General features: G+C 39.5%; 52 protein-coding genes, 2 tRNA genes and 3 rRNA genes (2 of these 57 only partly in view). 24 read left to right on the top strand and 33 right to left on the bottom strand.

Translation table 11 applies throughout. From position 1 onward, the window contains the following. The 3 genes from HWV00_RS03510 to trpR form a co-directional block, all read right to left on the bottom strand. On the bottom strand, positions 1-98 hold the 5' end (the start) of the coding sequence (locus tag HWV00_RS03510; protein ID WP_211684728.1) for an endonuclease/exonuclease/phosphatase family protein. The gene continues 796 nt to the left of window position 1, outside the view; only the first 98 of its 894 coding nucleotides appear in the window; its start codon is at positions 96-98; the stop codon falls past the left edge of the window. Between the two features lie 247 nt (positions 99-345). Further along, entirely contained in the window at positions 346-1,587 is a 1,242-nt protein-coding gene (locus tag HWV00_RS03505; protein WP_211684727.1) for an aromatic amino acid transport family protein, read from the bottom strand. 4 nt (positions 1,588-1,591) lie between these two features. Further along, positions 1,592-1,855, bottom strand: a complete 264-nt coding sequence (gene trpR, locus HWV00_RS03500) for a trp operon repressor (RefSeq protein ID WP_211684726.1) — start codon at positions 1,853-1,855, stop codon at positions 1,592-1,594. A gap of 341 nt (positions 1,856-2,196) precedes the next feature. Here trpR and HWV00_RS03495 point away from each other — a divergent pair, with 341 nt between their 5' ends. Next, the gene (locus HWV00_RS03495; protein ID WP_211684725.1) at positions 2,197-2,955 is read left to right on the top strand and encodes a helix-turn-helix transcriptional regulator; all 759 of its coding nucleotides are present in this window, start codon (positions 2,197-2,199) and stop codon (positions 2,953-2,955) included. A gap of 84 nt (positions 2,956-3,039) precedes the next feature. Here the strand turns inward: HWV00_RS03495 and HWV00_RS03490 are convergent, their stop codons facing one another. Further along, complete coding sequence (locus tag HWV00_RS03490) at positions 3,040-4,338, bottom strand: outer membrane protein transport protein (protein WP_211684724.1); 1,299 nt, start codon at positions 4,336-4,338, stop codon at positions 3,040-3,042. A gap of 384 nt (positions 4,339-4,722) precedes the next feature. Between HWV00_RS03490 and HWV00_RS03485 the strand changes: the two genes are divergently transcribed. From HWV00_RS03485 to HWV00_RS03460, 6 genes are all read left to right on the top strand, one after another. Continuing rightward, positions 4,723-5,253 carry an NUDIX hydrolase gene (locus HWV00_RS03485; protein ID WP_211684723.1) on the top strand — a complete coding sequence of 177 codons (531 nt, stop codon included), beginning with the start codon at positions 4,723-4,725 and terminating at the stop codon, positions 5,251-5,253. A gap of 119 nt (positions 5,254-5,372) precedes the next feature. Then, positions 5,373-6,872 carry an FMN-binding glutamate synthase family protein gene (locus HWV00_RS03480; RefSeq protein ID WP_211684722.1) on the top strand — a complete coding sequence of 500 codons (1,500 nt, stop codon included), beginning with the start codon at positions 5,373-5,375 and terminating at the stop codon, positions 6,870-6,872. Between the two features lie 163 nt (positions 6,873-7,035). Beyond that, complete coding sequence (locus HWV00_RS03475) at positions 7,036-7,536, top strand: hypothetical protein (RefSeq protein WP_211684721.1); 501 nt, start codon at positions 7,036-7,038, stop codon at positions 7,534-7,536. A gap of 58 nt (positions 7,537-7,594) precedes the next feature. Further along, the gene (locus HWV00_RS03470; RefSeq protein WP_255554895.1) at positions 7,595-8,029 is read left to right on the top strand and encodes an Rrf2 family transcriptional regulator; all 435 of its coding nucleotides are present in this window, start codon (positions 7,595-7,597) and stop codon (positions 8,027-8,029) included. Between the two features lie 221 nt (positions 8,030-8,250). Next, positions 8,251-8,733 carry an SRPBCC family protein gene (locus HWV00_RS03465; RefSeq protein ID WP_211684719.1) on the top strand — a complete coding sequence of 161 codons (483 nt, stop codon included), beginning with the start codon at positions 8,251-8,253 and terminating at the stop codon, positions 8,731-8,733. Between the two features lie 368 nt (positions 8,734-9,101). Further along, positions 9,102-10,487: a sodium-dependent transporter gene (locus HWV00_RS03460; RefSeq protein ID WP_211684718.1), complete on the top strand. Its 1,386-nt coding sequence runs from the start codon at positions 9,102-9,104 to the stop codon at positions 10,485-10,487. A gap of 82 nt (positions 10,488-10,569) precedes the next feature. Here HWV00_RS03460 and HWV00_RS03455 read toward each other — a convergent pair whose 3' ends face one another. Then, the gene (locus tag HWV00_RS03455) at positions 10,570-11,760 is read right to left on the bottom strand and encodes a hypothetical protein (RefSeq protein ID WP_211684717.1); all 1,191 of its coding nucleotides are present in this window, start codon (positions 11,758-11,760) and stop codon (positions 10,570-10,572) included. A gap of 302 nt (positions 11,761-12,062) precedes the next feature. On the opposite strand from HWV00_RS03455, the gene HWV00_RS03450 reads away from it, so the two are divergent. Then, positions 12,063-12,614: a LysE family translocator gene (locus HWV00_RS03450; RefSeq protein ID WP_255554894.1), complete on the top strand. Its 552-nt coding sequence runs from the start codon at positions 12,063-12,065 to the stop codon at positions 12,612-12,614. Between the two features lie 131 nt (positions 12,615-12,745). Beyond that, the gene (locus HWV00_RS03445) at positions 12,746-14,179 is read left to right on the top strand and encodes an FAD-dependent oxidoreductase (RefSeq protein ID WP_211684715.1); all 1,434 of its coding nucleotides are present in this window, start codon (positions 12,746-12,748) and stop codon (positions 14,177-14,179) included. Positions 14,180-14,354: 175 nt separating this feature from the next. Here the strand turns inward: HWV00_RS03445 and HWV00_RS03440 are convergent. The 6 genes from HWV00_RS03440 to gmhB all read right to left on the bottom strand — a co-directional run bounded on the left by HWV00_RS03440 (position 14,355) and on the right by gmhB (position 20,501). Further along, positions 14,355-14,431 (bottom strand) — tRNA-Asp (locus HWV00_RS03440). An 86-nt stretch (positions 14,432-14,517) separates the two neighbouring features. Continuing rightward, a 5S ribosomal RNA gene (gene rrf / locus HWV00_RS03435) occupies positions 14,518-14,633 on the bottom strand. A 140-nt stretch (positions 14,634-14,773) separates the two neighbouring features. Then, positions 14,774-17,665, bottom strand: a 23S ribosomal RNA gene (locus HWV00_RS03430). Positions 17,666-17,884: 219 nt separating this feature from the next. Beyond that, a tRNA-Glu gene (locus tag HWV00_RS03425) sits at positions 17,885-17,960 on the bottom strand. A gap of 119 nt (positions 17,961-18,079) precedes the next feature. Then, positions 18,080-19,624: ribosomal RNA gene (locus HWV00_RS03420) — 16S ribosomal RNA — on the bottom strand. The 16S, 23S and 5S rRNA genes sit together here with 2 tRNA genes alongside, the layout of an rRNA operon. 319 nt (positions 19,625-19,943) lie before the next feature. Then, positions 19,944-20,501, bottom strand: a complete 558-nt coding sequence (gene gmhB / locus HWV00_RS03415; RefSeq protein WP_211684714.1) for a D-glycero-beta-D-manno-heptose 1,7-bisphosphate 7-phosphatase — start codon at positions 20,499-20,501, stop codon at positions 19,944-19,946. Between the two features lie 264 nt (positions 20,502-20,765). Here gmhB and metN point away from each other — a divergent pair, with 264 nt between their 5' ends. The 6 genes from metN to HWV00_RS03385 all read left to right on the top strand — a co-directional run bounded on the left by metN (position 20,766) and on the right by HWV00_RS03385 (position 26,131). Next, complete coding sequence (metN, locus tag HWV00_RS03410) at positions 20,766-21,800, top strand: methionine ABC transporter ATP-binding protein MetN (RefSeq protein WP_211684713.1); 1,035 nt, start codon at positions 20,766-20,768, stop codon at positions 21,798-21,800. Continuing rightward, positions 21,790-22,446, top strand: a complete 657-nt coding sequence (locus tag HWV00_RS03405) for a methionine ABC transporter permease (RefSeq protein WP_211684712.1) — start codon at positions 21,790-21,792, stop codon at positions 22,444-22,446. The genes metN and HWV00_RS03405 overlap by 11 nt, the downstream gene beginning before the upstream one ends. A gap of 31 nt (positions 22,447-22,477) precedes the next feature. Then, positions 22,478-23,284, top strand: coding sequence for a methionine ABC transporter substrate-binding lipoprotein MetQ (gene metQ, locus HWV00_RS03400; RefSeq protein WP_211684711.1), 807 nt, complete (start codon positions 22,478-22,480; stop codon positions 23,282-23,284). Positions 23,285-23,435: 151 nt separating this feature from the next. Further along, positions 23,436-24,422 carry a hypothetical protein gene (locus tag HWV00_RS03395; protein ID WP_211684710.1) on the top strand — a complete coding sequence of 329 codons (987 nt, stop codon included), beginning with the start codon at positions 23,436-23,438 and terminating at the stop codon, positions 24,420-24,422. Between the two features lie 140 nt (positions 24,423-24,562). Then, positions 24,563-25,111, top strand: coding sequence for a YtfJ family protein (locus HWV00_RS03390; RefSeq protein ID WP_211684709.1), 549 nt, complete (start codon positions 24,563-24,565; stop codon positions 25,109-25,111). 198 nt (positions 25,112-25,309) lie between these two features. Beyond that, on the top strand, positions 25,310-26,131 hold the full coding sequence (locus HWV00_RS03385) for a TIGR03899 family protein (RefSeq protein ID WP_211684708.1): 822 nt from the start codon (positions 25,310-25,312) through the stop codon (positions 26,129-26,131). A 27-nt stretch (positions 26,132-26,158) separates the two neighbouring features. On the opposite strand, the gene cysQ is transcribed toward HWV00_RS03385, so the two are convergent. From cysQ to ompW, 8 genes are all read right to left on the bottom strand, one after another. Next, positions 26,159-26,926, bottom strand: coding sequence for a 3'(2'),5'-bisphosphate nucleotidase CysQ (gene cysQ, locus HWV00_RS03380; protein WP_211684707.1), 768 nt, complete (start codon positions 26,924-26,926; stop codon positions 26,159-26,161). 76 nt (positions 26,927-27,002) lie between these two features. Further along, positions 27,003-27,638 carry an adenylyl-sulfate kinase gene (gene cysC / locus HWV00_RS03375; protein ID WP_211684706.1) on the bottom strand — a complete coding sequence of 212 codons (636 nt, stop codon included), beginning with the start codon at positions 27,636-27,638 and terminating at the stop codon, positions 27,003-27,005. Positions 27,639-27,645: 7 nt separating this feature from the next. Then, positions 27,646-29,376, bottom strand: coding sequence for an SLC13 family permease (locus tag HWV00_RS03370; RefSeq protein WP_211684705.1), 1,731 nt, complete (start codon positions 29,374-29,376; stop codon positions 27,646-27,648). Between the two features lie 9 nt (positions 29,377-29,385). After that, positions 29,386-30,807, bottom strand: a complete 1,422-nt coding sequence (gene cysN / locus HWV00_RS03365) for a sulfate adenylyltransferase subunit CysN (protein ID WP_211684704.1) — start codon at positions 30,805-30,807, stop codon at positions 29,386-29,388. A 15-nt stretch (positions 30,808-30,822) separates the two neighbouring features. Beyond that, the gene (gene cysD, locus HWV00_RS03360; protein WP_211684703.1) at positions 30,823-31,731 is read right to left on the bottom strand and encodes a sulfate adenylyltransferase subunit CysD; all 909 of its coding nucleotides are present in this window, start codon (positions 31,729-31,731) and stop codon (positions 30,823-30,825) included. Positions 31,732-31,906: 175 nt separating this feature from the next. Next, complete coding sequence (gene dinB / locus HWV00_RS03355; protein ID WP_211684702.1) at positions 31,907-32,959, bottom strand: DNA polymerase IV; 1,053 nt, start codon at positions 32,957-32,959, stop codon at positions 31,907-31,909. A gap of 160 nt (positions 32,960-33,119) precedes the next feature. Then, complete coding sequence (locus HWV00_RS03350; RefSeq protein WP_211684701.1) at positions 33,120-34,313, bottom strand: hypothetical protein; 1,194 nt, start codon at positions 34,311-34,313, stop codon at positions 33,120-33,122. A 284-nt stretch (positions 34,314-34,597) separates the two neighbouring features. Then, a complete protein-coding gene (gene ompW, locus HWV00_RS03345) occupies positions 34,598-35,260 on the bottom strand; it encodes an outer membrane protein OmpW (RefSeq protein ID WP_211684700.1) in 663 nt (220 codons plus the stop codon). 367 nt (positions 35,261-35,627) lie between these two features. On the opposite strand from ompW, the gene HWV00_RS03340 reads away from it, so the two are divergent. Next, positions 35,628-37,493 (top strand): bifunctional diguanylate cyclase/phosphodiesterase, encoded by a 1,866-nt coding sequence (locus HWV00_RS03340; RefSeq protein WP_211684699.1) that lies wholly within the window; start codon positions 35,628-35,630, stop codon positions 37,491-37,493. Positions 37,494-37,569: 76 nt separating this feature from the next. Here the strand turns inward: HWV00_RS03340 and nqrM are convergent, their stop codons facing one another. From nqrM to HWV00_RS03295, 9 genes are all read right to left on the bottom strand, one after another. Next, complete coding sequence (gene nqrM, locus HWV00_RS03335; protein ID WP_211684698.1) at positions 37,570-37,794, bottom strand: (Na+)-NQR maturation NqrM; 225 nt, start codon at positions 37,792-37,794, stop codon at positions 37,570-37,572. Positions 37,795-37,802: 8 nt separating this feature from the next. After that, positions 37,803-38,792, bottom strand: coding sequence for an FAD:protein FMN transferase (locus HWV00_RS03330; RefSeq protein WP_255554893.1), 990 nt, complete (start codon positions 38,790-38,792; stop codon positions 37,803-37,805). Positions 38,793-38,837: 45 nt separating this feature from the next. Further along, entirely contained in the window at positions 38,838-40,058 is a 1,221-nt protein-coding gene (nqrF, locus tag HWV00_RS03325) for an NADH:ubiquinone reductase (Na(+)-transporting) subunit F (protein ID WP_211684697.1), read from the bottom strand. A 48-nt stretch (positions 40,059-40,106) separates the two neighbouring features. After that, entirely contained in the window at positions 40,107-40,715 is a 609-nt protein-coding gene (gene nqrE, locus HWV00_RS03320; protein WP_211684696.1) for an NADH:ubiquinone reductase (Na(+)-transporting) subunit E, read from the bottom strand. Positions 40,716-40,718: 3 nt separating this feature from the next. After that, on the bottom strand, positions 40,719-41,348 hold the full coding sequence (locus HWV00_RS03315; protein ID WP_211684695.1) for an NADH:ubiquinone reductase (Na(+)-transporting) subunit D: 630 nt from the start codon (positions 41,346-41,348) through the stop codon (positions 40,719-40,721). Then, on the bottom strand, positions 41,341-42,114 hold the full coding sequence (locus HWV00_RS03310; RefSeq protein ID WP_211684694.1) for a Na(+)-translocating NADH-quinone reductase subunit C: 774 nt from the start codon (positions 42,112-42,114) through the stop codon (positions 41,341-41,343). Before HWV00_RS03310 ends, HWV00_RS03315 begins: the two co-directional genes overlap by 8 nt. After that, the gene (locus HWV00_RS03305; RefSeq protein ID WP_211684693.1) at positions 42,107-43,315 is read right to left on the bottom strand and encodes an NADH:ubiquinone reductase (Na(+)-transporting) subunit B; all 1,209 of its coding nucleotides are present in this window, start codon (positions 43,313-43,315) and stop codon (positions 42,107-42,109) included. Before HWV00_RS03305 ends, HWV00_RS03310 begins: the two co-directional genes overlap by 8 nt. A gap of 2 nt (positions 43,316-43,317) precedes the next feature. Beyond that, a complete protein-coding gene (locus HWV00_RS03300; protein ID WP_211684692.1) occupies positions 43,318-44,658 on the bottom strand; it encodes a Na(+)-translocating NADH-quinone reductase subunit A in 1,341 nt (446 codons plus the stop codon). Between the two features lie 414 nt (positions 44,659-45,072). Continuing rightward, positions 45,073-45,384 carry a BolA family transcriptional regulator gene (locus HWV00_RS03295; RefSeq protein WP_211684691.1) on the bottom strand — a complete coding sequence of 104 codons (312 nt, stop codon included), beginning with the start codon at positions 45,382-45,384 and terminating at the stop codon, positions 45,073-45,075. 74 nt (positions 45,385-45,458) lie between these two features. Here HWV00_RS03295 and HWV00_RS03290 point away from each other — a divergent pair, with 74 nt between their 5' ends. Next, on the top strand, positions 45,459-46,586 hold the full coding sequence (locus HWV00_RS03290) for a methyltransferase (protein ID WP_211684690.1): 1,128 nt from the start codon (positions 45,459-45,461) through the stop codon (positions 46,584-46,586). A 1-nt stretch (position 46,587) separates the two neighbouring features. Next, positions 46,588-47,151 (top strand): YajG family lipoprotein, encoded by a 564-nt coding sequence (locus HWV00_RS03285; protein ID WP_211684689.1) that lies wholly within the window; start codon positions 46,588-46,590, stop codon positions 47,149-47,151. Positions 47,152-47,266: 115 nt separating this feature from the next. On the opposite strand, the gene HWV00_RS03280 is transcribed toward HWV00_RS03285, so the two are convergent. Continuing rightward, positions 47,267-47,845, bottom strand: coding sequence for a peptidylprolyl isomerase (locus tag HWV00_RS03280; RefSeq protein WP_370630480.1), 579 nt, complete (start codon positions 47,843-47,845; stop codon positions 47,267-47,269). A 281-nt stretch (positions 47,846-48,126) separates the two neighbouring features. Between HWV00_RS03280 and HWV00_RS03275 the strand changes: the two genes are divergently transcribed. Then, the gene (locus tag HWV00_RS03275) at positions 48,127-48,468 is read left to right on the top strand and encodes a hypothetical protein (protein ID WP_211684688.1); all 342 of its coding nucleotides are present in this window, start codon (positions 48,127-48,129) and stop codon (positions 48,466-48,468) included. 127 nt (positions 48,469-48,595) lie between these two features. Next, the gene (locus tag HWV00_RS03270) at positions 48,596-49,975 is read left to right on the top strand and encodes an MFS transporter (RefSeq protein WP_255554892.1); all 1,380 of its coding nucleotides are present in this window, start codon (positions 48,596-48,598) and stop codon (positions 49,973-49,975) included. Positions 49,976-50,061: 86 nt separating this feature from the next. Here the strand turns inward: HWV00_RS03270 and HWV00_RS03265 are convergent, their stop codons facing one another. After that, the gene (locus tag HWV00_RS03265; protein WP_211684687.1) at positions 50,062-50,544 is read right to left on the bottom strand and encodes a YajQ family cyclic di-GMP-binding protein; all 483 of its coding nucleotides are present in this window, start codon (positions 50,542-50,544) and stop codon (positions 50,062-50,064) included. A gap of 247 nt (positions 50,545-50,791) precedes the next feature. On the opposite strand from HWV00_RS03265, the gene HWV00_RS03260 reads away from it, so the two are divergent. Then, on the top strand, positions 50,792-51,139 hold the full coding sequence (locus HWV00_RS03260) for a VanZ family protein (RefSeq protein WP_211684686.1): 348 nt from the start codon (positions 50,792-50,794) through the stop codon (positions 51,137-51,139). Next, entirely contained in the window at positions 51,132-52,031 is a 900-nt protein-coding gene (locus tag HWV00_RS03255) for a ketopantoate reductase family protein (protein WP_211684685.1), read from the top strand. Before HWV00_RS03260 ends, HWV00_RS03255 begins: the two co-directional genes overlap by 8 nt. Before the next feature lie 120 nt (positions 52,032-52,151). Here the strand turns inward: HWV00_RS03255 and thiI are convergent, their stop codons facing one another. Continuing rightward, positions 52,152-53,606: a tRNA uracil 4-sulfurtransferase ThiI gene (gene thiI, locus HWV00_RS03250; protein ID WP_211684684.1), complete on the bottom strand. Its 1,455-nt coding sequence runs from the start codon at positions 53,604-53,606 to the stop codon at positions 52,152-52,154. Positions 53,607-53,780: 174 nt separating this feature from the next. Continuing rightward, positions 53,781-55,010, bottom strand: a complete 1,230-nt coding sequence (locus HWV00_RS03245) for a DNA ligase (RefSeq protein WP_211684683.1) — start codon at positions 55,008-55,010, stop codon at positions 53,781-53,783. 275 nt (positions 55,011-55,285) lie between these two features. Here HWV00_RS03245 and HWV00_RS03240 point away from each other — a divergent pair, with 275 nt between their 5' ends. Further along, the gene (locus HWV00_RS03240) at positions 55,286-55,519 is read left to right on the top strand and encodes a thymidylate kinase (RefSeq protein ID WP_211684682.1); all 234 of its coding nucleotides are present in this window, start codon (positions 55,286-55,288) and stop codon (positions 55,517-55,519) included. A 112-nt stretch (positions 55,520-55,631) separates the two neighbouring features. Here the strand turns inward: HWV00_RS03240 and HWV00_RS03235 are convergent, their stop codons facing one another. Then, positions 55,632-56,138 (bottom strand): hypothetical protein, encoded by a 507-nt coding sequence (locus HWV00_RS03235; protein ID WP_211684681.1) that lies wholly within the window; start codon positions 56,136-56,138, stop codon positions 55,632-55,634. A 330-nt stretch (positions 56,139-56,468) separates the two neighbouring features. Between HWV00_RS03235 and leuS the strand changes: the two genes are divergently transcribed. Continuing rightward, positions 56,469-57,671, top strand: partial view of a leucine--tRNA ligase gene (leuS, locus tag HWV00_RS03230; RefSeq protein WP_211684680.1) — the 5' portion only. It continues 1,389 nt past the right edge of the window; only the first 1,203 of its 2,592 coding nucleotides appear in the window; the start codon lies at positions 56,469-56,471; its stop codon lies off the right edge, out of view.

Below are 57,671 nucleotides of genomic sequence, written 5' to 3'. Positions count from 1 at the left end.
GATGAGTTTAATTTTGGAATATCCGCAATATCAAAACACCCCGATAAGGAGAAGACAAGGGTAAAAATAATAGCTGAGCGAGAAAAAGTATAATTCATATTCATATCACATAATCAAAATATATCTTATTATACTTAATAAAATAGAATTAATTCAAAACTAATATCATTATTGTTTCAAAATAGTGTCATATCGCAGATAACAGCCAAAACCAAGCACTAAACAACACAAATAGATATTAATTTCAAATAGTTAAACTTAATCACATTTATCATCAATCATAAAAAACTAAACAGCCGTTAATCACATCATCATTAACGGCTGTCATACTATCAATAAGTGCGATTAAGCGAGCAAACCTAACATCGACAATACTTGAAAAGTCACTACAGACAATGCAAAAATCATCACGATAATCATGCGAGCATAACCACCTGAAACAGAGAAATCAGTCGACGGTAAATGCTTGCGAGCTTGAAAAGCTAAGGCTACGGGTGTGAACAATGCAAACACTGCAGCCGCAAATCCAGCATAACCAATTGCATAGATAAAACCGTTAGGAAATAACACACCGCCAATCATTGGTGGTACAAAAGTAACAAGTGCCGTTTTACTACGACCAGATAAACTATCATCAAGTTTTAATAAATCGGTTAGAAAATCGAATAAACCCAATGCTACGCCAAGAAATGATGTCGCTACAGCAAAATTAGCAAATAACTGTAGTGTTACAGCTAACGTCGGGCCAGAGCCACTCGACTCTAATGCAGACACTAGTGCGCCCATATTACCGCCCTGCGCAATAACACTCGCAAAACCGTCACGACCAATCACAGTAAAGCTTGCTAGTAACCAAACAAGATAAATAGCCAGCGCCAACAAGCTACCGTAACGAATTGAATTAACTACTTTCGAGCTATCTTTTTTATAGTATTTAACTAGGCTTGGGATATTAGAATGAAAACCAAAGCAAACCATTAATGAAGGAATTGCCGCCCAGCTATAAGGTAAACGCTCAGTCATCTCAGCAAAAGGTTGTAATAATGAAAAGTTAGCACCACTTAGCAGGCTAAAAATAGCAATACTAAACGTGATCACCATTCCACCTAACATCGCAGATGTAAAACGATCAACCGCTTTAGTACTAAAGCTCACAATTAATCCAAGTAGCACAGCAAAAACAAAACTCGCTACAGACTGATCAAGTTCAATGCCAAGACCAGATTGTAAGCTATGACCCAGCATTGAGCCGCCACCAGAAATATAGGCATAAACTAAGATATAACTTACAAACAGAACTGATAAGCCATTAAGTACGCGCAATGACGTAGGTAATAACGCTTTAGTCATGGAATCAAAATTAACACCATGCTTAAACTTCTGATTCGCTTCAAGTAAGTAAAGAGCAGAGCTATACATGCAATACCAAGAAACACACAAAAATAGTACTGCCCAACCAAACCACATGCTTGATGTTAATACAGGTAAAGAAAACATACCGGCACCAATACTCGTCCCTGTAATAATAAATACGCCACCCAACGAGGACGGTTGTGCTTCTTGCTTAGCTGCCATAACTTCAGACATAAACCTACTTCCTAATTAATAATGTTTGTAATAATTCTTTTTCAGTACTACTCATTGATTTCAAATTATTTGAACCTCGAGTAATTGTCGCAATACTTATATTGTGTATTTTTGCGATTTCACGCTGAGACTTATCTCCAAGCAACAGTTCTTTATAAACCAAAGCTCGTGAGCGAATAGCGTTTAATTCTTCAGCGGAAAGCAGTAAAGGCAAAATAAGTGAAACATCTTCCTTATTCGATATATCGCAAAACAATTCATTGATCATAAAGGTAATACCTAGTAGATTATCTGTAATGACGTAACAGTACAGCATTACACTCTTTTATATCAAGAGTTTTTTTATTTTTGTATCATTTTTTATGATTACAACTACTTACATAACATTATATAATCGACAATATGTGAAATGAATTGCACAACTTTCCACCTAAGGATATAATATTTGATAATATTTTATTCTTCTATAAATAGATTAATTACTCTAGGTGCATAAATGATTTGGTTATCAATACAAGCAATTAAACTTCTAATTGTTTTAACTCTTTTAGCTAAACATAAACTTGAGCAACAACATAACAGCTAATGCTTTAGTACCAAGGACAATAAATGTTTAAAAAAGAAGGTTTTGGCACTCAATTACGCCTGACACGTAAAAATCATAAGTTGTCTCAGTTTGACTTCGTGTCGCAGTTAGCTAATTCACATAAAGAATTTACCGGTCTCTCACAGACAACATTATCCCTTTGGGAAAATGGCAAACGAGAACCCTCTTTTTTACGTCGTATCGCTATCGCTCGCTTTTTTGCAGAAGGCTATGAGATGAGTGAGCAAGAAAAGAAATTTGTTAGCAAAACAAAGGCGACAGAAATTGGTGGCAGACCTGCATTTTATCCCGTAAATATCACTGATATTGCGGCTGTAGATTTTTCTAACTTAACAGAAAAGCAGGCTGAAGTAGTAAATAAAGGGCACGAACATTTTTATACTGAAGCACTCACCGAGACAATGGCTGCATTTCCGCCAGCGCACTACACGGTTAGCTTGCTCATGAATGAAAATGCGATTGTTGGCCATTATATTGCTAGTAATACGGGGATGATTGTATCGTTCTGTTTTATTGATAACAGTGTAGCAATTAAGATGGTGTTAGATTTGGATGGTAAATTTACGTCTGTTGTACTACCAACACGTACACCAGCAATTGCCTCATTTTTTCAAGATCTACATTTTGAACCTTACCCTACAGCATCGCGTGTTAAGTTCTATAAAGGCAGTTTAAAAGACTTATATCAAAATCCATTTTTTAAAGATTTGTTGAATAACAACGCGGATTTAGTACGCTTTAGTAAAGCGCAGAAAGGTTAATATTAAAAATACCTTTTAACGAAAAAAACCAGCTAATTACTTAGCTGGTTTTTTTGTATCTGAGTATTAATTTAATAGCTCAAATTAGAATGCCATATTCATTTGTGCTGATACTAACCAAGCAGAACCATTTGAAGTGAACTCTTGATCTCCGCCCAACTCACTGTGCTCTGTAAATGTAACTTCATCACCGAATATATAAGCACTACCAAGATCAAAACTAACGGTTTCACTAGCTGCATAGCTCACGCCAGCTGAAATTTGATGACGACTTGTATCAGGCATTACAACAATAGCTTCACCAGCTTGCTCATCATAAGCATAACCCATACGCAATGTTACAGACTCTGATACATAAGCAGTTGTACCAACAGCATAACGTATACTATCGTTATACTCTAAGTCTTTTTGGAAACAAACACCATTTTCGAATGGATCAAGTAGATCATTTGTTCCACTTTTACAACCTTCGCTAGTTGCTTTCAACTCATCTAGTGAGCTCCATTGTGTCCACATCGCACTATAATGTACAGCAAGAACATCACTTACTTTATGATAACCAGATAACTCAGCAATAGCTGGTAAAGTAACATCTACATTACCAGTAACAGTGCTAGGATCTGCTGGAAGTAATCTACCAGCTTCCCCAGGAGCAAAGGCACCACTACCAGTAAAGTCACCTTCAAAACTCATGTCAACTGCAGAACGATAAGTTAAAGCTAAGCGATTATTCTCATTAATTGTAAATAATGTACCCACATTCCAACCATGACCAATCGCATTACCACTCATATCAAATGTATTAGCTACAGGTCCAACATCAAAGCCTTTTTCCATTTCAGCTTGACCAACAACAAGGTCATAACCCGCACCTATACTCAATAAATCATTTATTTTATACGCAATATTAAAGCTACTATCAACAGTGATAATACTTGTTGTACCACCAATATCACCGTAGGCAAATTCATCACTTACTTCAGTACCTGTACCGTAATTAGAGAACATAGCAAAGCCAATAGACACTTTGTCATTCAAAGGCATAATTGCCGCAAAACTTGGTACGAATTGATTCGGCGCATAATCTTCTTCAGTTTGAGCTACACCATTTGAATCTTCATATTCAGTATTAACATCAGGTGCAATGAAAGCAAGTTGGCTTGAAACAGTTGTTTTATCAAACATCGTCATTGCAGCTGGGTTTTTAGTTAACACTAATGCTGTATCAGCGATGGCACCTTCACCCGCATTTGCACGGCCTAAACCTGTAGCTGAATGTTCACCTACTTGGAAACCAGCTGCAAGTACAGATGTAGATGCAGTTGCCAATGCCAGCGCGATAGCTGAGCCAAGGGCCGAAGTCACTTTCAAATTGCCTTTCATTACATTAATCCCTGTAGTTATTATTTAATATGCCGAGGATGTTAATCTATTGTGACAGGTTGTAATATGTCATTTAGAATTAAATAATCCCAAACGAAATAAATACCCCAAAAGAGGTGAAAATAATTAAAAATAACGTATTTACGTTAAATTATTGTTAGTTAAAATGTAGAGCTGTTACTCTACGGTTGAAATTAAACTTATTATGATTCAATACCCTAAAACAACTCAAAATACCATTACAGCCTCTCCTTAGCAGATATGCTAATATAATGCCTTAATTAATCGTTCCAATTGCGATACAGCAATATCAAAAACGATCGCAATATACCGAATTAATACACCAACAAAATATTAGTTAAACAATCACAAGAGCTATTTATAATGATCAACCAAATGCCAGTCCTCCGTTCTACTATTCACCCAGATGTTACTGCACCTAAAAATACGGGTCAGCGGATCGCAACACGCGGCATTATTACCCATGATGAAGAGATCTTACTTATTTTCACCGCTCGCTATCATGACTACAGTTTACCCGGTGGTGGCTTACATGATGACGAAGACATCATTACAGGACTAATCCGCGAAGTCGAAGAAGAAACCGGTGCCGAAAATATTCACAACGTAGTGCCTTACGGGAGCTATGAAGAAATCAGACCTTGGTATAAAGATGGCTTCGATAGTATTCAAATGCTGTCTTACTGCTTTACCTGTGATGCAAACAAACAATTAGGCACGCCAAGACTAGAAGAAAATGAAATTAAAAATGGCGTGAGTGCGTTATGGATTAATATTCATGACGCTATTGCACATAACCTTGAAGTGATGGCTGGTCACCCTAATGCAGGTTTATCAATTGAACGAGAAACTTACCTGCTACAACAAATAGCAAAAGACATGATCAACAAATAAGCTTATCTAAAAGTATTAGCGTAAATAATGATGGAATAGTGATAATATTGTGATGAGTCATGCAATTACTTTGGTTATATTCTTAACTAGTACATAAGAATTAATTAAAGGTGTGACTTATGCAATCAGAATTCAAATCTCAAATTGATCTACTATTGTTTGGCTTAGATATTATCACTAGCTTATTTATCCTTGCACTAATTGTCGGTATCATCAGTGTTATTTATATGTATATAGCTGATAAAAGACAAACTAAACAAGCAATTCGTCATAACTACCCTGTCATTGGACGATTTAGATATCTATTTGAAAAACAAGGTGAATTCTTCCGGCAATATTTTTTTGCACAAGATCGTGAAGAGATGCCTTTCAATCGAGCGGAAAGATCTTGGGTTTATCGTGCAGCAAAAAACGTGGATAGAACGGTTGCATTTGGATCGACCCGTAATCTAGACCAAGTCGGTACAATCATGTTCATGAACTGTGCTTTTCCCACCTTAACCGAAGACGCTATCCCACCCCAAATGATCACCCTTGGTACTAACTGCCCACACCCCTACACAACCAATTCGATATTTAATATCTCAGGAATGAGCTACGGTGCTATTTCTAAACCGGCGGTATTGGCACTTTCTCGTGGTGCAAAAGAAGCTGGTTGTTGGCTAAATACCGGTGAAGGAGGGTTATCCCTACACCATCTTGCTGGCGGTGCAGATATTGTTTATCAAATTGGTACAGCAAAATACGGCGTTCGTGATGAAAATGGCCATTTAAGTGATGAAAAACTGAAAGCGATTGCCGAGATTGAACAAGTTAAAATGTTCGAAATCAAGCTAAGCCAAGGTGCAAAACCAGGTAAAGGAGGGATCTTACCAGGTAAAAAAGTCACACCTGAAATAGCTGAAATTAGAGGTATTCCGGTAGGCGAAGATTCAATTAGTCCAAATGCCCACCCTGAAATAAAAAGTATCGATGATATTCTTAATATGGTCGCTCGAATACGAGAAGTAACAGGCAAACCTGTCGGCTTTAAATTTGTGTTAGGTCATACTCAATGGCTAGATGATCTATTCGTAGAGATATTACAACGAGGAGCTGAATCAGCCCCCGACTTTATGACACTCGATAGTGCCGACGGTGGTACCGGCGCTGCACCGCAACCACTCATCGACTACGTTGGGCTCCCCCTAAAAGAGAGCTTACCTTTACTGATTAATATGTTGGAAAAATATAACTTACGCGATCAAGTCAAAGTAATTGCATCAGGAAAACTCATTACACCATCGAAAGTAGCTTGGGGTTTAGCAATCGGAGCTGATTTTATCGTCTCAGCACGTGGCAACATGTTCGCATTAGGTTGCATCCAAGCATTGCAATGTAACAAGAATACTTGCCCTACAGGTATTACAACCCACAACCCGAAATTACAAGAAGGCCTAGACATTAAAGATAAAGCACAACGAGTTGCAAATTATAATAAATACATTCATTACGGGGTCGGTTTAATCGCTCATTCCTGTGGTGTTAATGAACCTAGAAAACTACGTCGGGACCATGTCAGAATCGTCACTGAAAATGGATTATCGATCGCACTTGATAAACTTTATCCTATTGAATAGACAAGTCTAATACATGAGTCTAGATTCCAGTTTTTAATACTTTTTAACCAATACGGAATCTAGACGAAAATAACTCAAGCTCTTGATTAATATTTCTAATTGTTCCGCGTATAACTGTACTCCTAATAACCGATTTTAACGATCGTCAGGAAAGGGAATCAAAATGAAACTATTAGTCAAACAAGATGTGGGGGATATTCATAAAGACCACTTAAAGATTTTAGATAATGTTATTACCTTCTTACAACATAACATTGATAATCTTGAATTCCTTCCTTTCAATTTAAGTGAAGAGCAGGATGATTACCAACAAGCATTTCAGCGACAGACCGGTATTATCTTTACTCCCGCTAATTATCGCCATTATCGATTACGTTTATTATCGGTTGTTGATGCGCTGCTTTATATTCATACCTCTTCTAACGACAGTGACGCATACGAACTTTCTTATAATTTGAGTTCAATACACCCTAAACCGGTATTTTTTGCAGTTTGGCGAGGTGCGCCGATCAAAAGCCCACTTTTAAAAGAATTAGATCAAGACTACCCCGTCACTTACTGTCAATTTAGTCATCCTCGAGAATTACTCGAAGGCTTTAAGCGCTTTCTTAAAGAGCATTCAGAAGAAGCCATCATGATTAAACAAGAAAAAGAGTTGGTATAAATTTCTAGAGTAATGTTCGCATAATTAACCTACGACAACATTTTCAATGGTGACTAAAGTGAAGATAACAACTTATACAGATTTTGGTATACGCACATTAATGTATTTATCCACCCTTCCAAAAGGGCAACGTTCCAGTTCTGCAGAAGTCGCTAATGTGTATGATGCTTCTCGAAATCATATTGCGAAAGTAATCGCGCATTTATCAGCTCTCGATTACATAGAATCGTCGAGAGGTAAAAATGGCGGCATATGGTTAGCAAAACCAGCAGCAGAAATTAATATAGGTCAGCTTGTTAGAGCGCTTGAGCATAATTTAAAAGGTATCGATGTCAATGCAAGTGATAGTGATGTAGTGCCAATTAGTCAATTGAAGAAAGTATTAGAAACAGGTGTGGATGCTTTCCTACAAACATTAGACCAGTATTATCTTACAGACCTGCTCAACGATAGCTATAAATTCGAATCTCAACGTTATATAAAGCAAGCGTAACGTCACTAAAACAATATAATAATGTTGATATCAACATTATTATAACGATATTTACGATTAACGGTTGTAAGTGAAAACAGCCATATTATATACCTCAAAATCGATACGTCATTCTTGACAACAATATTCATCTGGTGCAATGTAAGCGCAATGAAATTATAACTCTAGTGCAGTTAAGCCTAGAATATTTAACACTATTATTTAATAAAGGAATACTTGAAATGGCTTTCGACGTAAAAATTCAACTAAATAAAAAATTTACAGTACCTGCAGATATAGATACAGTTTTTAACCTTTTATCTGACGTACCAGCTTCTACTAGCCATTTTCCAGATCTAGAAAACCTGATCGAAGAAGCAACAAATACTTACCGTTGGGAAATGAAAAAAATTGGCCTAGGTCCTATTCAGCTTCAAACAATTTATGCATGTGAATACACAAGCAATGCAGCGGATAAATCTATTTTTTGGGAATCTCGTGATACAGCAAATAATAGCGCTAAAGTATCAGGTAAATGGATCCTGACTGAAACAAGCACTGGCTGTGATATTACCTTGTTAACAGATGCTGTACTTACCATTCCACTACCTAGTCTTGCTGGTATTGGTTTAAAACCTGTTGTTAAAGTTGAATTTGAAACACTAACAAATACGTATATCAAAAACTTATCTAAAACATTATCGAAAGTAGCTGCGACAGCTTAATTTATTCTCGATTATATAAGTTAAAGAATACCAATAAACCCGAATTAGGACGCTAATTCGGGTTTATTACTTTCTAACCATTCCAACGTCCTCATTCTTACCTAGAATAAAAAACACACAAACGACAGCCCTACCAAGCAAATATAGTAAAAAACTGCAATATAAAGCACAGAGTTAAAATATAAGCATTTAACACCACCCTTAACAAAACTTCTGAAGCCTTAAACTGCCAATGCTTAATATGTAAGCGTTAACTAAATAAATAACGGCCATTTTAGAGTTATCATCTAATTAAAGTCCTTATATCGGTGTTTTTAATATGTTATTAGTATGTACATAACTATATGAACACAACCCAGGATGGGAAAATGACAACAAACACAACTATTGATAATCGCTGGTCTAGCGAATTTAAATACGTACTTGCAGCAGCGGGCGCAGCTGTAGGTTTAGGTAACCTTTGGAAGTTCCCTTATATTATGGGCGAAAATGGTGGCGGTGCATTTGTACTTGTTTACCTATTCTGTATTCTACTGATTGGTATCCCTGTTATGATGGCAGAGGTAATGATTGGTAAACGAGCTCGTACATCTCCAGCAAATGCTTCAGCAACGATTGCCAAGGAATCTGGCGGTTCAGGCATTTGGTCTCTACTAGGTGCATCAGGCGTTATCGCAGGCTCACTTATTCTAAGCTTCTATATTGTTATCGCAGGTTGGGCAGCAGCTTATATCTTCTTTGGCATGAGCGGCGACTTCCTTGCAACAGCAGGTTCTGAAGTATCACATAAAGATGAAATCGGCGCGTTATTCACCGGTCTAATCACAGACACAACACAATTGATCCTATGGGCTTCAATTACCATTGTCGCTGCTATGGCAGTATTGATCCGTGGTGTTAATGCTGGTTTAGAAAAAGCAGTAACCTATCTAATGCCATTACTGTTTGTGTTATTAACTATCATCATGGTTTATGCAGCAGCAACAGGTAACTTTGGTGAAGCTGCACAATTCATGTTCTCACCAGATTTCTCTAAGTTGTCTATTGATGGTGTATTAACTGCACTTGGCCATGCATTCTTCACGCTAAGTTTATCATCAGGTATCATGATGGTTTATGGCGCATACATGCCAGAAGGTACATCGATCGCGAAAACGTCTATCTATATCGCGATCATGGATACAGCAGTAGCACTTATCGCAGGTATGGCTATTTTCCCAATCGTATTTGCGAACGGCATGGAACCTTCTGCAGGCCCAGGTCTACTATTCGTATCGTTACCTATCGCGTTTGGTCAAATGCCACTAGGCACATTATTTGGTACGCTATTCTTCATCATGGTGACATTTGCTGCATTCACGTCTGTGATCGCACTGCTTGAATCACCAGTAGCATACTTAAACGAACGTCTTGGTTTAAGCCGTGCGAAAGCAACGATCGTAGCAGGTTGTACTATTTGGGGTTTATCACTTCTAACAGTATTCTCACTGAGTGGTGCGCCTTGGGCTCAAGATGTTGTGATGGGTCTAAACTTCTTCGATGCGTTAGATAAATTAACAGCAAACATCATGCTACCACTTGCAGGTCTATTCACTGCCGTACTCGTTGGTTGGGTTGTTAATGAGAAAGTTACTCGTGAAGAGTTTGGTTTATCTGAGGGCGCTTATAAAGCGGTTATCTTCTGCCTACGTTACTTATCACCAGTAGCAATTGCAATTGTATTTCTACAAGCTGTAGGTTTAATTAGTCTTTAATTAAACGCACATATACAGATACTAAAAAGGCTTCTTAATTGAAGCCTTTTTTATACCCGCATTTTTAATTAGTTAATTAAACTTAACCAAAAATAGCACGAATTAACTGCATAACTTCAGTCGCACTCTTACCTTTCTCAACTTCAGTAATCATTGAGTCACGCTTACCTTGTAGGTAAGAAGGTAAATCAGGTTCAGCTAATAAGCGGTCTACCGCTTCTGTCGCACTTTCTTTTGTTCGTTTTTGACGTACTGCACCCGGCGCTCGCGTTCGGCCGCCTGTAGCACTACGCACAACAACTGGCTTATTCTTCAGTTTTAAATAATTAGATTTACCAGCAAACTCAGCGTCTACAAAGAAAAAGAAATCAAATAAAACAACACGATTATTCCATAGCTCTAACTCAGTTGCATCTTGTGGTGCTGCTGACTTAAACCAAGGCTGGCGGTGAATGGCTTCGATAATATCAACCCAATAACGAGAGAAGTCTGTCGCATTCAGTTTCACTAAACCAAAACCTTGGCAAAGTGCATCCACTTTTGATGCTGTTAGTACCATAAATACGTCTGGTCGACGCATTGCTAATAAACGAGTTGCAACAAACAAGCCCGCTTTACCTTTATCTAAGGTTGCAAAGGCTGCCGTATAGAGTTTAACAAACTCTTTATAATTCGCTTCTGTCACTTCGCCTTCTAGTGGAATAACAGATAGCGCATCATCAAGTAAATTAGGAGTATGCTGTAATAACTCGTGGAAACCTTTAGCACCACGAGTACTACCAAATAACTCGACATCAAAATCGAATTTAGCAGGTTCATGAGCAGAAAGATGCTTGCCAGCAAAAGCTAAGCGTTCAAGCTCTGACATATCTGCAAGTGGACTAACTCGAATAGAGCTAATGTAATTAAGTAAACGTAAACGCTCAGGTAAAGCTTGACGCTCACCTTGATCTAAAATGAAGCTTTTAAGGAAAGGCCAAGGCGTAATACGAGATGTTTTAACTTGACGGCAAGTAATCGATTTTTCTAATAATTGCAGTAATTTTTGCAACGGTTTTTCATGTTTTGCATCCAGCAACTCCATGTTAATACCGTAACGCGCATAGTTGTATAATTCATTACACCAGCCAAGAAAATCTTCAGGTCGGTTAGTAACTTTAACAGCCATTAAATTTAAGCTAATTTCAGTAACATAATCTACGATTTGATCATACTGTGCAGTTTCAACATCAGATAATCGCATGTCTTGCGGAGAAGTAATAAATTTTATCATTAAAGCGTGGTTCCAGTCTGGATTCAAAATACAATTGCTGTGGTTGTAAGTATAGGCTTAAGGATTAATTTTTAAACCTATACTTTCGTTAATTTAAAAATCATTCGCTGTATTAAGTTTACCTCGTTAAAAACGGCTAATTTATATTCGCTCCTCAATAGAATAATGAAAATAAAGCGAACAATGGTATTATCATTATTCATTCCATTAACAAAGTTTACTCAATGTCTGCCATAGATTTACAACTCCTCGCACTTTTTATTCCAACCTTTTTCTTTGTTTCGGTTACTCCAGGAATGTGCATGACACTAGCAATGACTCTTGGCATGACAATTGGTGTTAAGCGCAGTATGCATATGATGTGGGGTGAACTACTTGGTGTGGCCTTAGTTGCAATTCTCGCTGTTATTGGTGTAGCTACGATTATGCTGAAATACCCAAGTGCATTTGCAACACTCAAATACCTTGGCGGTGGCTACCTTATCTATTTAGGCATTCAAATGTGGCGTTCGAAAGGTAAATTAGCGATTTCAGATAGCGCAGGTAGCAAAACGAATATGAAACCGCTACAACTGGCAAGCCAAGGCTTCATCACAGCTATCGCAAACCCAAAAGGCTGGGTATTTATGATTTCATTACTGCCACCTTTTATTAACCCAGAGCAAGCGTTAAGCCCACAATTATCAGTGCTGGTCGCTATCATCATTATAACGGAGTTCTCTTGTTTATTGATGTATGCAAGTGGCGGACAAACTCTGCGCCTTTTCTTACAGAAAAGTAATAATGTACGACTATTAAATAAGATTGCAGGCTCACTTATGATTTTCGTCGGATTTTGGTTAGCACTAGGATAACAAGCCTATTTAAGCCTAAAAATACGTTAGTTCATGGGGATAATGTAATTTTAATTAAAAATAAGTTTCATTCAGCTCCTAATACTTGGCATAATAAAAATAATCTCATTATTTATATGTAACTAAGTCTAATGAATGATAATTGTCTTTCAATATTAAAATCAAAACGTATAGCTGTTATTGGCGGTGGTATTGCAGGAAGCACCATCGCATTACGTTTAACAGGCCTCGATATCAATGTGACCTTATTTGAAGAGGGTTCCAGCTTAGTTAATGGCCCACCAGTTTGTCATCTCCATGCAGGCGGTAACTTATACCCCGACATTTCGAATGAGCAATGTTTTACTCTTCTCGATCAATCTATTGCGACAATGAAAATATACCCTCACTGCATTAATAAGCGCCCTACGGTTATTGCAATACCTCAGCGCGATGCGAGTAATATTGAACATTTATTGCCAAGACTTGAACTTCTAAAGCAACGCTATAAAGATCTCATTCAAACAGATGAAAGTAATAATGTGCTGGGCGATCCAGATGATTATTACAAAATGTTCAGCCGAGAAGATATCGAGCGACTTAAAAATAAATCACAGCCAGACAAAATTACTGATTTTTCTGACTGGATGATCCCACTAGCTAAAACGCTCGATTTAGAGACCATCAAGTATCCACTCCTAATGGTTCAAGAATATGGCTTAAGCCTATTCCGAATAGCGGCAAGTACAGAACTAAGTTTACAAGCATCACCCACTTGTAAATTACTAACGAACAATAAAGTAACTTGCGTTAATTATAGTGCGAAAAACACATGGCTTATTACCCATACCGAAAATGGAAAGCAAACAACGACTGAAGTTGATTATTTAATTAACGCATGTGGATACAGAACAGGTGTCATTGACGACATGGCCGATACACCTAAAGAACGTATGGTAGAGTTTAAAGCTGCATACATAACACATTGGGAGCAAAGTGAGCGTTGGCCAGAAGTAATCTTCCACGGCGAACGAGGCACTCCACAGGGTATGGCACAATTAACTCCTTATCCAAATGGCTATTTTCAACTACATGGTATGACCGAAGAGATAACGCTATTTAAAAATGGACTCGCTAAAAGTACAGATAGTAGTGCACAGCCTAAATTAGATAAAAGTTTCATCAATAAATTAGTACAAGGTTGGGATAAGCAAGAGTCAGATGATCGCACCCAAAAAGCAATTAATCATATAACACAATTTATACCTAACTTTACCAACGCAACAATCGCAGGTAAGCCTTTATTTGGAGCACAGCAAATACCAGGTAAAGATGTATCTCTACGAGCCTATGACGTTTCATTCGAGGGTCAGCAATATGCACGAGCAGAGATAGTCAAAGCATCCTCAGCATTGACCGTCGCCGATCAAATTATATATAAGCTATTCAATTTATCGCATGAGCAACTTGCAGAATGCTGTAATGTGGATACAAGCTTTACTTCATTATCAGAGAGCGAAATAAATCTGCTCGCTTGTGATATTGCTGATCATCGAAACTATCCAAGATCGCTCGCTAAAATATAGCTCTAGAGCCAGGGACGGCTTGCTATAAATCAGCACCCAATATAACGGCATAGTTACCCTAACCGCCTGAGTAGTATTCATAAGAACAATTACTCCGCACAACCGTATTTCTTTCAAATCAAATTTCAGGCATAAAAAAAGCCTGAATCATAAGATTCAGGCTTTTTTTATTTGTTGGCGGAGCGGACGGGACTCGAACCCGCGACCCCCGGCGTGACAGGCCGGTATTCTAACCAACTGAACTACCGCTCCGCACAATCTGTGCTGATGTTATCAGTCTATTCTTTCTGTCTTTCGACAATTTCTTATCCAAGACTTCGTCTTGAATTAAAAGTGGCGCTTGGCGATGCCCTACTCTCACATGGGGAAGCCCCACACTACCATCGGCGTTATTACGTTTCACTACTGAGTTCGGAATGGGATCAGGTGGTACCGTAACACTATGGTCACCAAGCAAATCTAGTTGCTTTCAAAATGTATCTCTAAAATCTGAAAAGCTATAAATAAAGAAGTCTTTAAAACCTATCTTTCGATAAATACTAGTGTTCAATCAATTCTTAAGTCGATATTTCAATTAATCATACTTTAATTTGTATGGTTAAGCCTCACGGGTAATTAGTACAAGTTAGCTCAATGCCTCACAGCACTTACACACCTTGCCTATCAACGTTGTAGTCTCCAACGGCCCTTCAGGGGACTTAAAGTCCCAGTGAGAACTCATCTCGAGGCCTGCTTCCCGCTTAGATGCTTTCAGCGGTTATCAGTTCCGAACTTAGCTACCGGGCAATGCTATTGGCATAACAACCCGAACACCAGTGGTTCGTCCACTCCGGTCCTCTCGTACTAGGAGCAGCTCCTCTCAATTCTCAAACGCCCACGGCAGATAGGGACCGAACTGTCTCACGACGTTCTAAACCCAGCTCGCGTACCACTTTAAATGGCGAACAGCCATACCCTTGGGACCAACTTCAGCCCCAGGATGTGATGAGCCGACATCGAGGTGCCAAACACCGCCGTCGATATGAACTCTTGGGCGGTATCAGCCTGTTATCCCCGGAGTACCTTTTATCCGTTGAGCGATGGCCCTTCCATTCAGAACCACCGGATCACTAAGACCTACTTTCGTACCTGCTCGACGTGTCTGTCTCGCAGTTAAGCTGGCTTATGCCTTTGCACTAACCACATGATGTCCAACCATGTTTAGCCAACCTTCGTGCTCCTCCGTTACTCTTTGGGAGGAGACCGCCCCAGTCAAACTACCCACCAGACACTGTCCGCAATCCCGATAAGGGACCTACGTTAGAACATCAAACGTACAAGGGTGGTATTTCAAGATAGACTCCACATCATCTAGCGACAATGTTTCACAGTCTCCCACCTATCCTACACATGTAGGTTCAATGTTCAGTGCCAAGCTATAGTAAAGGTTCACGGGGTCTTTCCGTCTAGCCGCGGGTACACTGCATCTTAACAGCGATTTCAATTTCACTGAGTCTCGGGTGGAGACAGCGTGGCCATCATTACGCCATTCGTGCAGGTCGGAACTTACCCGACAAGGAATTTCGCTACCTTAGGACCGTTATAGTTACGGCCGCCGTTTACCGGGGCTTCGATCATGAGCTTCGACCTAAGTCTAACCCAATCAATTAACCTTCCGGCACCGGGCAGGCGTCACACCGTATACGTCATCTTTCGATTTTGCACAGTGCTGTGTTTTTAATAAACAGTTGCAGCCACCATTTCTCTGCGACCAACAATAGCTTACGGAGCAAGTCCTTCACCATCATTGGCGTACCTTCTCCCGAAGTTACGGTACCATTTTGCCTAGTTCCTTCACCCGAGTTCTCTCAAGCGCCTTAGTATTCTCTACCTAACCACCTGTGTCGGTTTGGGGTACGATTCTCTTATATCTGAAGCTTAGAGGTTTTTCCTGGAAGCCGGGTATCAACTACTTCATCTCCGTAGAGACTCGTCATCAGTTCTCAGCCTTAATGTATTCCCGGATTTGCCTAAGAATACAGCCTACAACCTTAAACATGGACAACCATCGCCATGCTAGCCTAACCTTCTCCGTCACCCCATCGCAATATAAGTGAGTACTGGAATATTAACCAGTTTCCCATCGACTACGCCTTTCGGCCTCGCCTTAGGGGTCGACTCACCCTGCCCCGATTAACGTTGGACAGGAACCCTTGGTCTTTCGGCGTGGAGGTTTTTCACCCCCATTATCGTTACTCATGTCAACATTCGCACTTCTGATACCTCCAGCAAGCTTCTCAACTCACCTTCAACGGCTTACAGAACGCTCCTCTACCATGCAAGAACAAGTCTTGCATCCGTAGCTTCGGTGGTATGTTTAGCCCCGTTAAATCTTCCGCGCAGACCGACTCGACCAGTGAGCTATTACGCTTTCTTTAAAAGATGGCTGCTTCTAAGCCAACTTCCTGGCTGTCTGAGCCTTTCCACATCGTTTCCCACTTAACATACACTTTGGGACCTTAGCTGACGGTCTGGGTTGTTTCCCTTTCCACGACGGACGTTAGCACCCGCCGTGTGTCTCCCGCGATTGAACTTATTGGTATTCGGAGTTTGCAAAGGGTTGGTAAGTCGGGATGACCCCCTAGCCTTAACAGTGCTCTACCCCCAATAGTTAGACGCGAGGCGCTACCTAAATAGCTTTCGAGGAGAACCAGCTATCTCCCGGTTTGATTGGCCTTTCACCCCCAGCCACAAGTCATCCGCTAATTTTTCAACATTAGTCGGTTCGGTCCTCCAGTTGATGTTACTCAACCTTCAACCTGCCCATGGCTAGATCACCGGGTTTCGGGTCTAATCCCAGCAACTATTCGCGCAGTTAACACTCGGTTTCCCTACGGCTCCGCTATTCGCTTAACCTTGCTACTGAAATTAAGTCGTTGACCCATTATACAAAAGGTACGCAGTCACAGAACAAGTCTGCTCCCACTGCTTGTACGTATACGGTTTCAGGTTCTATTTCACTCCCCTCACAGGGGTTCTTTTCGCCTTTCCCTCACGGTACTGGTTCACTATCGGTCAGTCAGTAGTATTTAGCCTTGGAAGATGGTCCTCCCATATTCAAACAGCATATCACGTGTGCCGTCCTACTCGATTTCACAGTAAGGTCGTTTTCATGTACGGGACTATCACCCTGTATCGTGAAACTTTCCAGAATCTTCCACTAACTTCCAAACTGCTTAAGGGCTAGACCCCGTTCGCTCGCCGCTACTAAGGGTATCTCTATTGATTTCTTTTCCTCGGGGTACTTAGATGTTTCAGTTCTCCCGGTTCGCTTCGTAACGCTATGTATTCACGTTACGATACTCTACAAAGTAGAGTGGGTTCCCCCATTCGGAAATCTGTGGATTAACGCTTTTTATCAACTCCCCACAGCTTAACGCAGATTAACACGTCCTTCATCGCCTCTGACTGCCTAGGCATCCACCGTATACGCTTAGTCACTTAACCATACAATCTAAAGTCGACCGTACAATTGAAATAACTAGGTATTATCTAGTTTTTTTCGCCTCAAGAATACTCAAGAACACTATATTGTTATTACCTAAGTAATAACGTGTTTTAAGAACTTCTTTATTTATTCAGCTTTCCAAATTTTTAAAGAGCAATTTGCTAAAAAGCAAAGATAAACATTGTTGCTTAGCTTTGATTTTTAATCAGAAAGAAAAGTGGTATCCCGTACGAGATTTGAACTCGTGTTACCGCCGTGAAAGGGCGGTGTCCTAGGCCTCTAGACGAACGGGACACAATTTACTTTCTACGACTGGATTTCATCCCAATCGTTATCTTATTTTCATAAGATTGTCTTTAACGTTTCTATTCAAGCAATTTGTGTGGGCACTTACAAAAATTAACAACTTTACGTAAGGAGGTGATCCAGCCCCAGGTTCCCCTAGGGCTACCTTGTTACGACTTCACCCCAGTCATGAACCACACCGTGGTCATCGCCCTCCCGAAGGTTAAGCTAATGACTTCTGGTGCAGCCCACTCCCATGGTGTGACGGGCGGTGTGTACAAGGCCCGGGAACGTATTCACCGTGACATTCTGATTCACGATTACTAGCGATTCCGACTTCATGGGGTCGAGTTGCAGACCCCAATCCGGACTACGACGCACTTTATGGGATTCGCTTACCATCGCTGGTTTGCAGCCCTTTGTATGCGCCATTGTAGCACGTGTGTAGCCCTACTCGTAAGGGCCATGATGACTTGACGTCGTCCCCACCTTCCTCCGGTTTATCACCGGCAGTCTCCTTAGAGTTCCCACCATTACGTGCTGGCAAATAAGGATAAGGGTTGCGCTCGTTGCGGGACTTAACCCAACATTTCACAACACGAGCTGACGACAGCCATGCAGCACCTGTCTCATAGTTCCCGAAGGCACCAATTCATCTCTGAAAAGTTCTATGGATGTCAAGAGTAGGTAAGGTTCTTCGCGTTGCATCGAATTAAACCACATGCTCCACCGCTTGTGCGGGCCCCCGTCAATTCATTTGAGTTTTAACCTTGCGGCCGTACTCCCCAGGCGGTCTACTTAATGCGTTAGCTTAAGAGCCCAGTTCTCAAGGAACCAAACTCCGAGTAGACATCGTTTACGGCGTGGACTACCGGGGTATCTAATCCCGTTTGCTACCCACGCTTTCGCATCTGAGCGTCAGTTACTTGCCAGGTGGCCGCCTTCGCCACTGGTATTCCTTCAGATCTCTACGCATTTCACCGCTACACCTGAAATTCTACCACCCTCTCAAGAACTCTAGTTTGCCAGTTCGAAATGCAGTTCCCAGGTTGAGCCCGGGGCTTTCACATCTCGCTTAACAAACCGCCTGCATGCGCTTTACGCCCAGTAATTCCGATTAACGCTTGCACCCTCCGTATTACCGCGGCTGCTGGCACGGAGTTAGCCGGTGCTTCTTCTGCGAGTAACGTCACAGTAAGCAGTTATTAACTACTTACCTTTCCTCCTCGCTGAAAGTACTTTACAACCCGAAGGCCTTCTTCATACACGCGGTATGGCTGCATCAGAGTTTCCTCCATTGTGCAATATTCCCCACTGCTGCCTCCCGTAGGAGTCTGGACCGTGTCTCAGTTCCAGTGTGGCTGATCATCCTCTCAGACCAGCTAGGGATCGTCGCCTTGGTGAGCTCTTACCTCACCAACAAGCTAATCCCACTTGGGCTCATCTAGTCGCGAGAGCTTTCAAGAAGAGGCCCCCTTTCACCCGTAGGTCGTATGCGGTATTAGCAGTCGTTTCCAACTGTTGTCCCCCTCGACTAGGCAGATTCCCAAGCATTACTCACCCGTCCGCCGCTCGACGCCAGAATAGCAAGCTATTCTTCGTTTCCGCTCGACTTGCATGTGTTAAGCCTACCGCCAGCGTTCAATCTGAGCCATGATCAAACTCTTCAATTAAAAGTTTTTTTGACTGATGCCTAAAATCATTACTGATAATAAGTATCAAGTCGGCTCAATGAATTCTGTACTTCAACAACAAACCGAGGTTTGTTGTTTATAAAACCAAATCTTTCGATTTAATTTAATGTTCATAATTACATTGATATAATTTTTGGTCATTATATCTCTGTAAGTACTCACACAGATTGCTTGAATAAATTGTTAAAGAACATACCGAACGACTGTTGCCGTGTCAGTGAGGAGCGATTATAGAGATCCGAGCTTTAATCGCAAGTCATTTTATAAAATAAATCTAAAACGCTCAAATAATGAACAGTTAGTATCCATTTACTATTAATTTAGCCGCTGATAATAAGTCAGCAAATACACCATCTGCTTCTTCAGCGCCTTTTTCACACAATACTTTACCTGTCGATACCAAGTAGTTTGCTTTAAGTTGTGACTTTTTACCCGCTTGAATATCTGATAATTTATCACCCACTAAATACGAGTTAGCAAAATCAATATCAAGTTCTTCCGCTGCACTATCTAACATCCCCGTATTTGGCTTACGACATAAACAATCTTGCTTATAATCACCAATGCCTTTTTCTGGATGATGAGGACAAAAATAAATACCATCAAGATCAACACCACGATCAGCCAGCGACCAATCCATCCATTCGGTTAACGTCATAAATTCATCTTCGGTATAATAACCACGTGCAATACCGGACTGATTAGTGATCACAACAAGTAAGTAGCCATGCTGCTTTAATAACTGCATCGCTTCAATACTGCCGTCAATAAACTCAAAATCATCAATTTGTGACACATAACCTTTATCTTTATTAATTACGCCATCACGATCTAAAAACACAGCTGGAGTTGCCATTATTTTCAACCTTTACTTATCTATTGAATTCAATCAGCCATTATTTCATGTCATCAAAATTTCGCAATCGATACCTTTTTAATCTTTCATCCGACTTTTACTACCCAGAATGATATAAAAGAACGTTTAGACGTCTAGATGTAAAAAAGTCCATTGACTTTGAGTGATGAACTATTTAGCATATGTATCCAGTTATTACTTATAAATAAAGAATTAATATCTAACCTTATATATTAATTCTTACTTTTCATTTTAGGCGTTGAAATGATCAAACTAGCAAATATAAATAAAATATTTGAAACTACAGATAAGCCTGTTTATGCCTTGAAAGACGTTAACTTAAACGTTAATAAAGGTGAAATATTCGGTGTAATTGGTTCATCAGGTGCTGGTAAAAGTACATTAATACGTTGTGTTAATTTACTTGAAACACCAACATCAGGTTCAATTCAACTTGATGGTGTGGAATTAACCCAATTAAGTAAAGCAGAGCTATGTGCTGCAAGACGCCAAATAGGCATGATATTTCAACACTTCAACTTATTATCATCACGCACCGTGTTTGATAACGTTGCACTACCACTTGAATTAGCTGGTATTGATAAAAATGAAATTAAAAATAAAATCGCACCTCTTCTTGAATTAGTTGGTTTAGCGACAAAGCATAACGCCTACCCTTCTGAATTAAGTGGTGGTCAGAAACAACGTGTTGCGATTGCACGAGCGTTAGCATCTGAACCTAAAGTATTACTGTGTGACGAAGCAACATCAGCACTGGATCCAAGTACAACAAAATCAATTTTAGCGTTATTAAAAGATATTAATGAGCGCTTAGGTTTAACGATCCTACTCATCACACATGAGATGGAAGTAGTAAAAAATATTTGCCATAAAGTAGCGATTATTGATAAAGGCGAATTAATTGAACAAAACACCGTTGCTAACTTTTTCGCGAATCCAGAAACAGAGTTAGCGCAAATATTTATCGAAGCAACGATTAACCTTGAAATTCCGGATGAATACAAGCAACGTCTTTCGTTAAATAGAACAGATAACTCAATGCCGTTAGTACGTTTAGGCTTCACAGGTAACAGTGTTGACTCTGCCGTTATTTCTGAAGTTAGTCGAACACTAAACGTTGATGTGAACATCCTAAGTGCAGATATTGAATTTGCAGGCGGCATCAAATTTGGCTATATGCTAGCAGAGTTGATTGGTAATAAAGAAAACACAGTCGCTGCAAAAGCGTTTTTTCAACAACACGCAGTTAATGTAGAGGTTATCGGTTATGTCGACTGAGCAAATGATTAATTTACTTTTTACCGCAACCATCGAAACACTTGTAATGGTTGGTATATCTGCTGCAATCGCTTGTTTACTTGGTATGCCGACAGGTATTTTACTGCACGTAACAAAAGCTAACGGTATTTTAGAAAACAAAAAATTAAACAACGTATTAAGTGTGATTGTAAATGTCGGTCGTTCAGTGCCTTTCATTATTTTACTTGTCGCTATTATTCCCTTTACGCGTTTAATTGTTGGCTCGTCAATCGGTACTGGCGCAATGATTGTTCCATTAACAGTGGCTTCAATTCCGTTCATTGCACGATTAATAGAAGGGGCTTTATTAGATGTTCCAACGGGTTTGGTAGAAGCAGCACAAACAATGGGTGCAACGCCACTACAAATTATAATGAAAGTGCTCATTCCAGAAGCAATGCCAGGTATTATCAACAGCGTTACAATCACGTTAGTCACGCTCGTTAACTACTCTGCAATGGCCGGTACTGTTGGTGGCGGTGGCTTAGGTGATGTGGGGATTCAACATGGTTATATCGGTTTTAACCCGTCAATTATTTTAATCACCGTTATCTTACTTGTCATTATCGTACAGATTATCCAATCATTTGGTGAGCGCTTAGTCAGTAAAGTCGACCACAGATAATAAATTTTAACTACTCAAGGAAATAATAATCATGGATTTTTCAATAAAAAAATTAGTATCAGTAACAGCAATCGCATCAAGTGTTCTATTAAGTGCATGTAGTGGCGACAAAGAGTCAAGTGTATTAAAAGTCGGTGCGATGGCAGGTCCTGAAGCTGAAGTAGTTGAAATTGCAAAAACAATCGCAAAAGAAAAATACAATCTCGATATCGAAATTGTTACTTTCACCGATTATGTAACTCCTAACCGTGCATTAGAAGAAGGCAGTATTGACGTCAATGCTTTCCAGCATAAGCCTTACCTAGACGCACAAATTGAACAACGTGGTTATGATATTACATCTGTAGCAAATACATTTGTTTATCCAATTGCAGCTTACTCTTCATCAATCAAAACGGTTGATGAGCTAAAAGAAGGCAACAAAATTGCGGTACCGAATGATCCAACAAACTTAGGTCGTTCATTACTACTACTTGAACAGCAAGGTATCATTTCACTTAAAGCTGGCGCAGGTATTAAAGCAACAGAGTTAGATATTATTGCAAACCCATTTGGTGTTGAAATTGTAAAATTAGAAGCTGCTTTATTAGCGCGTAACTTACAAGATGTAACTATTGCGGTTATCAATACAACATTCGCAACAAAAATTGGTTTATCACCAACTAAAGATGGCATCTTTGTTGAAGATAAAGAATCTCCATACGTAAACTTAATTGTTGCGCGTAATGACAATAAAGATTCAGAAAAAGTAAAACAGTTTGTTGCTGCGTTCCAAACTCAAGAAGTATATGACGAAGCGAAGAAATTATTTAACAATGCTATCGTAAAAGGCTGGTAATCCACTTTTATTACACATAAAAGTGTCGCCTAATAGTCATAATAATTAAGAACAGGTGTGGTTGATAACAAAATTTATTCTGTATTTTTTTTGATATCAATCACATTTTCTACCAAGCTTAGTGAATCGTTCGTTTTCAGAGATTCATTAAATGCCCAACTCTTTATTGAACAAAGCAGCTTTGTGGCCATCTATTACCACAAGCATAATGATTTTCATCTCGATACCCGTCATGGCCTCTCTTTCAGGCGATACAGATGAACGTAATAACCTTGCTTCCTCAAGCCTCATTAGCTTACCAAATAGTGAAACCAATTCATTTTCAATCAATTGGCAATGGACAGATAAAGAAGGTAAGAACTTAAAAATAAAATCATTCTTTGATACTGATATTGTCGAAACATCATTACTCGACAGTTATAAGCTGTCATTTTCATTAAGCTACCCAATTAAAGCGATCCATACCTACTTAACACCTAGGCTCGAGTTTGCAATTGAACGTATTAATTTTTATACCCCTGATGAACAAGATAAAATAACAAACATAAAATACGCATTTACAAATAAAGATGAGAGCAATTCATCACAGCTATTTTGGCAAGCTTATAATCAATATCAAAACGATGCCTTTTATCACCTAAAAATAACCCCCTGCGTTCACCCTGATGATGAAGACTTACCTTGCGTGAGACCTAATTACTCTCAGCTTTTTTATGAATATAGGGCTTATTTAAAAGATATCGCGGCACAACTCGCCAAGCAGCAATCATTCACAACTGCGGTAAAAAATGCACAACATTGGGTTTACGCTATTCCAGATAGGAAAGAACATGACGATAGCTTCTTTTCACCAATCAGTGTGTTAAAGACGAATGAAGCAGACAGTGATGAAAAAGTATTATTATTAGCAACACTGATTAGTCAACTTGCACCTGAATATGAACTCTTCATGCTTTACCCTTCAGACAGTATAGGTAGCGTATCTCCCGTGTGGTTAACGATTGACAGTCGCAGTGGGGTTGAAGGCCAAAAAATCATCATTAATCAAAACCAATATACTGTTATATCAGGGTCAAAAATAAAGTTAGATAAAATACTTTCTTCAAACACAAAATTGATTAGCGAATCATTATATTGACCACACATTTGAGTTTTTCTGCCACACTTTCCTTGCAAATAGAATAAGATGTGAAAAATACGTAATGCGATAGAACTAATAGTCTGGCGCTCTCATAGAAACGTTTTCACATCACTTTCATGTTTAAAAGGATAAAAATAATGAAAAAAATACTAACGGCTATCGCCCTATCATTAACCTCTTTTGTCTCGTTAAGCCATAGCTTAACATTAGGTGAAAATTTACCTGAAGTGACAATTGCTGACAAAGGTTTTGTCGATTTAGTAGAAGGTGAATTTGAATACCGTCAATGGTCGACTGCAGAACTACAAAATAAGGTTATTTTGATTCAACATATTGCAGGGCGTACTGCAGCAAAAGAACTCAATGAGCCAATGATCGATGCGCTAAAAGAGTCTGATTTCCCATTTGAAAAATACAATACAGCGACACTTGTTAACTTAGATGAAGCAATTTGGGGAACAGGTGCTATCGTTGCTAGCCAACTTAAATCAAACAAAGAAGAGTTTCCTGATGCTATCTTTGTGCTTGATGAAGACGGTGACCTTAAAAATAAATGGGGTTTAACTGAAAAAAGTTCAGCTATCATCTTACTCGATGCCACTGGTAAGCTTCTATACGTTAAAGATGGTGAAATGAACCCAACAGAAATAGATACCGTTATTGGTCTTATTAAGGCTAATATCTAAAAGTCATTTCAGCTATGGGCGAGCCGGTATTCATTTATCCTCACTTAACTCGCCCAAAATCATATCTAAATATAAACAACCATAAAATATTCCTCACCATCAATCACTTTTAAACACCAAAGCAATACTTTTATTACTATATCAGGTATAAATAAAGGCTGATTAACACTCGCTTAAAATACACTGCTAGGTTTTGCTATGTCCGGAAATGATATCAATATAAATAAAGTTGAATCGAATATTTTAAACAGTATTCAGCAGTTAAGACAAGTCTCTAAAGATAGAGGCATAGATGGTATGTTGACGGTAAATAAACATACCACATTTGAACATAGAGCGATTCAGCGTGTTAATCAAGAACAGATAAAACAACAACAAAATTTAGAGAGTATTGTCGTTCGTGCAAATAATTTTTGTGATGATGTCACGAGTGAAAATATCGACCCTGATTGGCTCAGTGCTTTTATGTCAATGGCTAAAGATATTTCAGGTGCTCACATGCAGACCTTATGGGGAAAAATTTTTGCCCTAGAGTTAAGTCACTCAGGTAGCTTCTCGGTGAAGTCATTACGTACACTGAATCAAATGACTCAGCGTGAAGCCCAAATATTTCAAATTGCTTGTAACTTAAGTTCTCAAATAGGGTATGACACGAATCGTAAGATTGTGTTGAACTGCCAAAACAACGGTAAAAGCTTTCTATTATTCAATAAGCCCCAGTTTAAGTCGATTAATTTAGGCAGGCATAAACTACCTTACAGTAGCTTTTTAACACTATCAGAACTCGGCCTTATCCATGCTAATGAATTAGAAATGGTGAACTTACCGTTAGATAAAGATTTACCAATAAGCTACGGTGAAGAAAAGCTAACAATGAAAGTAAAAAACCGTTCATCACGAATGAAATATTATCGTTTCACTAATATTGGTGATGAGCTTGCTAAACTCATTCCTCACGAAAGCAAAAATGAGTATTTCGCTGAGTTAACCAGTCATTTACATAACGCATTTACTTTTTAAGTCACGCAACCATTTATTTTGTAAGTTTCACGACTTAGCAACAACAAAAAATGGATTCAATACCGATTCTTGATGGTTATATAACAAAGGTGTGCCATCAAGCTGCACAACACTTGCCCCTGCTGCACAAGCCACTGCATGTCCAGCCCCCGTATCCCACCAACAAGTAGGTCCAAGTCTCGGATAACAATGTGCATTTCCTTCTGCAATCAAACAAAACTTTAATGAACTACCAACGGGAATGACTTCAGTCTCTTTAAATCGCGTTAAATATAACGACATTTCAGGACTTGCATGCGATCGAGAGCCAACAACTTTAACCGTTTCATCATCGGGAATCGGTTGTACTGATAATTTAGTCGTCTCCCCATCATGCAATAAGAACGCACCTTCGCTATTGGTATAATAGAGTCTGTCCAATACCGGAGCATAGACTACGCCTAATATTGGCTGCTGCTCATGGATCAACGCAATATTAACGGTAAACTCGCCATTACGTTTAATAAATTCTTTCGTACCATCAAGTGGATCCACAAGCCAAAATGTCTGCCATTGCTTTCTTTCATCCCAAGGGATGCTTGCCCCCTCTTCTGACAAAATAGGAATATAAGGGGTGATCGTACGTAAGCTGGCAACAATAATATCATTCGCTGCCACATCAGCTTCTGTAACAGGCGAGTTATCATCTTTGATATCAACATGAAAATCACGCTGATAAATCGTTAATATTTCTTGTCCTGCTGCAACTGCAATATCATTAACTTGACTGACCAAATGATCGATTGATATATCCATGTGTTCGCTACGACTCCCTTGCTTACAAATGACTGCTGATAAACGATTAATTCTTAATATGGTACTTATAACACTGCTACTTAATATGACCCTGCTGTGACAGATACGCCATTATTTGCTCGACAGACGTTGCAACAGGGTTGCTACCATTGTCTAAATAAAGCTCTGGTTTCTCTGGAGCCTCATAAACAGAATCAATACCGGTGAAGTTTTTAATCTCCCCTGCACGGGCTTTTTTATACAGACCTTTTGGATCACGCTGCTCACAGGTTGCAAGATCAGCATCAACATGGATCTCTATAAACTCGCTATCACCAAGCAATGAGCGTACTAGCTCACGCTCTTGACGATGTGGAGAAATAAATGCAGTTAATACAATAACACCCGCATCAACCATTAACTTTGCCACTTCTCCCACTCTGCGAATATTTTCTTTACGATCATCATCGCTAAAGCCAAGATCACCACATAAGCCAAAACGTACATTGTCACCGTCTAGTAGATAAGTGTGATAACCCGCTTTATGTAATTCATTCTCTAACGCACCTGCGACCGTTGATTTACCTGAACCACTTAAGCCAGTAAACCATAATACACAGGGCTGCTGTTTTTTATTCGCTGCTCTTGCTGCTTTATCAACACTATGTTGATGCCATACGATATTGTCTGTTGCTGTTTTGCCAGCATCACTTTCCTTGATAATTGTTGTCATTACACACTCACAGATAAAATGGGAATACATATGGGATCATTACTAATACCACAGAAGAATAAGCAATCGATGTTGGTACACCGAGTTTAAGGTAGTCTGATAGCGCATAATTTCCAGCGCTATAAACCATTAAATTGGTTTGATAACCATAAGGCGATATAAAGCTGGCACTGGCGCCAAAAATAACCGCCATAATGAAAGGTAATTCACTCACACCATAGCTTTGCGCCAAACTAAAAGCGATTGGAAACGCGAGAGCTGCAGCTGCATTATTAGTAATGAGCTCGCTGAGTAATAATGTCGCAAGATAAGTTGCAATAAATGCAGCTAATACCCCCCAACCATTGAAAACGTCGAGTAAGTAGTTCGCTAATAAATCGGATACGCCAGTCGTCTGTAACATATTCGATAATGCTAATGCACTGCCAACAACAATCCATAGATCAACGGGTAAACGTCTACGGATCTCTTGCAGTGATAGTGTGCCGCTCATACACAGCAGTAATACAAATATCACCAACCCTTTCAATAACGGTAATGTACCTGTTAACGCTAAAGCAATTGTACCAACAAAGCCTGCTAATACAGTGATACTACGATGATCACTTAACCGTGTTGCCACATCTAAACCACTGACGACAACAAAATCACGACTCAAGTCTTTGCTATTTTTAAACACCGCACCAGGGGCTAATAATAATGTATCACCCGCGCGTAAACGCACATTACCTAAACCGCCACGTAATGGACTATGACCACGACGTATAGCGACAACCACAGAATCGAAATGCTCTCTGAACTTACTTTCTTTTAACGTTAAACCATTTAATTTTGATGAATGACTGACAATCACTTCAACAAGATGCTGCCCATTTAGTTCGCCTTGACCAAATAACGTCAGTCCTTTAATGTCTTGCAAGACACCGACTGAATCAACATCACCACAGAACAATAGCTGATCGTTCGCTTGCAGTATTTCTTCAGGGCAAACAGGACAAATCACCTCACCGTCTCGTTGAATCTCAGCAAGGTATAATTGTTTTAACGCCCGTAAATTGTTCTCAGCAATACTTTTGCCAACAAGATCCGAGTTCGCTTTTACGCGTGCTTCTAAAAAATAAACTAACTCTTCATTATCATCTTGATTGTGATCAGGTAATCGATGGCTCATGGTAATAAGCACAACCATCCCTGCCATAAAGCCCGCTAAGCCTATAATAGAAAATTCAAAAAAGCCCAATGAAGGTAGGCCAGCATCAACCACAAAACTATTTACAATCAAGTTTGTCGAAGTACCAATTAAGGTCAAAGTGCCACCGAAAATAGCAGCATAAGAAAGTGGAATAAGTAATTTAGTGGGTGCGTGGGTATTATTACGTTTCACTGCACCAATTAATGATGCAACAACAGCGGTGTTGTTCGTAAAAGAAGACAATAAGGCAGTGGAAATACCAAGTTTAGCAACCACAACTGTAAAGCGGCCCGTTGACAACTGTCGACCGATCCAGCTAATTAAACGTGTTTTTTCAATCGTAATCGAAATCAATAATAATAAAATTAATGTGATAAGAGAAGGATTAGTAAATCCAGCCATCACTTGTGGCATTTCAATAAAGCCTGACAAGTAAGCTAAAATTACCATCCCACCAAATAAACTCGATGGTCGAAACTTACCTGAGATAAGTAGACCAATAAAGATCATTAGTGAGACTAAAATACTTCCCTGTATCACATTCATAACAACATCCTACAGCTTGCTAATATCGATAGCTTGCCATTTAGGGAAGTGTTTGCGTACTAACGCATTCAATTCAGCTTCAAACTCACTAAATTCATGTGAGTGAGTACTTCCTTTCGACTCGAGTACTTGTTCAATCATACCGGCACCAACGGTTACGTTAGTCAGTCGATCAATCACAATGAAACTCCCCGTATCAGCAACATCTTGATACTTGTCGGCAGGAACGGCTTCTGTCAGCGTTAACTCACATAAACCAATTTCATTTAATGCAAGCTCAGTCGCAGCAGACTCTTCCAACGTATTCACATCCACTTTATTACGGAGCAATGTAAACTGACCTGTGGTTTTCTTACTTGCGAGTTTAATATCATATTGACGACCTAGCTCAAGAACTTGATCAGACATCCATACAACATTCGCTACAAGTGAATCAGATAAGATCGGCTGTTGTGCTTTTGATACCAGAATATCACCACGGCTCACATCAATTTCATCAGTCAGTGTTAACGTGATAGCTTGATCTTGATGCGCAGACGAGAGTTCACCATCAAAAGTTACAATCGATTTAACTGTGCTTGATTTACCAGACGGCAGAGCGACAACTTCATCACCAACATTAATTTGACCAGCTGCAATCGTGCCAGCAAAACCACGGAAATCAAGGTTTGGACGATTCACGTATTGCACAGGTAAACGGAATGGTTTATCGAGTGCATCATCAGATGTATCAACAGCTTCTAAACACTCTAATAATGTACGTCCCTTGAACCAAGGTGTACGCGTAGAACGATCGACAACGTTGTCGCCCAATAATGCAGATAACGGTGTGAACTCAATCGTAATATCGTTTAATTTTTCAGTAAAAGCTAAGTATTCCTCTTTGATTTCTTCAAAGCGCTGCTCAGAAAAATCAACTAGATCCATTTTATTAATGGCAACAACAAAATGTTTAATACCCAATAATGACGCAATATACGAATGACGTTTAGTTTGCGTTAATACACCTTTACGAGCATCGATTAAGATCACCGCAAGATCACACGTTGACGCACCTGTCGCCATATTACGTGTGTATTCTTCATGTCCTGGCGTATCTGCAATAATAAACTTACGTGTTGCTGTCGAGAAATAACGGTATGCAACATCAATGGTAATACCCTGCTCGCGCTCAGCAGCAAGGCCATCAACTAATAAAGCTAAATCAATCGCTTCACCTGTTGTACCTGATTTTTGACTATCAACATGTAACGCCGCTAATTGATCTTCATAGATCTGATGCGAATCATGTAATAAACGACCAATAAGACTACTCTTACCATCATCAACACTGCCACACGTTAAAAAACGTAATAAGCTTTTATGCTGCTGTTGGTGTAAGTAGGTTTCGATATCTGTTTGTGCTAATTCATTTGCTATTTGACTGTTCATCTATCCTGCTCCTACCTAGAAATAACCTTGACGTTTCTTTTGCTCCATTGAAGCAGAAGAATCATGGTCAATCATACGTCCTTGTCGTTCACTGCTTGTTGCCAGTAACATTTCTTCAATAATTTCAGGCAATGTTAATGCTTCAGATTCCACAGCACCTGTGAGTGGATAACAGCCCAGCGTTCTAAAACGCACCATTTTCTCTTCTATTTTCTCACCTTCTTGTAGCTTCATGCGATCATCATCAACCATGATCAAAGCACCGTCACGTTCAACAACAGGACGTTTTGCAGCAAGGTAAAGTGGTACAATTTCGATTTGTTCTTGGTAGATATATTGCCAAATATCCAATTCAGTCCAGTTTGATAATGGGAAAACACGAATACTTTCACCCTTATTCACTTGACCGTTGTAAGTACGCCATAATTCAGGGCGTTGGTTTTTTGGATCCCAGCGATGGTTCTTATCACGGAATGAATACACGCGTTCTTTCGCTCGTGATTTTTCTTCATCACGTCGTGCGCCACCAAATGCAGCATCAAAACCATATTTGTCTAGTGCCTGTTTCAGGCCTTGGGTTTTCATGATGTCGGTATGCTTTGAACTACCGTGATCAAATGGACTACAGCCCATCGCGATCCCTTCAGGATTCTGATGCACTAATAAGTCAAAACCATATTTCTCTACAGTCTTGTCACGAAACTCAATCATTTCGCGAAACTTCCAGTTAGTATCAACATGCAATAATGGAAACGGGATCTTACCTGGGTAAAAAGCTTTACGCGCAAGATGCAGCATCACTGATGAGTCTTTACCGATTGAATACATCATTACCGGATTATCGAACTCTGCAGCAACTTCCCTGATTATGTGGATACTTTCAGCTTCCAGCTGTTTAAGGTGGGTCAACCTCTGTTGATTCATCTTCTACTCCATCAGACCAAATTGGATAATTTCATATCGTTTGGATCAATATAGCCCCTTTACTTATAACCGCCAAAGAACATAAACTGATTTTTAATAACTTTTAGGAATATAGGAGGGATGTCGGTAGATTATAAAAAGATAAAGAATATTATTGATAGGAATAAATTAAATGCTAAAACAATAGATTATATTGCTCACTATCCTTATCACCAGCGAGGCCAACGTATAAACCAATTAAGCGAATCCCACGCTTATCTTGCTTTGTCATTGCTTGTGCGAATAGGTCAGAAAATAAGTGCTCATCTAAAGTCGTAATGCTTTGTTCAGTGGTTGTAGAAACAAAATCGTTAAATTTAAGTTTAACACCCTGCTTGGTAATGCGCATATCAGGAGATGCTTTTTGCAAGCGTTGCAGTAGCGTTTGATATAATTGTGGAAACAATGCCATGCACTGCTCTAATGTCAGGATGTCTTCAGGTAATGTAATTTCAACGCCTACCGATTTACGATTTTGTTCATTACAAACAGGGCGATTATCTATTCCCTGACAGCGTTCTAATAAACTATGACCTAACTTACCAAAGCTATCAATAATATCCTGAGCAGGAAATTTAAGAACATCAGCACACGTATATAAACCGACACGATTAAGCTTTTGCCAAGTCACCTTACCCACTCCGGGAATTTTGTTTAATGGTAAGTCTGCAACAAAAGATTTCACTTGAGGAGGCGTAATAACAAATGATCCATTTGGCTTATTAATATCTGACGCTACTTTAGCCAAAAACTTCACCGGTGCCACTCCCGCAGACGCAGTAAGTGCTAACTCAGATTCAATACTTTTTCGAATATCTTCCGCTATTAACGTCGCACTACCAGAAAATAATTCACAGTCAGTAACATCTAAAAAGGCTTCATCTAGGGACAGTGGTTCAATCAAATCAGTATAACGAGAAAATATTTCATGGATCTGAGCAGAGACTTCTCGATATACCTGCATACGTGACGGCACAAGCGTTAAGTCAGGGCAGAGTTGCATTGCTTTATAAGAAGACATCGCAGAGCGTACACCATACTGACGGGCAATATAATTACACGTAGCAATCACTCCACGGCGATCACTCATGCCACCAATCGCGATAGGAATATCTTTGTAAGCAGGATTGTCACGTACTTCTACATTCGCGAAATACGCATCCATATCGATATGAATTATTTTTCTCATGATTTAACTAACTATAACCACGTAAATAGGACTGTATAAAAGACCAGTTAATTATAAATAAAATTAATGCAGAGAACAAATGATTAAATAAGAAATTGAGCACGGTGAGATTTATCCTATGTTTATACATCCATGTACAAACGCAGAATGGCTAAAATAATTAAATCAGGTTTAATTTATCGACAATTGTCATCCACCCAGCAGGTTCATGCATCAACTTATCAGCTCTAAAGTGCTCTCCGCCAAATTTTAACTTATGACCTGCAAAATTAAGAAGAACTCTCTCTTTTTCAATCCGTCCAATCTGAGAAAATAACTCCCGAACCATATCTAAAGCGGGTGTCTCGCTAGCATACTCATTAACGGCTTCTTCACCGAACAAACCTGCAATACCATAATCATCATCCATTTCATAAAAAGCACGGTAGTGTAGTCTTTTAGCTGCCTTTTCGATATCAATCGCCATATTCGATAGTCGACAATTTAGTGTTTGTCCGTGTGCAAAACTGATAGCAGCAGTAGCACCACCTGCAATATTACCAGGGATCATATCAGCGACTAACGCTGCCGATTGTGATTCTACTTTAAGTTTTTTAGCATCGATAATAACTTTACATAAATTATATTCGACAGTCAGTCCTTTGCTTTTATACTTCTTAAGCATCTCATTAAGTCGAACTAAATGCGCAATAGTTTTAGCATCTGAGCGACCATGACGGACTGCACCTAATGCATTAACGTGAGTAACACTACTTAGCATTCCCCCGCCAAATGAAAACAAATCACCTGCAATTTTCTTTCCCATTCTCTTCTTAAAATATGCCGCTGTTTTCGTATTTTCATGTAATGCAGCATCTATCGTAGAAAGCAATGGATTAGCGGGAAGGTCTTGAGCATTGCTTAAGTTTTTTTTCCATTCATAAATATTCACAACAGCACTATGAACTTGCATCAATGGTCCTAACGTAGTCGAAGCAGATACACCTAAAGCACTTCCCCCTGTATACGCGCCACCCGTTCCAGACATGAACTTGGACACATCTACAATCGCATCAGCTGAATCGCCTATATAGCCAGCTATATCACTGCGCATGTCACTTACAGTTACCCCTAATAACTTTGCATCATCGTAAGCAGCCTGCTTCGTATATCCACCTTTCTTATGCAGTTTCTTCTGACGAGCATTTAATCTTGCGCTTTTTTTAGTACCTAGAGTCGAACCTCTACGAATTATACAACCTTGAGTACCTACTCCTGCAATACCAGCATTAGCTAATATAGACTCTCTGCTTTTACCTTTTTCAAAATTATCTCTCGATCTTTCCAGATCATAACTTTTATTTCGACCAAACATTATTTATCCTCTCATATTTTGAATTATGGAAGCTCATGTATATACCTAAGAGCAAATCATCACATAATTCGAAATACTACATTTAAGAATTAGAATGTTAATAGCATACGTTGTCGATGACAGAGACAGTGTAAGGGATTGTAACCTGCGGTTTAAATTGCGTATTCAGCAGAGGGGGATAATTAAAATAGGGGTATGAAGATAAATTGTTATGTTGAACCACAAACAAAACAAGGCGCAGATGCACCTTGTTATATTTAGCTAATAGAAACGATGACAGCTAATTAAAATACATAACCCACACTCACCATGTATACCAATGGATCGATATCTGTTTCAATTTTGTAGCTATCATTACCAACATCGAACGTAACATCTGAACTGATACCTGCATACATCACAGATGCATTTACCAACCATTTCTCATTAATTTTATAATCCACACCAACTTGCGCAGCTAAACCAACAGAATTACTCATATCTAGATTACTTAGTCCAGCGCCTTTACCAGTATCATTAAATTTAGTGTCATAGAACACCGTGAAGTTAACACCAGCACCTACGTAAGGGCGTAATTTAGAGCCTGCATTACCAAAATAATACTGCGCTAATAATGTTGGTGGTAGTTGATGAACTTCAGCAATCACACCAGTCGCTTCGAGTGCAACTTCATGCTTGAATGGCGTAGCAGCAACTAACTCAATACCAATATTGTCCGTTGCCATATAGGTAAAGTTCAAACCCAGTTGGGTATTATCGTTCACCTGAAATTCACCAAAATTAGCTACACCTGTTATATCAACATCATCACTTGATTCATTAGGTGCAACCATAATAGCGCCGGCACGAACAATAATATCCCCTTGTTGATGAGCGAAAGCAGGGGCTGCAAGCGTTGCTGATAATAAAGAGGCGGTGATTAATCCTGATAAGATCTTCTTGTTCATGTAGTGCTCCATTAAAACGGGTATGTTTTTCATTTCAAATACAGCCTCATCGCATTTGATGTTCTTTGACACCATTTTGCAACAAAGCATTAACCTAGATGTACTTTGCCATATTAATGAAACTCCAAATTGATCTGTATCAAACACAACCCAAATACTCACTAAGGGATACTTAAATTAAACTATGGGGACTGAACTTTTACTCTATTACATCATCGCCTAATACTAACTAAGTACCACCAAGAAAATTACAAGTATTAGATCTACTAATGAACTAAAAATTGCACTTATCATTTGAATTTGAAATATAATTAAGTTTACTCCTTCGCATTAAGTCTAAAGACTAGAATTAAATAAAGGTGCCATTGTGCTAGAAAAGTCGTTAGCCGCTAGGTCAGCTCAGCTAGAATTAAAATTATCTCGCCAGCAAAAATCAAATGCTTTACGTCGAAATATTTTAGAGCTAATTGTTAACTCACAACCTGTTTCTGAAATCTTATTAGAAGTAGTAAAAGGTGTCGAGCTGGATCACGAAGGAATGATATGTAGTATTTTGCTATTAGATCCTGAGACTAAGCAGCTAACTCACGGCGCTTCAACACAATTACCAAGCTTTTATAATGACGCTATCGATGGCATTCTCGTCGGGGCAGGTGTCGGCTCATGTGGCACTGCCGCATTCTCTGGCGAACGCGTTATTGTAGAAGACATTGCAACACATGATTATTGGTGTGAATTTACTCCCCTTGCAAAACAGGCAGGTCTAGCTTCATGCTGGTCAGAACCGATTATCGGCTCTAATCGTAAAGTCCTTGGTACATTTGCGATTTATCACCGCCATGTTTGTAGCCCAAGTGATGACGACTTCGAGATCATTGAGCAATCTGCCAACTTGGCCAGTATTGCAATAGAGCTCGCAGGCGCCAATGAAAAAATATGGCAGCAAGAAAATCACGATAATTTGACTGGCTTATTCAATCAAAAATACATCAATCACCAGTTAAATAATATCATCCAACAAGATAAATCCCATGATCAAAAATTAGCGGTTATTCACCTCAATCTGGATGGTTTTAAAGAAATTAATGATAATTTAGAGCGTAAATGGGGAAATGAGTTACTCCTCCAGACCGCATCGCGCATTAAAGATTCAATACGCAGTCAAGATCACGTAGCAAGATTAGATGCCGATCAATTCATCATCATCATTCCGAATCTTGCAGACGATGATGTCAGTGAGCAAACAATTCAAACCCTTTATCATAATTTATCAACCCCTTTTAAGCTCAATGATAAAGTGCATCATATCTCGGCCTGTATAGGGATTACGTTTTACCCTGATGATGCACTCACTGCTGAAAATATATTTAACAATGCAGAGCAAGCAGTGCTCAGTGCCAAAGCGTATGGTCGAGGTAGCCACCATTATTTTAATTCGCAAATGCGAGAGGCTGTATTAGCACGTGCAAGTATCATTAACGATATGCAAAGAGCAATTGAAAATGAAGAGTTTAGCTTGGTATACCAACCCGTTATTGATTTAACGTCTGGTCAGGTTAACAAAGTTGAGGCACTGCTACGTTGGCACCACCCGTCTAAAGGACTGATTCCACCACTCGACTTCATTCCGCTTGCAGAAGAAATCGGGGTTATTAATAACATTGGTCGATGGGTATTTAAAACTGCTATGCATCAAGTTGCAGCATGGCGTAAACACCTTAATCCGAACTTAAAGGTATCAATAAACTCATCGCCACTCGAGTTCCGTAATAGTACTTCAGAGCTTGCCTTCGACTATATAAAGAAGCACAACTTGGACCCTACAAGTCTTGTTATAGAGATTACAGAAGGCTTACTGATTGAATCGACAGATGATGTCACAGATAAACTGCATGAACTACGTGACAAAGGAATACAGATCGCAATCGATGATTTTGGTACAGGCTATGCGTCTTTATCTTATTTGAAAAAATTCAATGTCGATTATTTAAAAATTGATAAAAGCTTTGTCATGAATATGACTAGAGGTGATAATGACCATGTTATTTGCAAAGCTATTTTAATGATGGCGAAACAGATGGGATTAAAAGTTATTGCAGAAGGCATTGAAACCAAAGAACATTTTGAATTATTACAACAAATGAATTGTGAATGTGGACAGGGCTATCATATAGCAAGACCATTAACTCCTGAGGATTTTGAAGCCTATTACCTCAACCGTTCTAAAAATTAGCGGAAGACATCGTTAATACCATGATATAAAAATGAAAACAGTAATATATATTACTGTTTTCACGTTCTAAGCAACACTAGATGATACGATTTTCGTTCAACATCTTTTGTTTAGCTTCTTCTTTTGCCATCTTAGCTTTACGCTTGTCGCAAGGATCGGGACAATCGCACGCCTTTTCCATACCTAAGCCACTAATACCACCACAGCTGCCTGTGATCGATTTCTTTTGCACGATATAGCCTATCGACATACCGGCAATAACTAACGCAAACATAACAAATGTTGCAGCAAAATAAGCCATATTAGCCTCTATTTTAAATAAGGTTCGAACTGTTTGGTATACACTTCATTATAACCTGAATCTGACTTTGAGATCATCAATACAGCTAACTCTTGCTGTTTGGCAAACTCAAGTCCATCTTTTTCACCCATAACCATTAGCGCAGTCGCAAGCGCATCTGCTGTCATTGATGAAGGATGGATCACAGTCACTGACACCAGTTTATGCTTGATTGGTTTACCGCTTACAGGGTTAATCGTATGCGCAAAACGCTCACCATCAAGCTCATAATAATTACGGTAATCACCAGATGTTGCAATCGCATTGTTGCCTACCGCAATGATTTCTTGCACACTTTGATCGCTCGCTGTTGGTTTCTCAACCGCAACTTGCCAATCAATACCGCGAGCATTCACACCATTAATACGCAGTTCACCGCCCACTTCAACCAGGTAGTTTTCAACCCCAAGTGAAGCAAAATATTCCGCGATAACATCAACGCCATAACCTTTCGCAATCGAAGACAGGTCAACGTATAAACCATCAATGTCTTTGCTTAATGTCGTTTCTGTTGCAGATAGATGCTGAATACCAATACGTTGCTTAACAGTATCTAATTGTTGCTGCGACGGTATTTTTTCCGGTTTATTATCCGGTCCAAATCCCCACAGATTAACTAACGGACCAACAGTAACATCAAGTGCACCTTTAGTCAGTTCATTCAAACGAAGAGCTTCTAGTACTACTTTAGCCGTATCGCGAGATACTTCAAAACCAGTCACGGCAACGCTTTGATTAAAGCGTGACAACTCTGAATTAGGACGATAAGTCGACATCTGATCATTCACTAACTCTAAACGTCTATCAATCTCAATTTGGATATCTTGCTTATCTTGTTCCGACAGTGGGAATCCCACTATTTTCATATGATAAGTTGTACCCATAGTAGGTCCAGAAAAAAGTACTTCTTCGGTACTTTTTTGTTCACTACAACCAAGAATGAAAATGGCTAGCCCCATCAGAGCTAGCCATCGATACATCGATTTGAATTGAATCAAAAAATATTAGCCAAAGTCATCTAGCATGATATTTTCATCTTCAACACCAAGATCTTTCAGCATGCCGATAACAGCAGCATTCATCATTGGTGGACCACACATATAGTACTCACAATCTTCTGGCGCTTCGTGATTTCCTAAGTAGTTCTCAAGGATCACGTTATGGATGAAGCCTGTGTAACCTTCCCAGTTATCTTCTGGTTGTGGATCACTTAGTGCAACATGCCATTCAAAGTTGTCGTTCTCTTTTGCAAGCATATCGAAATCTTCAACATAGAACATTTCACGTTTAGAACGAGCACCGTACCAGAATGAAACCTTACGTTTTGTATCTAAGCGGTTCAACTGATCAAAGATGTGTGAACGCATTGGCGCCATACCAGCACCACCACCAACAAATACCATTTCATTGTCAGTTTCTTTTGCAAAGAACTCACCAAATGGACCTGAGATAGTTACTTTATCGCCAGCTTTTAAGCTAAAGATGTACGAAGACATCTTACCTGCAGGTAAAGATAGATCACGCGGCGGTGGCGTAGCAATACGCACGTTAAGCATGATGATACCCGCTTCTTCTGGGCAGTTAGCCATAGAGTAAGCACGGATAGTATCTTCATCAACTTTAGATTCAACATCGAAGAAACCAAAGTGTTTCCAGTCGCCACGGTATTCGTCAGGAATATCATAGTCTGAATATTTAACATGGTGAGCAGGTGCTTCAATTTGGATATAACCACCGGCGCGGAAAGGAACCACTTCGCCGTTTGGAATAGCCATTTTAAGCTCTTTAATGAAGGTTGCTTTGTTATCGTTAGAGATAACTTCACATTCCCATTTTTTAACACCAAAGATTTCTTCTGGTAGCTCAATATCCATGTCAACTTTTACGCTAACTTGGCATGATAGACGTTCGCCATCACGAGCTTCACCTTTAGAGATGTGGTCAAGTTCAGTTGGTAGAATATCACCACCGCCTGATTTAACTTTCACACGACACTGGCCACAAGTACCACCGCCACCACAAGCTGAAGAAACGAAAATACCGCTAGCAGCTAGTGAACCTAAAAGTTTACCGCCTGCACCAGTAACCACTGCTTTCTCTGGGTCACCGTTAATACTAATTGTAATATCACCTTCACTTACCAGTTTAGACTTAGCAAACAGAATTACTGTTACTAGTGCTAAAACGATAATCGTGAACATGACTACGCCGAGAATGATTTCCATCGACTTATCCTTTGCTCTTGAAACATGCTGACCGAAGCCAGCTGTTTGTTATAACTGAATACCAGAAAATGACATGAAACCTAGCGCCATAAGACCTGCTGTAATAAAGGTAATACCTAAACCACGTAGTCCATCTGGCACATCTGAATATTTCATTTTCTCACGAAGACCAGCCATCGCAACGATAGCTAACATCCAACCTAGACCACTACCAAAACCATATACTACTGATTCTGTGAAGTTATAGTCACGCTGTACCATGAAAGATACACCACCGAAGATTGCACAGTTTACTGTGATCAACGGTAGGAAAATACCCAGTGCGTTATATAGAGCTGGTAAGAACTTGTCTAAAACCATCTCTAAGATTTGTACTAGTGCAGCAATTACACCAATGAACGTGATGAAACCTAAGAAACTTAAATCAGCTTCAGGGAAACCAGCCCATGCAAGTGCACCTGGTGCAAGTACGCCACTATAGATAACTTGGTTAACAGGGATCGAAATAGTAAGTACGGCTGTTACAGCTACACCAAGACCGATCGCTGTTGTCACTTTCTTAGATACAGCAAGGAATGTACACATACCTAAGAAGAATGATAATGCTAAGTTTTCAATGAAAATAGCACGTACGAATAAACTAATATAATGTTCCATCGTTTACCCCTTTGGCTCAACTTGCTCTGGTTTCCACGTACGTAGACCCCAAATCAATAGACCAATGATGAAGAATGCACTTGGCGGAAGTAGTAGTAGACCATTTGACTGGTACCAACCACCGTTTTGGATAAGCGGTAAGATTTCGATACCAAACCAAGTACCTGAACCAAAGATTTCACGCACTGTTGCAACAGCAAGTAAAATAGCACCGTAACCTAAACCGTTACCGATACCGTCTAAGAAACTTGGTAGAGGCTTATTCTTCATTGCGTAAGCTTCAGCACGGCCCATTACGATACAGTTTGTAATGATTAGACCAACGAATACAGAAAGCTCTTTTGATAGCTGGAAAGCTACCGCTTTAAGTACTTGGTCAACAACGATTACAAGTGATGCGATGATCGCCATTTGTACAATAATACGTACACTATTCGGAATCATATTACGTACTAACGAGATAAAGAAGCTTGAGAAAGCAGTAACTACCATTACAGCGATAGTCATTACAAACGCAGTTTCCATCTTCGTTGTTACAGCCAATGCAGAACAAACACCTAAGATTTGTAATGCAATCGGGTTGTTAGTGGCAATAGGTGCAGTAACAATTTCTCTTAAGTCAGACTTAGCCATTGTTTGAGCCTCCGTTTTGCAATTTCTTCAGGAAAGGACCAAAACCGTTTTCACCAATCCAGAACTGGAATGTATTTTCAACACCTTGACCTGTTAGCGTAGCACCAGATAAACCATCAATGCCTGAAGGCGTTTTATCTTGACCACCGCCTTTCACGACACGGATTGCAACATCACCATTCGCATTGAATAGTTGCTTGCCTTCCCATTTAGCTGTCCACAGTGGGTTTAATACTTCACCACCTAGACCCGGAGTTTCTCCTTGGTCATAGTACTGAATACGTTTCACTGTTTTGCCGTCTTTATCGATTGCAACGAATGCATACATCGTTGACCATAGGCCACGACCGTATACAGGTAGAACGTAAGATTCAACATTACCTTGTGCATCTTTTACAAGATAAACATCAGCAACATTTGAACGACGTTTGATACCAGCAACATCTTTACCCGTTAAGTCAGTACTTTTCGTTAGATCTTTTACGTTTTGAAGTTGATCAAATGTCGCTGCATTCTCTTCAACATACTCACCCGTATTTAAATCAACGAATTTAGCTTCAACGAACTTCGCATAAATTTCGCCAACGTTAGCATTTTCTTCTAACTTGCCAGCAACAGAAAGTAAGTTAGTTTGCTTATCCAATGCTTTGTTAGCATTTTGAGCATCACGTAGACCTACAGCCGCGCCAGATACGACGATTGAACATACTAAACACAACGCCGCAACGATTGTGATAGTTTTCAGTGGAGTTTCTTTACTAGCCATTGCGTGCAAGTCTCCGTTTAATGTTAGCTTGAACAACAAAGTGATCAAATAGAGGTGCGAATAAGTTAGCAAATAAGATTGCTAGCATCATACCTTCAGGGAATGCAGGGTTAACTACACGAATTAATACAACCATTAGACCGATAAGAATACCGTATGCCCATTTACCGTTATCAGTAAATGAAGCCGATACAGGATCCGTCGCCATGAACATCATACCAAACGCGAAACCACCGATAACTAAATGCCAGTAGAATGGTACTTCGAACATTGGGTTAGTGTCTGAACCAATCATGTTGAATAGTAAGCTTGTCGCTACCATACCAATCATAACACCAGCAACAATTCTCCAAGATGCAACACCAGCGATAAGTAATACGCTACCCGATAATAGGATAATTAACGCAGATACTTCACCAGTAGAACCTTGCATGTTACCAATGAAGGCATCAGCCCACGTCAGCGAACTTGTTAGTCCTTCAAGACCACCTGCAGCAGCAGAACTCAGTGCTGTAGCACCAGAGAAACCGTCAACAGCTGTCCAAACAGCATCACCTGAGATGTCAGATGGGTATGCGAAGAATAAGAACGCACGACCAGCAAGTGCTGGATTTAAGAAATTCTTACCTGTACCACCGAATACTTCTTTAGCGATTACAACACCAAAAGTAATACCGATAGCCGCTTGCCATAATGGAATGTTAGCAGGCAGGATAAGTGCAAATAGGATAGATGTTACGAAGAAACCTTCATTTACTTCATGCTTACGCACGGCAGCAAATAATACTTCCCAGAAACCACCAACCACAAACACTGTCGCGTAAATAGGCAGGAAGTAAACAGCACCATATAGCATACTTGCTATAACGCCTGCGCCTTCACCCATAGTAACGCCAAGCGCACTTAGTAGTGCAACATGCCAATCGTCAAATGCGATACCAGCACCTGATGCAATAGCAGTATTTGCTTGAGCACCAATGTTGTACATACCCCAGAAAACCATAGGTAATGCACACATCCACACTAAGATCATAATACGTTTTAAATCGATATTATCACGTACGTGTGTTTTACCTTTTGTAACAAAACCTGGTGTAAATAAACCGGTTGCAACCGCTTCATACAAGGCAAACCATTTTTCGTGTTTACCACCTGGTTCGAAGTGATGTTCCATCCCTTCGATATAATTCTTAAGACCCATGCTTAACCTTCCTTCTCAATTGTCGTTAGACAATCACGTAGAATTGGACCAAAGTCGTACTTACCTGGGCAAGAGAAAGTACATAACGCTAAATCTTCTTCGTCTAATTCAAGACAACCTAACGTAATCGCTTCATCTGTATCACCAGTTACTAACGAACGTAGTAACATAGTAGGTAAGATATCTAATGGCATAACGCGCTCGTAGTTACCCATAGGCATCATTGCACGATCACTACCACCAGTGGTTGTAGTAAAGTTGAATTGACGTGCACGATTTAATGCAGAGGTAAATACGTTAGCAACTGAGAACTTGTCACTACCAGGCTTCATGTAACCTAGGAATTCTTTCTCACGACCTTCAGCTAAAGCACTGATTTGGTTGTGATAGCGACCAAGGTAAGCATTTACAGTGTAAGCTTGAACACCAGATAATACAGAACCAGAAATAACGCGGTTTTCACCAGCATTAAGTTCATTTACAGTTAGTTCTGTAATTGATGCGCCTAGACGAGTGCTAATCAAACGAGGATTTTTCACAGCAGGGCCTGCTAGTGAAATAACGCGGTCTGTATGTAATTCACCAGTTGTGAATAACTTACCGAAAGCGATAACATCTTGATAGCCAATAGACCAAACAGTACGGTTAGTACCAGCTGATTCTAAGAAATGAATATGCGTACCAGCAAGACCAGCAGGATGAGGGCCAGCAAATGCGTGCTCTTCAACGTTTGATGCCGCTGATTTAGGTAATGTGCCTTCAGCTTTACAAACGTAAACTTTACCGCTTGTTAAGTGTGAAATAACATTTAAACCATCAACAAATGCGTCACTGTTTTGATTGATAATTAATGCAGCATCTGCAGCTAACGGATTAGTATCCATTGCCGTAACGAAGATTGCTGATGCATTACTATCAATTGCAGGTACACGGCTAAATGGACGAGTGCGTAATGCAGTCCATAAACCTGAGTCTACAAGATTGTTAACCACTACATCGCGGTCAAGATTAGCAAGTTCAGTCGAGTTGAACTGAGCGAATTTCTCACTCTCGTTACCATCAACATCAATTACTACCGATTGTAAGATCCGCTTAGCACCACGGTTAACTTCAGCAATTGTTCCTGCAGCGAAGGCTGTATATTTAACGCCCGGTGTCTTTTTGTCTTCAAAAAGAACCTGACCTTTCTTAACACGATCACCAACTTTAATGCTCATAGTTGGGCGCATTCCAATATACTCTTCACCTAGAACAGCAACTCGTTTGATAGCTGGGCCATCATGAATTACTTGCTCAGGTTTACCTGCGATAGGTAGATCCAGTCCTTTTTTTATCGTAATCATACTCACATGCACTACTTTTTTTAGGAAGATAAAGACCACTTTTGCTAGCGAAAAAGACGCACAAGGAGCACCTACTAGTAGGTATTCACAAAGTGGTGTATTTTCGTTAACAAAAAATTTGGGTTATTCTAGCATTAATTTCAGATGATTGCTTGCTCTTCATCAAGTTACGTACAGTAATAAAGCAAACTTTTTACGATGTCATCAAACACATAAAAATAAAACTAAAAACAACAACTTAAAAACAGTAATGAAAAAATAAGCCTACTTATAAAGTCAAATAAAACTGTTTTTCTGAACTTATTTTAGTCATATCTGGCGATATATCTATTTTTTGAAAAATCATTCTCAAAAATTAACATGCACCTAGATCCGATAACATTAATTTAAATAAATGCTGAAATTAATATTTAATTAGCCTAAGCAATCAGGTGACTCAGGGACTTTTTGATCTTGATTATTTTTTTTAGCCCATTGCTCAGGGGTATAAGCATGAATTGACAATGCATGAATACCAGCCTCGAACTGTGCAACCAATGCAGTGTTTACCATGCGATGACGTGCAATTAACATTTTACCGTCAAATTCAGTGGCAACGATGACTACGCTAAAGTGTATTTCAGTACCTGGTGGTACATTATGTTTATGACTATCACAAACAACCTCTAAATGTTGAATATCAAAACTGGCCAATAATTGCTGTTTAATATCGTTACCTAATGACATTTAAAAACCTCTTCTTTATATATTTAGTAAAATAACAGTGTAAAATGCACGATCAACCTTAACTGGATCATATTATGAACACTGAACTATCTCTTGAAAGTATCGAATTATCTTTGTACCGCTACCCTAAACGCAGTATTGAGCAACTGCAAGCTTGGGACTCTGCTGATGAGTATATTATTAATACGGTTGCAGATTTAACGCTTGCTGAACAATCTTCAGTACTTATCTTTAATGATAGTTTTGGTGCATTAACGTGTGCTTACAATCAGCACAATGTCACCGCAATCAGTGACTCATGGATCAGTCATGCTGCAATCGCGCAGAATCTAGATGAAAATGAGTTAAGCACAGAACAAGTAAAAGTCCAAGACTGCCTTGCTCCATTACCTCAAAAAGTTGATTTAGTATTAATCAAAATCCCACGCACATTATCTTTACTAGAACACCAATTAGCAATGTTAAGCCACGTGGTGAACCCAGATACAATTATTATCGCTGGTGCAAAAGCGAAAGATATTCATAATTCGACATTATCATTGTTCGAAAAATATTTAGGTGAAACAAAAACATCATTAGCGAAGAAAAAATCACGTTTAATTTTCTCGACTATCACAGATGCTAAAGCATTAGAGGTCCCTGCACCTGCGACCTGGGATGTTGCTAAAACAAATATCACGTTATCAAACCATGCCAATGTATTTTCACGCAACAATTTAGATATTGGTGGCAACTTCTTTATGCAGCATTTACCAAAAGGTGAATATCAGCATATTATCGACTTAGGTTGTGGTAACGGTATTATCGGTATTACTGCTGCACGTTTAAACCCTCAAGCAAAAATCACTTTTGTTGATGAGTCATTCATGGCTATCGCATCAGCGAAAGAAAATGCCGCAACTAATATTGCTAAGCACGAACCTGAGCTTGAATTTTTAGTGAACAATTGTTTGTATGACTATGAACCGCACAGTGTGGACTTAGTATTATGTAACCCTCCATTTCACCAAGAGAAAGCAATTACCGATCATATTGCATGGCAAATGTTTAAAGATGCACACAGAGCATTAGCTTGGGGCGGCGCACTTTACATCGTGGGTAACCGTCATCTTGACTACCACATTAAACTTGAGCGTTTATTCGATAATCATGAAGTTGTCGCATCAAATGCCAAATTCGTTATTATTAAGGCGCAGAAATAATATGCTAAAAAAACTATTGTTAAGTACTGGCCTATTACTACTAACTGCCTGCGCAAGTGCGCCACAGCAAGTTAATATCACCGCTGAGCCAGCTGCATTAACAATGCAATATAGCGATACTCAAGTATCACTAACAAGTAAAGATATTCGCGATGCAAACTACTTAATTGCAATCCACAAAGTGGGTGAGCCTGCGCAGTTACTTAATAATCAGAGTTCACTTGTGAACCTGACTGCAACTAAGCTACAGCAAGGCTGGGAACAGCAGGGATTGACGTTTGCTCCGCAAGCGGATGTCGCGATTAGTCTTGAACTGCAAACTGCGAGAATTGACGTTCAACAAGACAGCTTTGAACACCAAGCTGAGTCAACATTAATGCTGATTATATCAATTGAGAATAACGGTCAAACACTCACGAAGCAGTATCGTAGTGCCTCAACATTAACAGGGGCATTTAGTCCATCGATGACTGATCTAGAAACTAAGTTTTCTCAGCAATTATCGGCACTATTAAACGACGTATTTAATGATGAACAGATTAGCCACTATTTAACACGTAAATAGCTAATACGTTAATCTTTACTCAGATAACAAAAAGCCTCACGCGATGTCTTTAACAAGACTATCTAGTGAGGCTTTTTATTTTCTAACACTATGCTTATAACAGCAATGCGTCTTACTATTTCAACATTGTCACGCTTTCAATCACAATATTGGTTAACGGTACATCACTGTAAAACTTCTTTTTACCTGTCGGCTGTTGTGCCATTTTATCAACGACACCCATTCCACTCGTCACACGACCAAACACGGCATAACCTGCTTGTGATGGGCTTGAGCCTGAACGATTTAAAAAGTTATTATCTTTTAGGTTAATGAAGAACTGTGATGTAGCAGAATTAGGATTGCTCGTACGTGCTAATGCTAATGTGCCACGCGCATTACGCAGGCCATTATTCGCTTCGTTAACAACAGGCTTTCCTGACGTTTGCTTTTCCAAGTTCTCATTAAAGCCACCCGTTTGCGCCATAAAACCTGGGATAACACGGTGAAAAATAATACCACTGTAAAAATCGCTTTCAACATAACGAATAAAGTTTGCAACGGAGACTGGCGCCTGCTCTGGATATAGTTCTACGGTAATATCACCCAAGTTTGTTTTGATTAACGCTTTAGTCTCTGCTGCAAATGCAGTATTAAACATAAATGCAGAGCATAAGATTAAAAGTAATTTAGTGATAAAAGGATTCATTCGCATTATTGAGTTCCATTTTAGTAATATAAAGACAAGCTAACGTTTAAAACAACCTTAATAGGCTAAATATACAAAGCCTATTTACTCGTTTAGCAATTAATAACAGAGTTTATGTTAATAATATGCGATTTTGTGAATTTTTTAATCACATGATTAAAAGAAATTAATCTTTTGAGATGATTCACACTTTACTCACTAATCCGCATTAAGAATACACTAATTAATGACAGTTCCATTTTTTCGTCTAGGATTAGAATGAGATACTAACAAATGAGGAGATTTGCATGGAAGCGAAAAAGTTCATTGACGAGAAGTCTGACATCTTAGCTAACTATCTCGATTTTTTTCTTATGAAAAAATTGAGTTATACGCAATTAAACCATTTTCTTTGGGAAACATTGAGAGAATGGGATGATTTAGATATTTATGACGAGTCTACAAGTAGTTGTAAAGAGCAGGTATTTTGGTTCCTGTTGTTTGAACTTAAAAGCTGGTCAAGCCAACAGATTTTTTCCAATCGTATATTGCGCCAAAAATTACATACAGGTGCTTTATTTTTACAAGGTCAAGGAGTTAAACCATACAACTGTATTGGTATTAGACCTATAACGGAATACTTGGACTAAGTTCGCTTATATTATAAATTTACAATGAATAAATCGATTAAACAAAGCCCAGTCTGTTGTCGGGCTTATTAAATCAATAAAAATACGGTAGTATCAGCAAACACTTACGTTAGATGGATTGCTGACATTGCCAACTTTTCTCCAAACCTTATCTATTTACCTAAACCCCCGAGTGCTATTTATGGGGCTATTTGGCTTTTCTTCAGGATTACCTATTCTTCTCGTGTTCTCAACCCTGTCATTTTGGTTGCGTGAGGCTGGTGTCGATCGAGCCAGTATCGGCTTCTTTAGTTGGATAGCACTTGCTTATGGCTTTAAATGGGCCTGGTCCCCCTTGATTGATCAGATCCAGCTGCCTTGGCTACACAATAAATTGGGACGACGTCGGAGTTGGCTACTGTTTACGCAAGTCATGATCGTTGCAATGCTTATGATCATGGCGACTCAAGATCCTCAACAAAGCGTGATCTTATTTATCATAGCTTCACTAGGTTTAGCACTCTTTTCTGCAACCCAAGATATTGTTGTCGATGCTTTTCGAATTGAGAGTGCAGATACGCGTTTACAGGGAGCAATGGCTGCCACTTACATGACTGGCTACCGTATTGCCATGATTGTAGCGGGCGCAGGTTCATTAGCCATTGCTGCGTTCTATGATAATAGCGCGGTTTATAATGCTGCAGCTTGGCAGTTCGCCTATGCCTGTATGGCGCTATTTATGTTATTTGGTATTTTTGCGACCTTACTTTCTAAAGAACCTATCGCAAAGCATAAAATACATCATGTCCATAATATTCGCGACTTTCTTATTACAGGGATAGTAAAGCCCCTTATCGACCTATTCCAACGATATGGTAAAACCTGCTTACTATTACTGGGCATTGTCATCACCTATCGTATCAGTGACATTGTCATGGGGATCATGGCTAACCCATTTTATGTGGATATGGGTTATTCGAAGGCTGAAGTTGCCACAGTCGCCAAAGTCTTTGGTGTGATCATGACACTGGTTGGTGCCGGACTCGGTGGACTATTGGTCAATGGTTTCGGCTTACTTTCAACCTTGTTATTAGGAGGCGTACTTTCTGCTTTAACGAATGTGCTGTTTCACTGGATGGCAGGCAGCATGGCAACATCACAATTAATGACAGTACTTGCGTTACTACTGCCAGATACTTGGCTGCAAACACAAGACCCTGCCCTGTTGTTATTGACCTTGGTGATCAGTGCTGACAACTTAAGTGCAGGTATTGCCTCGTGCGCATTTGTGGTGTTTTTATCGCGACTAACCAACACCCAATTTACCGCAACTCAATATGCGTTGTTCTCGTCTATCATGGTATTACTGCCTAAGTTTATTGCAGGATTCTCAGGCGTAGTAGTCGATGCATGGGATTATTCTGCGTTCTTCATTGGTACCGCAGCGCTAGGCATTATTCCTGTTGTTTTCATTATCTTGCTTATGTATATGCAAATGAAAAAGCATTTCAAGTGGATTGAATCTTAGACATGAAAAAGCCCAGTGTGTGTAAACAGACTGGGCTTTTAGTTACTGATATCTGTATTTACTTAATGTAAGTAAACAACAGCATATTAGTCACGGAAGTTATCAAACTGGAACGGTTGACCTAGTTCAGCTGTTTTTACATGCTGCATAACAGCCTGTAAATCATCACGCTTTTTACCAACAACACGTACTTTATCGCCTTGGATAGATACTTGTACTTTAAGCTTGCTGTCTTTAATTGATTTAACAACTTTTTTAGCTACAGCACCTTCAACACCTTGTAGAAACTCTACATCGGCACTACACGTTTTACCCGAGAATTCAGTTTTACCTACGCTCATCGCAGAGCTGTCAATATTACGCTTAACTAAAGCACTACGTAAAATATCAGCCATTTGACGAAGTTGCATATCTTCATCTGTGCGCATTTTAACTTTTTCTTTAACTAGCTCAAAGCTCGCATCAACACCACGGAAATCAAAACGTGTACTTAATTCACGGTTTGCATTGTCAGTTGCGTTTTTCACTTCAACCATGTCTACTTCAGAAATAATATCAAATTGAGGCATCTTTATATCCTATCATTTATAATGTCCTGATTATCTAATAGATGATAGCTGCAATTCAACCATTAAGTGCTGAACAAGGTAAGTCACTCCTATTTAGTAACGATAATTAGACATTGTTCGTATAGCATCACAACCATTATTCATTAAATAATAAATTGTAGATAAAAAATTAGCGAACAACCCGAGAACTAAATACAATAAATAAAGGACTATAATAGCTATATACCCTTCTATTGCAGAGAGAAAAATGCCATTAGATAAATACAAACATTGGTTCCGGCTACTACTTTTTATGGTGATAGTCGCAATCTGTCTACTTGCTTTTGCTAAACCTTCATCGGACATCCCAAGTTTAGGCAACGACAAACTTAATCACGCCCTTGCCTTTGTAACATTAGCGCTGCTTTTTGATTATAGTTTTCCAAACAGAACAATAACCTTGTTTATGACATTACTTGGATTCGGTATTTTTATTGAATTAATTCAAGGTATGATACCTGGTCGCGATACGAGTCACTGGGATATTGTCGCCGATTTAATTGGTATAACAAGTTACTTAATCATTCAACCATTACGAGCAAAAACACATGGCTAATTGGAACATTCTCGGTGCTGGCGCTATCGGACACTTCTTTGCAGAAAAACTATTAAAATCAGGCCAGCATGCCGCATTTGTATTACGCCCCGAGAGTAATGCCCATATCCGTACATTTAACTTTGAAAGTTTAGACGGTGGATATACTAGCAATACGATAATGGCGCAAGATAAGCTCACGCCAAAATGTGACTTTTTATTAGTCACGCTGAAAGCCCAAGATGTACTACCTGCGTTGACCTTGTTACAGTCACAAATTGATAAGCATTGCTGCATCGTACTATTACATAATGGTATGGGGACAGCGGAACAAACAGAGAAGTTATTCCCTCGAAATGCCATTATGGTTGGCACTACATCCAATGGTGTATTAAAAGTCTCTGATAATCATGTTCGTCATACTGGTGCGGGTGTCACTTGGTTCGGTGCATTTAATAATCAAGCCAAGCGTTATAAAGATATCGCCAGCCAATTACTTGCGCTTGAAGAATGTGATTGGTGTGACGATATTCGTGAAAAATTATGGCTTAAGTTAGTGATTAATTGTGCAATAAATCCGTTAACAGCAATCCATCAATGTAAAAATGGTGAACTTACTAATCCAACATTACACCCACAGGTTGTGAATGTTGTGAAGGAATTGGCACTCGTCTGTGAAAAGGCTCGGTTACCTTGGTCTTATACAGAACTACAAGCACAGGTCGATAACGTCATTGCACGTACGGCAGAAAACTGTTCTTCAATGCACCAAGATCGCCACTTTAATCGTCAAACCGAAATTGATTATATTACAGGGTATGTGTTGAAGGTCGCTAATGCCTACTGCATTCCAGTGCCTTCGAATCAAACCCTGTATGAGCAAATAAAACAACAAGAAACTGAGTTGGCTTAGATATAGTTCAAACGGTTGAATCCAGATCAAAAAAGCCAGCAAACTCTTTATTACTAGAGAGTTTGCTGGCTTTCATCAATCACACGGTGACGCTAAATATTAGCCCCACCTAAATGATTATTAAGGACGGTAAACTTTAACGTTACCATAGCCTTTTTCAATCAAGTAAAGCGCTTGTAGTTTACTCATCACACCACGGTCGCAGTATAGTAAGTAAGTCTTATCTTGATCTAATTCGCCAAACTGATTACCTAGCTTAAAGAAAGGCATGTGCTGAACTTCAAGTCCATCAACGTCAAGTGGTGAATCTTCAACTTCGTCAATACTACGAATATCTAAGATCACTTCGTTTGATGCAATTTCAGTTACCGCTTCAACATCACTTACTTGCTCTTGTGCTTCTTCTGCAATTTGACGGATATCCATCACGTTTGCATCCATAACAACTTGGTCAATCAAGCTCATATCGAATTTAGCTTCTTCTGCTTCGATTTTCTCTTTCACTGCTTTTACTGTTGGTTTGTTTGAGATAACACCACAGTATTCAGGAATTGTTTCAGAGAATTCAGCCGTACCAATTTTACGCGCTGTATCAATGATGTCTTGCTTATCAGCAACAATCAATGGGCGTAAAATCAGCGTATCAGTTACAGAATCGATTAACGATAGGTTACGGATAGTTTGGCTTGATACTTGGCCAACAGCTTCACCTGTCACCAACGCTTCAATGCCTAAACGCTCTGCAACTTTAGCTGCTGCGCGCATCATCATACGCTTAAGCACAACACCCATTTGTGAGTTATCTACTTTTTCTAAGATCTCAGCAACAACTGGATCGAATGGTACGCTTACAAATTTCACTTTATGTGATGAGCTGTATTTGTTCCACAAAAAGTATGAAATTTGCTTCACACCAATCTCATGCGCATCACCACCTAAGTTGAAGAAACAGAAATGCGTGCGGCTACCACGTTTAATCGTGAGGTAACTTGATACAGCAGAGTCAAAACCACCCGACATTAATGACAGCACATCTTCCTGTCCAGCCATAGGGAAACCACCCAGACCTTCGTGGCGATCTGTTACTAAATAAAGTTTGTCGTGTTCAACTTCAATTTTGATTGTTTCTTGTGGTTTTCTTAGTTTTACACCCGCTGCGTCAGTATGCTGATTTAAGCCACCACCAACATAGCGTTCTAAATCAATCGACGTAAAATCATGCTTACCGTTACGCTTAGCACGTACACAGAATGTTTTACCTGCAAGTAAATCTTTATAAACTGGCAGTGCTTGTTGGAAAATATCATCAAGATCAGTAAAGTTAGATTCGAGCACTTCTAGTGAGTGTGCGATACCCGGAGTATTTTTTAATACTTCACGATAGAAGTCGCGGTTCTTATCACTGTCGTCGGTCGTACGAACAACAATTTTATCCCATTCAAGGATCACGCGAGCATGTTCATCTTCACGACGCAAAATATTACGTAAACTCGATTGCAGCATTTTACTAAAACGCTGACGTACCGATTTACTTTTCATCATTACTTCTGGGAATATTTTTACAATAAATTTCATCACTTTACCTACATCATAATTCAAACAAACAGTTGGCCCAGCATTTCATCGCGCTGGGTGTTTCGCTGATATATTCGATTAACTTAATCAAAATAAAAAACGGGCTCCACCTTAAAGTGAGCCCGTTCCTGTTGCTGCCAGCAGTATACTGAAAATGCCTCAATATGCAAGATTCTAGCGGCTGTTCACGACTCGGGTTAATTGCGGTGTTGCATTGCCGACCAACTCAATTTCGACCTGACTGCCAATTTCAATTTTAGCTTGTTCTAACCATGGCCGTGAACGTCCTGAAACCTTGGTGACTTCTCGTCCAGAGAGTGCCAAGGGCTGTAAATGAACCACCGGAGTAATACGACCGCTTTTTCCCACGCTATACGTAATATCAATCACATTACTCAGTCCCTTAGGCCCGGTGAATTTTAATGCGAGCGCCCAACGTGGGGCGCTCTGGGTACTACCATACTCACGTTGCAATTCATTCTTGGCTAATTTAATGACTACGCCATCAAGTAATAATGTGTCACTATTTTTATAATAGGCGAACCAATCATCAATATCTTGTTCGCTTTCTACTGAATGACTCATTTTCGACATATCAGTGAAACCTAGCATGGCTAATTGCGCTAACCCCATCACTTCATCTTTATAAGGTGAGTCAACCCAACGCCAAGGTATAAATCGCAAACTCATTACATCAGCTTGTGTGGGTGAGAATTGACTCGCGATCCCTGCGGTCATATGCCGTGATGACACATATTTATTACGTCGTAACCAATCTTGCTGCTCAATATATAGTTCACCATGAATCACTAAGGTATAAGGATAAGGAATGATACTATTCACCGCGTTACTGCGTAACATCAGCGCAAGCAGATCTTTACCTTGCTGGCCATCACCACGACTTGATGCTGCTACGAGCATCCCTTTTTCATATACCAGTTCAACGGCCATACCATCTATTTTTGGCTGAATAAGTAATCGCTGATGTTGATGTTGCTGGTAAAAATCATCCGCTAAAACACGCTCTCGCACAGACGTTAAACTCAACATTTCCTGCCGATGTGGTTGGCTACGATAACCTTCCCCAGTGTTATTGTTTCCGATCTCATTTAGCACAGGAGACAAACAATGAGATAGCAGTGCGAGTTCATCTACTAATAAATCAAATTCACCATCATGCAACAGCGGTTCCTGTCCAGAATAATAAATTTGTCGATGTTTGATGATCTGTGTTTCTAAATAACTAATTCGATAGTGATTAAGTACACTTGGACAACGAGAGAGTACTTCTGGGTCTTCTGTTGATACGAGGCTTTCTGAATGAGAAACGACATCAGCAGCAAACAATTGCTGATAGCTTAATGCTAATAATGAAACAACGAATGACAGGGTTCGAGTAAACATCTGAGTTCCAAACGAGAGGTGGTATAACTCAGTATGATAAATAGAATTAAAGTTAACTGACTAATTTCAACTTACTGATTAGAAGCATCGAAAGGCCACTGTTCACCAACATCAGTAGTTGTACTAGATCACAGATTGAACACTCACGTAATGCGTATTAAAGCGACTTATTCACGCTTTCAATAACCTTTAAAGTTCGATTTTCTTGAACTTGTTTCGTCTTCAACTACACTAAAATTATAATTGCGAGAGTTCTGTCATAAGAGGTAATTACCATGCAACTTTCCGATATCAAAAGCATGTATCATAGACATGAATTAGTTGAGGCTATCGTTGAACCGTCACTGGTCGCAAATGGATGGATAGTAGAATTTAAATCTGAAAATGGCGATATTATTCCTTTAACCGATTTTAGTGGTCATGAAAAGTGCTACCGGAATTTAGATATCGCGACAGCCACGGCTCAACAAGTGGGTTTCCCGACAGTGAGAATTGACGAACCATTTTAATTGAATCAGTCATAGCAACCAAAAATAAAAATGGTCAGCTCATTTCTAAGTCGACCATTTACCCTGCACGAATTCATATCACCATCGCGATTAAATATTAATAAAATAGTGGCTAAGGTTCAAAGCTTTCACGCATAAACTCTTCACCGTCACAGCTTGCACAAGAAAGTACAATCGCAGGATGGTATAATTCTTTTTGATAACCACAACGCACACACGTCAGTAAGCCAAACCCGACTTCATCGCCGACTTGATAACGACCTTGGTGTTCTAAATCATCCCCAACTTCTGTCCACTCTACCTGTGTTTTATCCGTAATCGACGCTAACGTACCCCAGGTGATTTTATCCCAAGCTTGATACCATGCAGATAATTTAAAACTATTTACACTCGTCTGATAGTCTTTACTGAACTCGCCCATATCATGCCGGATATAAGCCGAAGCTTCTGATAGTTCTTTTTTGGTTAAATCCCCGGCGGCCCCTAAATAAGCTTCTGCTTTGAGTATGAATTTTTGCGTAAAATCGTTACCCATAAACAACTTCCTCCCTTTATAGCTCAGAGGATGTACAGATAAGTTTCGCACTGAATTTTGATACTGAGTATTGAGCTTAGCCATATAAACCTCCGAATTAATGTAATAACAGTTAACCTGTATTTATTAATCAAACATCATCTATATTCATCAGTAAACATTGTTTATTACCAGTAGCAATAAACTTCTAACGGGAAGAAAACAGCTACGGCTATAATTTAAGTATATGCCAAAATACTCGGCCAACAAGCGGTCTGCATCACATAGTTTCATCGATAACGAGTCCAATAAGCGTTACAGCTAAGGAAAACTTATCGCTATCTGCAAATGAAACTTGTTGCCCTCTCTGTGCTAAGGTATTCTATGGCAAAATTTTGTTTCTAAATCCTACCAAGAACAGACTGGATATTACCCATGCAAGAACAATATACTCCAAGCAGTATCGAACCTCAGGTTCAACAACACTGGCAAGAAAATAAAACATTCGAAGTACAAAACGACGAAAATAAAGAAAAATTCTACTGCTTGTCTATGTTCCCATACCCAAGTGGTCGCCTGCACATGGGCCACGTACGTAACTACACGATTGGTGATGTGATCGCACGTTTCCAACGTATGCAAGGCAAAAACGTATTACAACCTATTGGTTGGGATGCATTTGGTCTACCAGCTGAAAATGCAGCAATCAAGAACAACACTGCACCTGCGCCTTGGACATATGAAAACATTGATTACATGAAAGGTCAGCTAACGTCTCTAGGCTTTGGTTATGACTGGAACCGTGAAATCGCAACATGTACACCAGAATACTACCGTTGGGAACAAGAGTTCTTCACTAAACTGTACAGCAAAGGTTTAGTTTACAAGAAGACGTCATCAGTTAACTGGTGCCCGAACGATGAAACAGTACTGGCTAACGAACAAGTAAATGACGGCTGCTGCTGGCGTTGTGACACCCCTGTAGAACAAAAAGAAATTCCACAGTGGTTCATTAAAATTACAGAATACGCAGACGAGCTACTTTCATCAATTGATGAACTTGACGGCTGGCCAGAGCAAGTTAAAACAATGCAACGTAACTGGATCGGTCGCAGTGAAGGTGTTGAATTAGACTTCGCTGTTGAAGGTCAAAGTGACGAACTAAGCAAGCTATCTGTATACACAACACGTCCAGACACAGTAATGGGCGTAACGTATGTAGGTATTGCAGCAGGTCACCCTCTTGCAGAACAAGCAGCACAAAATAATCCAGAATTAGCTGCATTCAACCTTGAATGTAAAAACATGAAAGTGGCTGAAGCTGATCTAGAAAAAATGGAAAAGAAAGGCATGGCTACTGGCCTATACGCTATTCATCCATTAAATGGTCGTAAAGTACCTGTATACGTAGCTAACTTCGTATTAATGGGCTACGGCACTGGCGCTGTTATGGCGGTTCCAGCTCACGACCAACGTGACTATGAATTCGCAACAAAATACGGCATCGATATCGTACCTGTAATCAAACCTGCAGACGGTAGCGAGCTAGACGTATCAGAAGTAGCGTTCACTGAAAAAGGTGTATTGTTCAACTCTGGTGAATTTGATGGTCTAGAATTTGGCCCTGCAGTAGATGCA

The organism is Moritella sp. 24 (genome assembly GCF_018219155.1).
Taxonomy (GTDB): Bacteria; Pseudomonadota; Gammaproteobacteria; order Enterobacterales; family Moritellaceae; genus Moritella.
The sequence above is the reverse complement of the archived record's forward strand: the minus strand, read 5'-3'. Positions and strand labels throughout refer to the sequence as shown.

Coding starts and splice junctions, on each gene's coding strand:
- HWV00_RS03505 (WP_211684727.1), bottom strand. CDS start 1,587: ATGTCTGAAGTTATGGCAGCTAAGCAAGAAGCACAACCGTCCTCGTTG.
- trpR (WP_211684726.1), bottom strand. CDS start 1,855: ATGATCAATGAATTGTTTTGCGATATATCGAATAAGGAAGATGTTTCA.
- HWV00_RS03495 (WP_211684725.1), top strand. CDS start 2,197: ATGTTTAAAAAAGAAGGTTTTGGCACTCAATTACGCCTGACACGTAAA.
- HWV00_RS03490 (WP_211684724.1), bottom strand. CDS start 4,338: ATGAAAGGCAATTTGAAAGTGACTTCGGCCCTTGGCTCAGCTATCGCG.
- HWV00_RS03485 (WP_211684723.1), top strand. CDS start 4,723: ATGATCAACCAAATGCCAGTCCTCCGTTCTACTATTCACCCAGATGTT.
- HWV00_RS03480 (WP_211684722.1), top strand. CDS start 5,373: ATGCAATCAGAATTCAAATCTCAAATTGATCTACTATTGTTTGGCTTA.
- HWV00_RS03475 (WP_211684721.1), top strand. CDS start 7,036: ATGAAACTATTAGTCAAACAAGATGTGGGGGATATTCATAAAGACCAC.
- HWV00_RS03465 (WP_211684719.1), top strand. CDS start 8,251: ATGGCTTTCGACGTAAAAATTCAACTAAATAAAAAATTTACAGTACCT.
- HWV00_RS03460 (WP_211684718.1), top strand. CDS start 9,102: ATGACAACAAACACAACTATTGATAATCGCTGGTCTAGCGAATTTAAA.
- HWV00_RS03455 (WP_211684717.1), bottom strand. CDS start 11,760: ATGATAAAATTTATTACTTCTCCGCAAGACATGCGATTATCTGATGTT.
- HWV00_RS03450 (WP_255554894.1), top strand. CDS start 12,063: ATGACACTAGCAATGACTCTTGGCATGACAATTGGTGTTAAGCGCAGT.
- HWV00_RS03445 (WP_211684715.1), top strand. CDS start 12,746: ATGAATGATAATTGTCTTTCAATATTAAAATCAAAACGTATAGCTGTT.
- gmhB (WP_211684714.1), bottom strand. CDS start 20,501: ATGGCAACTCCAGCTGTGTTTTTAGATCGTGATGGCGTAATTAATAAA.
- metN (WP_211684713.1), top strand. CDS start 20,766: ATGATCAAACTAGCAAATATAAATAAAATATTTGAAACTACAGATAAG.
- HWV00_RS03405 (WP_211684712.1), top strand. CDS start 21,790: ATGTCGACTGAGCAAATGATTAATTTACTTTTTACCGCAACCATCGAA.
- metQ (WP_211684711.1), top strand. CDS start 22,478: ATGGATTTTTCAATAAAAAAATTAGTATCAGTAACAGCAATCGCATCA.
- HWV00_RS03395 (WP_211684710.1), top strand. CDS start 23,436: ATGCCCAACTCTTTATTGAACAAAGCAGCTTTGTGGCCATCTATTACC.
- HWV00_RS03390 (WP_211684709.1), top strand. CDS start 24,563: ATGAAAAAAATACTAACGGCTATCGCCCTATCATTAACCTCTTTTGTC.
- HWV00_RS03385 (WP_211684708.1), top strand. CDS start 25,310: ATGTCCGGAAATGATATCAATATAAATAAAGTTGAATCGAATATTTTA.
- cysQ (WP_211684707.1), bottom strand. CDS start 26,926: ATGGATATATCAATCGATCATTTGGTCAGTCAAGTTAATGATATTGCA.
- cysC (WP_211684706.1), bottom strand. CDS start 27,638: ATGACAACAATTATCAAGGAAAGTGATGCTGGCAAAACAGCAACAGAC.
- HWV00_RS03370 (WP_211684705.1), bottom strand. CDS start 29,376: ATGAATGTGATACAGGGAAGTATTTTAGTCTCACTAATGATCTTTATT.
- cysN (WP_211684704.1), bottom strand. CDS start 30,807: ATGAACAGTCAAATAGCAAATGAATTAGCACAAACAGATATCGAAACC.
- cysD (WP_211684703.1), bottom strand. CDS start 31,731: ATGAATCAACAGAGGTTGACCCACCTTAAACAGCTGGAAGCTGAAAGT.
- dinB (WP_211684702.1), bottom strand. CDS start 32,959: ATGAGAAAAATAATTCATATCGATATGGATGCGTATTTCGCGAATGTA.
- HWV00_RS03350 (WP_211684701.1), bottom strand. CDS start 34,313: ATGTTTGGTCGAAATAAAAGTTATGATCTGGAAAGATCGAGAGATAAT.
- ompW (WP_211684700.1), bottom strand. CDS start 35,260: ATGAACAAGAAGATCTTATCAGGATTAATCACCGCCTCTTTATTATCA.
- nqrM (WP_211684698.1), bottom strand. CDS start 37,794: ATGGCTTATTTTGCTGCAACATTTGTTATGTTTGCGTTAGTTATTGCC.
- HWV00_RS03330 (WP_255554893.1), bottom strand. CDS start 38,792: ATGGGGCTAGCCATTTTCATTCTTGGTTGTAGTGAACAAAAAAGTACC.
- nqrF (WP_211684697.1), bottom strand. CDS start 40,058: ATGGAAATCATTCTCGGCGTAGTCATGTTCACGATTATCGTTTTAGCA.
- nqrE (WP_211684696.1), bottom strand. CDS start 40,715: ATGGAACATTATATTAGTTTATTCGTACGTGCTATTTTCATTGAAAAC.
- HWV00_RS03315 (WP_211684695.1), bottom strand. CDS start 41,348: ATGGCTAAGTCTGACTTAAGAGAAATTGTTACTGCACCTATTGCCACT.
- HWV00_RS03310 (WP_211684694.1), bottom strand. CDS start 42,114: ATGGCTAGTAAAGAAACTCCACTGAAAACTATCACAATCGTTGCGGCG.
- HWV00_RS03305 (WP_211684693.1), bottom strand. CDS start 43,315: ATGGGTCTTAAGAATTATATCGAAGGGATGGAACATCACTTCGAACCA.
- HWV00_RS03300 (WP_211684692.1), bottom strand. CDS start 44,658: ATGATTACGATAAAAAAAGGACTGGATCTACCTATCGCAGGTAAACCT.
- HWV00_RS03295 (WP_211684691.1), bottom strand. CDS start 45,384: ATGTCATTAGGTAACGATATTAAACAGCAATTATTGGCCAGTTTTGAT.
- HWV00_RS03290 (WP_211684690.1), top strand. CDS start 45,459: ATGAACACTGAACTATCTCTTGAAAGTATCGAATTATCTTTGTACCGC.
- HWV00_RS03285 (WP_211684689.1), top strand. CDS start 46,588: ATGCTAAAAAAACTATTGTTAAGTACTGGCCTATTACTACTAACTGCC.
- HWV00_RS03280 (WP_370630480.1), bottom strand. CDS start 47,845: ATGCGAATGAATCCTTTTATCACTAAATTACTTTTAATCTTATGCTCT.
- HWV00_RS03275 (WP_211684688.1), top strand. CDS start 48,127: ATGGAAGCGAAAAAGTTCATTGACGAGAAGTCTGACATCTTAGCTAAC.
- HWV00_RS03265 (WP_211684687.1), bottom strand. CDS start 50,544: ATGCCTCAATTTGATATTATTTCTGAAGTAGACATGGTTGAAGTGAAA.
- HWV00_RS03260 (WP_211684686.1), top strand. CDS start 50,792: ATGCCATTAGATAAATACAAACATTGGTTCCGGCTACTACTTTTTATG.
- HWV00_RS03255 (WP_211684685.1), top strand. CDS start 51,132: ATGGCTAATTGGAACATTCTCGGTGCTGGCGCTATCGGACACTTCTTT.
- thiI (WP_211684684.1), bottom strand. CDS start 53,606: ATGAAATTTATTGTAAAAATATTCCCAGAAGTAATGATGAAAAGTAAA.
- HWV00_RS03245 (WP_211684683.1), bottom strand. CDS start 55,010: ATGTTTACTCGAACCCTGTCATTCGTTGTTTCATTATTAGCATTAAGC.
- HWV00_RS03240 (WP_211684682.1), top strand. CDS start 55,286: ATGCAACTTTCCGATATCAAAAGCATGTATCATAGACATGAATTAGTT.
- HWV00_RS03235 (WP_211684681.1), bottom strand. CDS start 56,138: ATGGCTAAGCTCAATACTCAGTATCAAAATTCAGTGCGAAACTTATCT.